General features: G+C 47.8%; 34 protein-coding genes (2 of these 34 only partly in view). 16 read left to right on the top strand and 18 right to left on the bottom strand.

All coding sequences use genetic code 11. The features are described from left to right. The 6 genes from RIG68_RS02580 to RIG68_RS02555 form a co-directional block, all read right to left on the bottom strand. On the bottom strand, positions 1-1,181 hold the 5' portion of the coding sequence (locus tag RIG68_RS02580) for a lamin tail domain-containing protein (protein ID WP_350118302.1). Its footprint begins 118 nt before the window's first position; the window shows 1,181 of its 1,299 coding nt (coding positions 1-1,181); the start codon lies at positions 1,179-1,181; its stop codon lies off the left edge, out of view. Between the two features lie 448 nt (positions 1,182-1,629). Further along, complete coding sequence (locus RIG68_RS02575; protein ID WP_350118300.1) at positions 1,630-4,890, bottom strand: type I restriction endonuclease subunit R; 3,261 nt, start codon at positions 4,888-4,890, stop codon at positions 1,630-1,632. Positions 4,891-5,076: 186 nt separating this feature from the next. Continuing rightward, on the bottom strand, positions 5,077-6,759 hold the full coding sequence (locus RIG68_RS02570; protein ID WP_350118298.1) for an alpha/beta hydrolase: 1,683 nt from the start codon (positions 6,757-6,759) through the stop codon (positions 5,077-5,079). A 99-nt stretch (positions 6,760-6,858) separates the two neighbouring features. Next, on the bottom strand, positions 6,859-8,274 hold the full coding sequence (locus RIG68_RS02565) for a restriction endonuclease subunit S (RefSeq protein WP_350090459.1): 1,416 nt from the start codon (positions 8,272-8,274) through the stop codon (positions 6,859-6,861). After that, entirely contained in the window at positions 8,271-8,702 is a 432-nt protein-coding gene (locus RIG68_RS02560) for an HI0074 family nucleotidyltransferase substrate-binding subunit (protein WP_350090462.1), read from the bottom strand. Before RIG68_RS02560 ends, RIG68_RS02565 begins: the two co-directional genes overlap by 4 nt. A gap of 8 nt (positions 8,703-8,710) precedes the next feature. After that, the gene (locus RIG68_RS02555) at positions 8,711-10,351 is read right to left on the bottom strand and encodes a type I restriction-modification system subunit M (protein WP_350118295.1); all 1,641 of its coding nucleotides are present in this window, start codon (positions 10,349-10,351) and stop codon (positions 8,711-8,713) included. A gap of 319 nt (positions 10,352-10,670) precedes the next feature. Between RIG68_RS02555 and RIG68_RS02550 the strand changes: the two genes are divergently transcribed. The 3 genes from RIG68_RS02550 to RIG68_RS02540 are packed head-to-tail and all read left to right on the top strand — an operon-like array spanning position 10,671 to position 14,601. Then, complete coding sequence (locus tag RIG68_RS02550) at positions 10,671-11,591, top strand: matrixin family metalloprotease (RefSeq protein ID WP_350118293.1); 921 nt, start codon at positions 10,671-10,673, stop codon at positions 11,589-11,591. Positions 11,592-11,593: 2 nt separating this feature from the next. Beyond that, positions 11,594-13,903, top strand: a complete 2,310-nt coding sequence (locus RIG68_RS02545; protein ID WP_350118291.1) for a ligand-binding sensor domain-containing protein — start codon at positions 11,594-11,596, stop codon at positions 13,901-13,903. Beyond that, the gene (locus RIG68_RS02540; protein WP_350118289.1) at positions 13,900-14,601 is read left to right on the top strand and encodes a carboxypeptidase-like regulatory domain-containing protein; all 702 of its coding nucleotides are present in this window, start codon (positions 13,900-13,902) and stop codon (positions 14,599-14,601) included. Before RIG68_RS02545 ends, RIG68_RS02540 begins: the two co-directional genes overlap by 4 nt. A 72-nt stretch (positions 14,602-14,673) precedes the next feature. Here the strand turns inward: RIG68_RS02540 and RIG68_RS02535 are convergent, their stop codons facing one another. Further along, positions 14,674-15,138 carry a hypothetical protein gene (locus RIG68_RS02535; protein WP_350118287.1) on the bottom strand — a complete coding sequence of 155 codons (465 nt, stop codon included), beginning with the start codon at positions 15,136-15,138 and terminating at the stop codon, positions 14,674-14,676. 1,101 nt (positions 15,139-16,239) lie between these two features. On the opposite strand from RIG68_RS02535, the gene RIG68_RS02530 reads away from it, so the two are divergent. Continuing rightward, positions 16,240-16,668: an HU family DNA-binding protein gene (locus RIG68_RS02530; protein WP_350118285.1), complete on the top strand. Its 429-nt coding sequence runs from the start codon at positions 16,240-16,242 to the stop codon at positions 16,666-16,668. Positions 16,669-17,060: 392 nt separating this feature from the next. Here the strand turns inward: RIG68_RS02530 and RIG68_RS02525 are convergent, their stop codons facing one another. Then, positions 17,061-19,112 carry a M48 family metalloprotease gene (locus tag RIG68_RS02525; protein ID WP_350118283.1) on the bottom strand — a complete coding sequence of 684 codons (2,052 nt, stop codon included), beginning with the start codon at positions 19,110-19,112 and terminating at the stop codon, positions 17,061-17,063. A gap of 689 nt (positions 19,113-19,801) precedes the next feature. Between RIG68_RS02525 and RIG68_RS02520 the strand changes: the two genes are divergently transcribed. The 3 genes from RIG68_RS02520 (at position 19,802) to RIG68_RS02510 (ending at position 24,899) form a co-directional block, all read left to right on the top strand. Continuing rightward, entirely contained in the window at positions 19,802-22,345 is a 2,544-nt protein-coding gene (locus RIG68_RS02520) for a hypothetical protein (protein WP_350118281.1), read from the top strand. A 3-nt stretch (positions 22,346-22,348) separates the two neighbouring features. Beyond that, positions 22,349-23,566: a hypothetical protein gene (locus RIG68_RS02515; RefSeq protein WP_350118279.1), complete on the top strand. Its 1,218-nt coding sequence runs from the start codon at positions 22,349-22,351 to the stop codon at positions 23,564-23,566. Positions 23,567-23,999: 433 nt separating this feature from the next. Next, positions 24,000-24,899 (top strand): TIM barrel protein, encoded by a 900-nt coding sequence (locus RIG68_RS02510; protein WP_350118277.1) that lies wholly within the window; start codon positions 24,000-24,002, stop codon positions 24,897-24,899. Positions 24,900-25,081: 182 nt separating this feature from the next. Here RIG68_RS02510 and RIG68_RS02505 read toward each other — a convergent pair whose 3' ends face one another. The 6 genes from RIG68_RS02505 to RIG68_RS02480 form a co-directional block, all read right to left on the bottom strand. Continuing rightward, on the bottom strand, positions 25,082-25,858 hold the full coding sequence (locus RIG68_RS02505) for a response regulator transcription factor (protein WP_350118275.1): 777 nt from the start codon (positions 25,856-25,858) through the stop codon (positions 25,082-25,084). 118 nt (positions 25,859-25,976) lie between these two features. After that, on the bottom strand, positions 25,977-26,765 hold the full coding sequence (locus RIG68_RS02500) for an amidohydrolase (RefSeq protein WP_350118273.1): 789 nt from the start codon (positions 26,763-26,765) through the stop codon (positions 25,977-25,979). Continuing rightward, the gene (locus tag RIG68_RS02495; protein WP_350118271.1) at positions 26,747-27,898 is read right to left on the bottom strand and encodes a methionine aminotransferase; all 1,152 of its coding nucleotides are present in this window, start codon (positions 27,896-27,898) and stop codon (positions 26,747-26,749) included. The genes RIG68_RS02500 and RIG68_RS02495 overlap by 19 nt, the downstream gene beginning before the upstream one ends. A gap of 4 nt (positions 27,899-27,902) precedes the next feature. Next, positions 27,903-28,454: a peptide deformylase gene (gene def, locus RIG68_RS02490; RefSeq protein WP_350118269.1), complete on the bottom strand. Its 552-nt coding sequence runs from the start codon at positions 28,452-28,454 to the stop codon at positions 27,903-27,905. Next, the gene (gene ruvX, locus RIG68_RS02485) at positions 28,451-28,867 is read right to left on the bottom strand and encodes a Holliday junction resolvase RuvX (RefSeq protein ID WP_151996400.1); all 417 of its coding nucleotides are present in this window, start codon (positions 28,865-28,867) and stop codon (positions 28,451-28,453) included. The genes def and ruvX overlap by 4 nt, the downstream gene beginning before the upstream one ends. Before the next feature lie 3 nt (positions 28,868-28,870). Continuing rightward, positions 28,871-29,620, bottom strand: a complete 750-nt coding sequence (locus RIG68_RS02480; RefSeq protein WP_339790398.1) for an iron-sulfur cluster repair di-iron protein — start codon at positions 29,618-29,620, stop codon at positions 28,871-28,873. 226 nt (positions 29,621-29,846) lie between these two features. Here RIG68_RS02480 and RIG68_RS02475 point away from each other — a divergent pair, with 226 nt between their 5' ends. The 3 genes from RIG68_RS02475 to RIG68_RS02465 all read left to right on the top strand — a co-directional run bounded on the left by RIG68_RS02475 (position 29,847) and on the right by RIG68_RS02465 (position 34,366). Then, complete coding sequence (locus RIG68_RS02475; RefSeq protein ID WP_350118267.1) at positions 29,847-31,466, top strand: S41 family peptidase; 1,620 nt, start codon at positions 29,847-29,849, stop codon at positions 31,464-31,466. A gap of 232 nt (positions 31,467-31,698) precedes the next feature. Next, positions 31,699-32,859, top strand: coding sequence for a homogentisate 1,2-dioxygenase (locus RIG68_RS02470; RefSeq protein WP_350118266.1), 1,161 nt, complete (start codon positions 31,699-31,701; stop codon positions 32,857-32,859). Positions 32,860-33,070: 211 nt separating this feature from the next. After that, complete coding sequence (locus tag RIG68_RS02465; protein ID WP_350118264.1) at positions 33,071-34,366, top strand: UDP-N-acetylmuramoyl-tripeptide--D-alanyl-D-alanine ligase; 1,296 nt, start codon at positions 33,071-33,073, stop codon at positions 34,364-34,366. 5 nt (positions 34,367-34,371) lie between these two features. Here the strand turns inward: RIG68_RS02465 and RIG68_RS02460 are convergent, their stop codons facing one another. Further along, positions 34,372-35,745 (bottom strand): alanine/glycine:cation symporter family protein, encoded by a 1,374-nt coding sequence (locus tag RIG68_RS02460; RefSeq protein ID WP_502880604.1) that lies wholly within the window; start codon positions 35,743-35,745, stop codon positions 34,372-34,374. 12 nt (positions 35,746-35,757) lie between these two features. Continuing rightward, the gene (locus RIG68_RS02455) at positions 35,758-36,456 is read right to left on the bottom strand and encodes an arylesterase (protein ID WP_350118261.1); all 699 of its coding nucleotides are present in this window, start codon (positions 36,454-36,456) and stop codon (positions 35,758-35,760) included. A gap of 215 nt (positions 36,457-36,671) precedes the next feature. Here RIG68_RS02455 and RIG68_RS02450 point away from each other — a divergent pair, with 215 nt between their 5' ends. Further along, a complete protein-coding gene (locus RIG68_RS02450) occupies positions 36,672-37,409 on the top strand; it encodes a LytR/AlgR family response regulator transcription factor (RefSeq protein ID WP_350118260.1) in 738 nt (245 codons plus the stop codon). A gap of 53 nt (positions 37,410-37,462) precedes the next feature. Here the strand turns inward: RIG68_RS02450 and RIG68_RS02445 are convergent, their stop codons facing one another. Then, the gene (locus RIG68_RS02445; protein ID WP_350118258.1) at positions 37,463-39,508 is read right to left on the bottom strand and encodes a tetratricopeptide repeat-containing sensor histidine kinase; all 2,046 of its coding nucleotides are present in this window, start codon (positions 39,506-39,508) and stop codon (positions 37,463-37,465) included. A 362-nt stretch (positions 39,509-39,870) separates the two neighbouring features. Here RIG68_RS02445 and RIG68_RS02440 point away from each other — a divergent pair, with 362 nt between their 5' ends. Beyond that, complete coding sequence (locus RIG68_RS02440; protein ID WP_350118256.1) at positions 39,871-43,869, top strand: fibronectin type III domain-containing protein; 3,999 nt, start codon at positions 39,871-39,873, stop codon at positions 43,867-43,869. Positions 43,870-43,981: 112 nt separating this feature from the next. On the opposite strand, the gene RIG68_RS02435 is transcribed toward RIG68_RS02440, so the two are convergent. Next, complete coding sequence (locus tag RIG68_RS02435; RefSeq protein ID WP_350118254.1) at positions 43,982-46,201, bottom strand: tetratricopeptide repeat-containing sensor histidine kinase; 2,220 nt, start codon at positions 46,199-46,201, stop codon at positions 43,982-43,984. Positions 46,202-46,818: 617 nt separating this feature from the next. On the opposite strand from RIG68_RS02435, the gene RIG68_RS02430 reads away from it, so the two are divergent. From RIG68_RS02430 to RIG68_RS02415, 4 genes are all read left to right on the top strand, one after another. Continuing rightward, positions 46,819-52,899 carry a fibronectin type III domain-containing protein gene (locus tag RIG68_RS02430; protein WP_350118252.1) on the top strand — a complete coding sequence of 2,027 codons (6,081 nt, stop codon included), beginning with the start codon at positions 46,819-46,821 and terminating at the stop codon, positions 52,897-52,899. A gap of 252 nt (positions 52,900-53,151) precedes the next feature. Continuing rightward, complete coding sequence (locus tag RIG68_RS02425) at positions 53,152-56,229, top strand: HYR-like domain-containing protein (protein WP_350118250.1); 3,078 nt, start codon at positions 53,152-53,154, stop codon at positions 56,227-56,229. Positions 56,230-56,405: 176 nt separating this feature from the next. Next, positions 56,406-57,104 carry an ABC transporter ATP-binding protein gene (locus RIG68_RS02420; protein WP_151996389.1) on the top strand — a complete coding sequence of 233 codons (699 nt, stop codon included), beginning with the start codon at positions 56,406-56,408 and terminating at the stop codon, positions 57,102-57,104. Next, positions 57,104-57,671, top strand: the start of a protein-coding gene (locus RIG68_RS02415) for an ABC transporter permease (protein WP_350118248.1). 1,994 nt of this gene lie beyond the right edge of the window; the window shows 568 of its 2,562 coding nt (coding positions 1-568); the start codon lies at positions 57,104-57,106; its stop codon lies off the right edge, out of view. Before RIG68_RS02420 ends, RIG68_RS02415 begins: the two co-directional genes overlap by 1 nt.

Here is a 57,671-nt window from a genome sequence, read left to right as displayed (position 1 = left end):
GCCTGCCGGTTCCGCACAATCGCAAGACTCTCTCCTGCCGCCAGTGTGCTCGTCAGCACCCAGATCCTGCTGCTGGCATCCCGGAGCACCCACCCCGTAAGGCTCACCGACGCCGTGCCTTTGTTTTTGATCACCACTTCCTCGTTATCGGCGTCCGCACCCGCAGGATCAGGTACCAGGCTTTCAATTACCACCGCCACGTTGGATGACGAAGTAGCTGGTGCTTTCACCTGATACGTTTTGGAAAAGCTGCCAAAAGACACGTTGTAGGAGCTGCCGGTAAGCTCTGTGACGATGGTTCCCTCATTACCCGCCGGGTCCAGGTCAGCAATAAACTGGTCGGCCACGTTACCGGCACCTGCCTTCGTCTTGGTAAATTTGTTGGTTTGAAAGATATCGGGCCGTGGGTCCAAAGCCGCCATGTGATCAAGCGTGCTCTGGCGTGGATGCCCGTAGCCATTGTCGCTCCCATTGGAAATAACGATCACCGATGGTTTCATCGAAGCCAGAAAGCTTTCGGCCGAGCTGGTCTCTGACCCGTGGTGGTTTGCCTGGTACATGTCCACATCTTTGGCCGTGCTGCTGGCAGCTATTTCTACTTCAATGGTGTCATGAATATCTCCACCCACAAAATACCTGAATCCATTATACGTCACCAGAATAGCAACACTCAAGTCATTCTCATCGGTACCAATGCTGGGGCCATTGCCAATGACCTGCCCGCCCGACGCCAGGCATTGCACCCGCATGCCGCCCAGCTCAAACTCATGACCAGCCCTCAGCGTTCCTGCGTTTTTGCCCACCGCATTGTGATAGTCGATATAGGTCGCTTCTCTTTTTTTGGCAGCCGGCAATATGTCCTTGTCGCCCCTGTCGTAGGCCTGCACAATCTGCACGTTGTGGTTATTGACCAGCTCATCTATGCCTCCATAGTGATCGGAATGATAATGGGTGTCGATGAAGCAGTCGATCCGAGAAATGCCAGCTTGCTGCATAGTGGCAAACAGCACCTTGCCGCTCCCATTGTTGCCGGAGTCCACCAGCAGGCTGTGGCCTGTGGCCGTGACAAACAGCGTGGCATCGGCCTGGTTCACGTCGATATGGTAAATGCGCAGGTCCTGGGCTGCGGCGAGCGACAACGCCGCCAGGAAAAATAGAGCAGTAAGCAAATGCTTTTTCATGCATGTAAAGTCAATCCAACAGACTGAAGTATCTGTTTTACATGAAGTTAGCCATTGTTTCCTGCAATGAGAATACCCAAATCTCGGTATTTTGTGGCCCTGGGGGAACGAATAAAAGGAGGTTACTCTCTGCGCCCCCGCAAGTAGTAACTTCTTTAATCTCAACGTGAACTATTAAAGAGGTTACTCTCTGCGCCCCTGCATATAGTAACCTCTTTAATCGTGGCTAAAACCCAATCCTTCAATTGCTTAGGGCGTGCCCCCTTTGCTGCCGGAGCGTTGCTACTCACCCGATAACCCATTTCGGCGGCAGGGGTCGGGCCTTCGCCAGTCGCCGGCCAACGCTCGCAAACCCCACTTCGGGCTCCAACAATGGCTCTCTTCACGCAAGGAGGAGTTAGGCTAGTTGGCTAACAGCAAAGGAAATCCAGGCCAAACAGGTAGCTATCTACTCTACATTTGTCACAAAATTAGCCATCAACTCTGCTTGCTTCAGCACGGTTTCAATCGCCTTGGCTTGCTTGTCGGGAGGGTAGCCCCACTTATTGAGGGTTCGCTTAACAATCACCATTAGCTTGGCCCTGGCACTTTCCTTAATCGTCCAGTCGATGGTTGCATTCGTTCTTACCTTATCGGTTATTTCCCTGGCGATTTCTTTCAGCTGCTCATCGCCCAGCACCTTAACGGCGCTGTCGTTCACCTCGAGTGCATTGTAAAACGCCACCTCGTCTTTGGAAAGCCCAAGGGCAGCCGCTTCCTTGTCTGCTTCTTTGATCTCTTTAGCGATATTGATCAGCTCCTGTATAATTTCGGCCGTGGTCAGCAGGTTGTTCTGGTAGCGTTTGATGGCTCCTTCCAGCATTTCAAGCAGCTTCCGGCTTTTCACCAAATTGGTTTTTGACCGGGTCTTTATTTCGTCGTTCAATAATTTCTTTAGCAGCTCCAGGGCCAGGTTTTGGTGCTTCATGCCCTTCACCTCCAAAAGAAACTCGTCTGACAGCACCTCCAGCCTCGATAGATCGGGACGGTCGATGCCAGCCGCAGCAAAAATATCAATCACACTATCGGAGCTTAGGGCGTCATCTACGAGCTGCTTGATAGCTGTTTCAATATTGGTGTCTGACTTTCCATTACCTGCACCCTCAAACTTCACCAGGCGAGCTTTCACTGCCTGGAAAAAGGCGACATCGTCTTTGATTTCCATGGCTCGCTCATGGGGGATAGAAAGGGCAAATGCCTGACTCAGGGCCGACACCTCCCTGATGAAACGGGCCTTGCCATCGGGCAGTCCTAAAATATGCTCTTCGGCTTGGAGGATGATAGAAAGCTTTTCCTGAGGATCGGCATTGAAAAACCGACGATAGTTGAACTTGAAGCTATTTTGATAATAGGCCTGAGGTACGTCGGAGAGAATATCATTTCTGGTGCTGGCGTCTTCGTTGAAGAGTTGTTGTACCACTTCCAGTTTTTCGTCCATCAGGTGAACTGCCTTCTCCAGGTCCTGCGTAGGGTCGCCCTTACCGCCAGCGTCGGAATAGAACGACAGCGCTTTTTTGAGATCGGAGGCAATGCCCAGGTAGTCGACCACGAGCCCGCCTGGCTTGTCTCTGAAAACCCTGTTTACCCTGGCAATGGCCTGCATGAGGCTGTGTCCCTTCATGGGTTTGTCGATGTACATCGTATGAAGGCAGGGAGCATCAAACCCCGTTAACCACATATTGCAGACGATGACCAGCTTGAGTGTGTCATCAGGGTCTTTCATTCTCTCGGCCAACCGCTGCCTTTGCTCATGGGTGGTTTTGAATTTCGAAAGCGCTGGCCCTTCGTCGCTCGTGGCAGTCATTACCACCTTTAGCTTCCCTTTGCCGATGTCGTCGCTGTGCCAGTCTGGTCTTAGCTTGATGATCTCGCCGTAAAGCTCAGCTGCTATTCGGCGGCTGAAGGCTACAATCATCGCCTTTCCCTCGAATACCTTCTGGCGTTGCTCAAAATGCTGCACAATGTCCTCTGCGATATTATGAACCCGGCGCCCATTGCCGACTATCGCTTCCAGCCTGGCCCATTTGGCTTTCGCCTGCTGGCTTCCGGTAATTTCTTCATTTTCCTCCAGCTCTTCGTCAAACTCTTCAATCAACCGTCGGCCTTCATCGTCAAGGTTGATCTTTGCCAGCCTGCTCTCGTAGTAAATAGGCACGGTGGCATGGTCCTGCACAGCCTGGGCTATGTCGTAAATGTCCACATACTGCCCGAACACCTGAGGCGTGTTAATATCGGTGCTCTCAATGGGTGTGCCCGTGAACCCAATGAAGGTGGCATTGGGTAGGGCATCCCGCAGGTACTTGGCAAAGCCATAGGCGATGCGCTCGCCAATTTTCTCTTTGGTTTCCTTGTGCCTTACATCCTTTACCGACGCACTAAACCCATATTGCGTGCGGTGGGCTTCGTCGGCGATGACCACCACGTTTTTCCTGTCTGATAGCTCGTCGTACACCGATTGCTGATCGGCAGGCATAAATTTCTGGATAGTGGCAAACACAATACCCCCGCTGGCTACCTTCAGTAGTTCCTTCAGGTGCTCCCGGTTGCTGGCCTGCACTGGCTCTTGCCTGAGCAATTGTTTGGAAGAGCCAAAGGTGCCAAACAGCTGATCGTCGAGGTCGTTCCGGTCGGTAATCACCACAATGGTGGGGTTCTGCATTTGTGGTGAGGTAATGAGCTTGCCAGCATAAAACACCATGCTGAGGCTTTTGCCCGACCCCTGGGTATGCCACACCACGCCGCCCTTTTTGTTGCCCTTGGCTCCCGAAGCGGCTATGGTAGACTCAATGGCCCGGTTCACTGCGTGGTACTGGTGGTAAGCCGCCAGTTTTTTGGTGGTTTCTATCTGGGTAATGCCGGTGGCAGGGTCTTCCTTTTTCGTTTTTTCGAACACAATGAAGTTACGCACCAGGTCGAGCAGGGTAGCGGGTGCGAGCATTCCTTTGAGCAGCACATCCAGCTGAGGGCTGAATCGGGACGCTTCCTTTTTGCCGTCGGTTGACTTCCACGTCATAAACCGGCTGAAACCGGCAGACACACTGCCAGCCCGGCATTCCATGCCATCCGATATCACACAAATGGCATTGTAGGTAAACAGGCTGGGAATGGCGGCCTTGTAAGTTTGGATTTGCTCAAATGCCTTTCGCAGGGTGGCGTTCTCGCTGGCTGCATTTTTTAGCTCAATAATCACCAGCGGAATGCCGTTGACAAACAGCAGTACATCGGGCCGTTTGTTTTGACTTTCCCCACCAAACGCAGGGTGCTTGTCAACGATGGTGAATTGATTGATGACCAGGAAGGTATTGTTGAGCGTATCTTCAAAATCGACCAGGGCCACCTCGTAGCTGCGCTCGAAACCGTCGTGCTGGTAAGGGATTTTTACTTTTTCTACCAGGTGCTGGTGAAATACCTCGTTGTTGTGCAGCATGTCGGGCGAGTAAATGCGCAGCACCTTTTGAATGGCCTGCTCCTGCACCTCAACGGGGATGCCAGGATTCAAAATCGCTACCGCCTTCCTGAGTCGGTCGGTAAGAACGACCTGCTCATAGCTTTCCCTTTCCGATGCTTCGGCACCGGGTGCTATCATCACGCCGGGCACATACTCCCAGCCGAGGCCCTGCAGGGTCTCAATAGCAAAGGCTTCTATGTCGCTTTCGGTAATGGGCTTCATGCTATTTCCCTGTCTTGCACCTGATTAACGGATGGCAGGATTGACAAGATTTTTGGTTGACACACACTTAGATTCCAAACTGTTTGCTCCGAAATTAATCAAACACAGCTGGTTTAAGCAATGTAGTGCAAAAATAACAGGACCATTAATACCTGGGTCGCTTTGTTGAAATCTGCAAATGTTTGTCTACCATGGATATAGCCAATAGGTCAAATTTTCTCTTAGTTGATCTCTCAGTCTACGTTTTTTGGGAGCAAAACCCATATTGAGCAGCAAGTGCAAATCAGTTAACATCTCCCGTGTTTGGAAAACATAACTATGTCCCATGCTCGACTTACCAACTTTTGAGGCATCTACAGTATCAAACCATTCGCTGACAAATAGATGGGAGCCAGCAAAGCCCAACCTGGGTTGTCGTTTTCTAATGACACCGGAGGCCCGTAAGGCAATGTCTCTGTCGGAGGCATATATGGTTCTTCTCATGCCTAGGTCTTTAAAATAAGGTAAGATCGAATTTCTAAAGATTGACTGATCGATGTCGGGCGCAGCCAGAACAATTTGTTGAATTTTATGAAGAAGTTTTTTGTGTCCGACATCGCTGGCTAGCTGGTTGAGGCTTTCGGTCAATAGCACGTTGCCCATACTATGGGCAAGAATGTGAATCTTTTGCAGACCGGACTCTTCCAGTAACTGGATCACAAACTTTTTGAAAGGTTCTACCGAAGCCCTCACCCTGGCTTCGTCTGCCAGGTAGGAGCCTATAGCTGGCCAGCTGTAAAAACCGACTATTCCTTTAAAAGGCATATCCCAGGCTAGCTGCCCGGCACGCCAGGCGGCTTCCTCAAAAGTATTATTAAATCCATGCACAAAGATGAGCCCTGTGTTTTCCTTCAGCCTTGACAACTCCTTTTGAATGAAATCGAGGAATACTCTCTCCTCAAGCTCTCTGATCAATTTGATCATTACATGTTTATCTTCCCTCTCAGGAAACTCATAAATCCAGGGGATTCTAAAAGGACGTGGAGTCTCGCCTTGCTTCTTGTTGGGAGGAATATTGACCGAGCAAATGCCTTCACGAAGCTCGTTGTCATATTCGTTTCCGTAGTATTCACCCCAGTCTGATTTACCCGTCGGAATCCGGTTGGTGCCAAAGAAAAGTTGCACAGCACGGGCGGGCCCAGGCTCTGTAACAATATCCCCAGTGAGAATGGAGTCATCATCGGTATCTTCAGCATAAAACATATCTTCATAGTCACCATCGGAATCTGGCGGCGGCGGCGGTGGAGGATCGCCGCCACCTCTTCTTCCCATACTTCTACCACTTCCCGGTCGATGTGAAGGCGATGTGGAATCTGATCTTCTCCTTGCAGGTTTAACGAGTACCTTTCTGGTTATGTTTTTTTCAACCTCCAAGGGTAACTTAAGAGCTTCAATTAAGTCATCGTCCAGCCGGAAGGGACTTCGTTTTATATTGAATATTTCGTTTTCGAAGGCGATGCGGTGGGGGAAAATGATTTTCCACTCTACCTCTATCTCTACCGGGGCTTTGGCAAAGGGGGAGATATGGATCTTCACCACAATCCCAATTCGGTCTATTTCATCGACTCCCCAGGCTCCGATTACGCCATCGCCGATCTGAATGAAGGATTTGAGATTTGAACTAAATTTGTCACTCAGTTTTACTTCGCTGGTGTCTCCGCCAATGGTTTTGAGCGTGTTTTTCCCGGCTTCCATCTGCAGACCCAAAAGTCCGGTACGGGTGAATTGAATGGTGACTGCGGTGTCGGTCAGAGAATCGTGTTGATTTTCTTCCAGCTGCACTGCCCAAAAGGCAGGCGCTACAACAGGTGAGGTAGGTTCATTGATCATAAAACAGGTAGATTAGTCACCTATTTTACGAAATTTTAGTTTTTAATTGGTGTAGAAGAAGTGAAAAACATCTGATAATCAATTCTTTCCTCTAAACCCTCAATCCTGTTCTGACAGCTTTACCCTCACCTCTCCGCTCATCAGCTTGGGAAGAAGGGTGTTCCGAAGCTGGGCCAGGGTGTTTATTTGGATACCTATGGCCATAATCTTTTCATGAATTTTGGACACTTGGCTTTCAAATTTTTCTATTTTTTCCGCAGGCGGAATTTTGATTTCGATAGATTTTAGTAGTCCCTGAGTCAATAGTGGATGACTTGAGCCTAAGGCCATACTATTAAGATCTAAAGTTTTCAAAAGGTAGAAGAGATAATGAATGTGATTTTCATTTAGTCCTTTCACCAAAAGTGCATTATCAGATACCCATATTTTTTTTGATTCAAAATATAGACTTCCACAGTACGCACCGACACGACCAATTACGATCGATTTTCCTTCATAGTTGAATTTGCCTGTATACCCAAGAATGCCATTGCCTCCATAAACAGGAATAACACCTTCTTCCTTCGGTCTGGTTTTTCCGTTATAAAATCTAGCTAGATCCTCTAAAGTACCATCCTCCCAATCATCGTCAGCCTCTACCACGAACCACTGCTTAAAAAGCGCCTCAGCCATCTCCTCCAGGGTTTTGTTTTGGCGGTGCAGCAGGTCGATCTTGTCGTCGAGGCTGCTGAGCACCGAGGCGATGGCGGTTTGTTCGGGGAGGGGTGGAATCGAAACTTCTATTTCATTGAGAATCGTCGTGTTTATAGATGGCATGGTCGCACCAACGGCGATGCTTCTGATCGTCTCTTTGAAGCTATCTTGCCCAAAATAAAATGAAAGAAACTTAGGGTTTACTTTTTCCTTGAAGGCCCGAACTCTCAAACAACGACCAGAAAACATCCAACCGTCTTCCTTGTTGCTGACGTAGGCACGTCTATCAACAGAACCCACTCGACTGAACACGATATCACCTTCCTTTAACGTGTATTTGATTAGTCGTTGTCTATCTTCATCGCCCACCAGAGGCAGATTATTATGTAGTATTTCGTTTTCTCCTAAGTGTTCGACTGTAATTATTGGTGTCCCGGTGGTTTTATAATCACTCATGTGCAACTGACTTCCGAAAGGGCCGGTTTGTACTGCTGAAATTTCTTCCAAAGAATAAATTTTCCGCCTACTATACATCTCAGAACCGACCCGATCAATATGCTCCACCACTGCAGGGTCGTCGATGGTGTGATAGTTTATAAGATCAAACTTCCAGGGCAGGTGCAGGTCATCGAGCTTTACGGCCAGGTGCAGCAGGTCGGCATGGGTGAGGTGTTCTCCCTTGAGCGCCAGGTCAATATCGGAGTCGGCCCGGTAGTTGCCCTTTGCCCGGGAGCCAAACACCAGGGCCTGGTCCACCATCTGCACGGTTTCCAGCACTTTGCCTATCGCCTCAAGGGTATCTTCTTCCAGCCCAAATCTCATTCTTCCTTCTCCCGGTTTAGTTTTTCTACCTGTAGCCTTGTTGAAAGCTGTATAAACAGCCCATGATACACCGTTACAATATTCCCTGCTATCTCATCGGCGGTTTCTTCGTCGTAGCTGTGCGAGGTGAGCTCTCTTGATTTTTTCAGGGCCCGCCACAGCGCCTCGTCCGCAATATACCCATCGGCAGCAGCCTGGGCAATGATCACACTGGGCCCTCCATTGTCGTTGGGTCGCTGATTTTCTCTTAGCAAGTCTTGCAGTGTTTTCCAGGCAAGGTCGAAAGTAAACTCAAAAGCCTGTATAAGCCCCTGCTGTTCCAGGGAGGTTAGTTCCCGCTCCTGGCTGAGGTAAATGGCTTCCTCCAGCCGGGCCAGCGCCTTGCCGTAGTTATTGAACCGCTGTATCCACCTGATATCTTGTGCCATTCTCAGGGTTATTTCTTCGGCAACATGATTTTCGCCAGGTTTTGCCTGATTTTCTCATTCAGCTCCGCTTCTTCGCTCATTTGCTTTTCCAGTTCCGCTTTCAGGGTTGTGAAGCGTCCTTCAAAGTTGAAATCGTCTTCCTCGTCGGCCAGGCCCACATAGCGGCCGGGCGTGAGCACGTAGTTGAGCTGCCGCACTTCGTCGAGCGTGGCTGCTTTGCAGAAGCCAGGCACATCGGCATAGTCGCCCTCCAGGCTTCTCCAGTTGTGGTAGGTGCTGGCTATCAATTCAATATCGCCGGTTTTGTCGATGCCTTCTTTTTCCAAAAAGTACTCTCTGTCTGTCAGCTCCCTGTTCTTTCTATTGATCAGCACGCCCATGTTTCTGGCATCGATAAACAGAATCTCATTGTCCCGCTTGCGGAAGCCGCCGTTGGTTTTGTTGCGGGAGAGGAACCACAGGCAGGCCGGTATCTGTGTGTTGAGGAACAGCTTGGTGGGTAGGTTCACCACACAGTCCACCAGTCCGTTTTCAATCAGCGCTTTGCGGATATCGCCTTCGCCGGTAGTGTTGGTGGTGAGCGAGCCTTTGGAGAGCACAAAGCCAGCCTGCCCGGTCGGTGCCAGGTGGAAGAGGAAGTGCAGGATCCAGGCATAGTTGGCATTGCCCACAGGCGGCACCAGCTTTTCGCCCAGCACCCGCCAGCGGGCATCGTCACGCAGCAGCTCCCCACTCCAGTCGCTGTCGTTAAACGGAGGGTTGGCGATGATGTAGTCGGCCTTCAGGTCTTTGTGGGCGTCGTTCAGAAACGAGCCCTCATTGTTCCACTTCACGTTGGTGGCATCAATGCCCCTGATGGCCAGGTTCATGCGGGCCAGCCGCCAGGTGGTTTGGTTGCTTTCCTGTCCGTAAATGGAAATGCGGTCTTTGGGGTCAATGGCCAGCTTGCTGCCGTTGTTCTTTTTGTAGTGGTCCTGGTGGGCGGTGATAAACTTTTCGCTTTGCACGAACATGCCGCCGCTGCCACAGCAGGGGTCAAACACCCGGCCTTCGTAAGGCTCCAGCATTTCCACCAGCAGTTTTACCACGCTGCCCGGGGTGTAAAACTGTCCGCCCTTTTTGCCTTCTGCCAGGGCAAACTCACCGAGGAAGTACTCAAACACCTTGCCCAGCAGGTCTTTGCCTCTGGCTTCTTTGGTGCCCAGCGTGGCGGAGCCAATCAGGTTCACTAGTCCGCCGAGGCTGGTTTTGTCCAGCTTTTCCTGGGCAAACACCTTGGGGAGCACACCCCGCAGCGAGGCATTGTCTTTTTCGATGGCATCCATGGCGTCGTCTATGTCTTTGCCAATGGTGGGCTGTGTGGCCCGGGCCTGCACATGGCTCCAGCGGGCGGAGGGTGGCACGTAGAAGACCTTTTCGGCCAGGTACTCGTTTTTGTCTTCGGGGTCGGCCCCTTCAAATTCGCCCTTTCCTTCCCTTAGCTTGGCGTGCAGCTCCTCAAAGGCATCGGAGATATACTTCAAAAAGATGAGCCCCAGCGCCACATGCTTGTACTCGGCGGCGTCCATATTCTTGCGGAGCTTATCGGCCGCCTTCCAGAGCTTTTTCTCCAATGGTTCTTCTTTTTCCTCTTTCGCCTTTTTCGCCATGGGGTGGGGTGAGATGGGTTTGGTTAAGGAGGCTAATTTACGTGGAAAAATGGATTAAAGGAGGTCAATGAGTGGCAGTTTTCAGTGTCAGCCTTGTTTGAGAATAGGCAAACGCAAAGTCGACCCAAAAAGGAAAGGTAGCTAGTGATGCTGTTTGTATACATCAACTTTTATGGGAAAATATAGTCCGCTAGCGTCGGCTATCTCTAAGAGATATCAAAAAGCACCTATTTTAGGTAATTGTTAAGCTTAAATATACTGACTTTTAAGTATTTACAATGATGTGCTAACAACTGAGCTTTATAGAAAAATAAACGCTATGAAACCTCAACTACTGCTCAGTCCACTCTTCATGTTGTTTTTTATGGTCTCGTCGGCCAACTTTTTGTTCGGGCAGAACATCCAAGACTTGATTTACTCGCCCTCCTCAAAACAGATAGAAAAGAGTGGCTTTACAGACACCACTAACCTCGTTAAAAAACGAAACGCTATTCAATTCAATAGATCAGCGGGGTTTGATTCCTTTTTGTCTAAATATGACACGGTTCATTTCGAAGAAGAGGTGTTTTATGTAGTGCAAAGTGATCTGATGTACGATATAGATGAGTTGGAGAACTACTACTATGCTTACTATAATGATACCACCCAGTACAACAAGCTTATTATGGATGTGCTTCCGTCTGGGCGATTTAACCTAATGCCCCATGCGGATCGATTAACCTACGCAGTTGTAGAGTCATCTTTCCCCACTACAAAGTTATATGAAGAAGTCGTGGCCAATTTTGGTAAGGCAGCCATGGAATGGTCCGACATTCTAAACAAGAAAGTGAAGTTCACTCACAAAAGTGATTTGGATTCCAAGCTCAAACCTTCGCAAACCTCCAGAAAAGTGACATTTGTCGTCAGGTATTTTAATTCAGGGGGTAGTTTTATTGCTTCGGCGTTCTTTCCCAGTGATCAGAAGTATCGATGGAAAGTGAAAGTTGACCCTTCATATTACACAACCAGTGTGGACCAAACCGGTATCTTCAGACACGAAATCGGTCACATTCTAGGCTTCAGACATGAGCACATTAGGGATGGAGCGCCCCTCGACTGTCCCGCAGAGTCTGGCCCTTTTGAACCACTCACAGACTACGATTCACTCTCTGTCATGCATTACCTATGCGGGGACGCAGGCAACTACCGGCTTCGGTTTACCAAAAACGACATTTTAGGTGCCAGACTTATCTACAAATGAATATGAAAACCTTAGCCTTGATAATATTTAGTCTGACGGTGGCTTCTACCGCAACTTTCGCTCAGCAGCATTTGATCGTGTTTGACAACGACGGAAGGATTGTCAAGAACTACGGATTCGACAGGGACGATGAGCATAATTTTAATTACTCATTTATGATCGAGAACGTGTCGCCTAGGGATAGCCTAAGCTATTTTCTTATTTACCAGTGGAGAAATGATTATTTGTACCAGGCCAACAACACGCTTGACAACGAGCCTCCGGTTCAGATCACACAGTTTGACCCTCAAGGATACCTAACGATTACGGTCTCTCCGAACCGGCCAATAGAGGACAACTCTCTATTAAGCTACCAGCTGGTGAAGGTAAATGATACTGGAAGAGCACTGCTTGATGGTGGTTTGAAAGGGGTTCGCTCACTGAACAGGCTCACGTATGAGTACCTTCGTTTTATCAAAGCAAATTCCATTTTTGAAGAGGTCACCGATGAACATATCGCCACCTTTGATGTGTTGAAGGCGGGTTTAATTGCATCCGAAACTGCCCTGGCAGAGTTTGAAAGAATAAAGAAGGAGGAGGTTTATAGGGACGCAACTTACCAAGCCATGCAAAACCAGAAGCTCCTTGTCGACAAGCAGCTTGCCATAAGAACGCAGCAAATGGAGAAGGTGGCGAGCCAGGATAAAGAATGCTGTACCGCCGATGCACTCGACAAAGTAACGCTGGAAATACTTCGGCTTACCAAAGAGTCGGAAGACTTGAGGATATCAATGGAATTAGTTACCGAACAACTCGACAAGTTGATAAAGGATAAACGGAAAGATAGAGACTCCTTTGCTGCTCAACTGCAACAAATGTTGACTTCGCAATTAAAGGAGGACTATAAGCATTTGACGGCCCCCTTGTTTAAAATATTGCACCAGGGGGTGTTGGTGATTAAAAATGAAAATACCTCAGAAGTGGTTTACGATATTCTGGCGAAGAAAATATTTAACTCGGGCAAGGAGGAGTATATAGTCGCCAGGCTTACGCCAGATCTGCCTCAACTCACTACTGCCTCGGAATTGTATCTGCATACAATCAACCTGAAGACATCCTTTTTGGCAGACAATCCATTCTTTATGTCTCTTTCGGGCCACATGACAAAAGGCACAGACATAGAAGGTGCTAGTAACATAAAGGCACTGGAATCGATCGACACAGGTATGTTTGAAGGGTTTCCTGATGCAAGTGCTCTTCCGAAGAGGCAGGACGATGGTAGCGGCCAGAAAGGAGGGTTCCAGCAACCATCCGATATAGGGAAAGTTGAGATAAAGGAGTATACACCAGAGTGGATGAATATGAAAGCTGATTACCTGAAGGAAGAAATAAAAAGCAACTCAGATTCGATTGAGGCACTAGAAAAGCAGAAAGAAGACCTGGAGCAGCATTTGACAAACACAAATGATACCACTGAGACATATCGGGTACTAAAAGATAAACTGGGACAGCTGGAAGGGAGAATTTTGAAGTTTGCAGAAAAAAAGAAAAATGCCGAAGCCAAGGTAAACTACCTGGCAAGAATGGCAAGTGAGCTACCCTTTAAGAAAGCACTCGGAAAAACAATTGATGAACTACTTAAGAAAAACGGTACGCCGAATTATATCGACTACCTGCTGAAGTATCCGGTGCCGTTTGAAGCGCTTAAAAGACCTGTGATAGAGCTCAAAGCTCTGCAGCTGGAAGTTGATAGCTTTGAACAAAAGGTTGCGGCGGGCGAATTGGGAAAGGAATCGTATACGCTCAAATATTCTGATAAGGTGGTGACAACTGATACGCTACCTACTGTCCACCGGCTTTATCGGTTTTCTATTAACACAGGTCTGGCTGGCTCTCAGAGCGTGAGCTATAACTACCAGCGGGTACCAGTGCCCAATACTGTTGTCGACAGGCTTCAGGAATCCAGGGAGGTGAGCTTTCGGGTAAGGCCTTTGCTCACCCTGTCCACTTACCTAATAAAACCTCAGGATATTGCGGTTTGCGATAAGCAAACAATCAACACGCTACATTTTGATATTGGGCTCGATTACCTGCGAAAAAACGTGTTGGATGATGTGTATCTGGGCCTGGGAGTTGAGCCTTGGCGGAATATTAACGTGGCTTTCGGCGCTAAGATTGCCACTGTGAGCAAGGTTGACCGTGCTAAGCTTGACCCGGTGTCGTTAGACACATCTGCTGCAATGACTTCGGTGACGCAGGCAGGATTTTATTTCAGCGTGAACCTCGGCTTTAATATTATTCCATTGGCCATTAACTCTCTGCTTACAAAATGAAAAATCAACTAATTATTCTGATGTTGGGCGTGAGCCTGTTGTCCTCGTGCACAAAGGATGAGGAGCTTACCAATGAAAATGTATCTCAATCTGGCGTAATCTCGGGAGATGCCTGGTATGTTGACGCACTCACCGGCTCGGAGATACGTAACTTTGAGGAAATCACTATTGAAATATCCAACATGGATAGCGAATTGAAAGCTATTCCCAGAGAAGTCAGTAGAATTGTGACAGGTGCCAAATTCGAATTTGGACCACTCCCGTTTGGTACTTATAAAATCGAGTTGGAATGTGTTGATTCCGTGTCAGGAATCAATTACGAAGCTACTCTTGAAAACATTTCGATAAGTAAAGACGTAGTTTCCGTTTTTCAATCGGTGGAGTTATCCCCATCCAATCAAACGGTAATTGTCGGTAAAGTTGTGAATGGCAATGATATGCCAGTGCCTGGAGCAAAAGCTTTCCTTTATTCTGACCCCGAACTTCTGAAATACAAAGACAGGGGAGGGTTTGTTGATTCAGCTATAACCAACAGATTTGGAAAAGCGGCTTTCATTGGTCATGCCCCAGGCCAGTACTACATATATGCAAGTATGAGCATTGATACTGTACATTTTTCGGGAACAAATGCCGCCGCACTAGATATAGCTGCCATGGAATTAAAGGAGATAGAGGTGAAACTTAGTCCGGAGCAATGAAAAAAGTTTCTTTGGACAAAACAGGCTGTGAATGTGTGGAGGTGTTGTGGGGTAGATTACTCAATACCCCCCCTACCTCACCAAAATATTATACCGCCCTACCACTTTGCCGGCATGTTTCATCGATCTTTTGTCGAGCCATATAGAAATGCCGGTGGTGAGGAGGCCTGTGCCTAATATTGTGTACAGTCCCGCTTCCTTAAAGTGCAGCCTATTACCGTTGATAAGGAACCCCATGCCTGCAAAGGCTAGCTGAGCACCTGCTGCGATGTTCGTCATTCGAATAGCCTTATAGGCCTTTTGGTATTTGTAGTAGCTGTTCATGAGCTGCCCGTCGCTGAGGTCTCTGAATTTGAAATGCATATACGACAGGTCGGTGAATGGCTCGGCCCTGTAAGTGAGGTAGAACGTAAAGGGCTTGTTCACAATACCCAGGGTGTCGCCTCGGAGAGCCTGGCTTCGGGCGGCGAAGCCAAGCACCATCAAACAGACAAATAGAACGAAAGACCGATTTTTACTTCTGGATAATGGGTTCATGGCCCGGGTAAATAGGTTGCACAATTATTAAGAAGCAGTAATATATAAAAATCGTCATAATTGTCATTTCCTGTCTCATTTAATTCGATGCAGAGAGGCGACCGCCTCTTCAACCGGACAAAATGGTTTAATCCTATGTCAGGCTGGTGCCAGTGAGGCTACGTCAGTCATGGTCCTTGCAATGTCGGTGGCCAATGCCTCTTTTGCACACCTTTGTAAAAATACCCCTCTATTGCCTGGAATCGAACTTTTCAAACCACGGTGGGTGTATTGCCCTTATCCGCCTCATGTATAGCGCTTATTCGTGTCAAGTCTTGCTGTTATTCGTCTCGTGTTAAGCGCTTATGAGGGGGTGAGACAAGCGCTTAACAGGTACCCACACAAGCGCTTATCAGGTACCGGCACAAGCGCTTAACCCATAGTGGCATAAGCGCTTGTCTCTGGAGGCTTGAAAACATGGGGTTAAAAATGAAATTATTGAAAGGCAATGATCCCTGTGGTCGTCATGGAAAAGTACAATAGAAGAGAGAAAAGTTTCGCCCAATTGAGTGTAGTGGAAACGGAACAGGCGTTGATGTGTATCGTAAACATTCGAATAGCCAAATGCAAACGATTGTCATTAGTTTATTCGATCTAAAATGCCTCGTGTTTAAACGGAGAGCGTACCGTTTTGGTTGGCTTAAAAGAGGGGTTTTAGTGCAGATTTCTAATAAAATTTCAAATTGAAAAAATAATAGAAAAAAATTTCATATTTGGCACAGTGAAACTGATTTTTGGCATCAATATTGAATTAGAATTTAACGTACACAAGGAGTAAGAATCACTTCCGCTGAGGCCTCAAACGAACCACTTTTCACTCCGGGAAATGCCGGCCGGCTTTCCAAAATCAATTACCGTTTTATCTTTTGAAGTAGTGCATTTTGCCTTTCCTTCTATGGGCTCACCGGGTATCGGGATGCTTTAGAAGACCAGGTCATCGGAGTCATCCTCTTGAACATGCTCATTTGGGTTTCCTTTAGCGGGGAGCGTAAAAGTGGCACATCCTTCACAAGCTGAGACATAGTTTTAAATCATTTGTTTAACCATTTAAATTTTAAAGTCATGTCTATCTTATATAAAGCAATAGGTCGTACCCAGCCGGGAGTGGCTGGAGGAGGACAAATCAAGTACTACGCTGGCATCAAAAGAGGGCGAGAAGTTACACTGAGAGAAATGGTGAAAGAGATATCGTCTCGCAGCACCGTAACTACCGCCGATGCCATGGCAGTGATCGAGAACTTTCTCGAATTGGTACCCAAGTTTCTGCGCAATGGTCGCACGGTGAACCTGGGTCAGCTGGGAAGCTTTCGGGTGAACATCAGCAGCAAAGGCTACGACACGCCTGATGAAGTGGGTAACTACAGCATCAAGCGCAACAAGATCAGCTTCTTGCCAAGCGCAGAGATGAGAGAGAATATGGGTACGGTGAAGTATACCAAGTATACTGAGCTATCAAGTACCCTTTTGTCGAACGAATCTGACGATGTATGATACGCAGCCTGAGGTGTAAAAACCCAACCTAGAATCCCGCATGCGAGTGCGGGATTTTTTTTGTGCCCAATTAAAGAGGTTACTCTGTGCGCTCCTGCAAGTAGTAACCTCTTTAATCCCAACGTGAAGCATTAAAGAGGTTACTCTCTGCCCTCCAGCACGGGGTAACCTCTTTCATCGGCCGGATCGAAGTGAAGGGATCGTGGAGGGTGTGGCTGTTAGCAACTTACCTTTTCTCTTTACCTAACGATGTTTTTTATGTGCCGTACCTACGGCACTCGCTCTGCTACCTTACTCGGCTTTAGGCGTTACCGCCGTGTCGTCCCTAACAGGACTGGTGATGGTGCTGCGGATCCATTATGCCCACAGGCAATAAGTAATCGGACGGCTGGCTACTTGTCCAGTAACGCAGCCTGATAGTCCACCAGTGCCTTTTTTCTAAGAAAGTAAGCCCTCGAAACCAGGTAGTAAAAATAATTGGCGGCCTGGAATAGCTTTTGCAAATTGCTATCCAGGTACTGCTCGTTAAGGAAATAGATCAGGTCCTTCTCCACATAGGCCTCCAGGGTCTCCCTCATTTCAGTGGATATCTCATTGGTATACTGGGGATCGTTCAAAAACTCCCCGAGGTATGCTTTCATTTTGTCCTCAAGCTTTTTCACCGCCTTAAAATTCATGTCGATGACGTCAAACGGGGTGGTAGTGCTCACAAACTGTGTGGCGTTGATCAGCTCGCTATACAATTTGACCCTTTCGTCGCCTGCTTCGTCATAAGCGAAAATGTCGGAGTAGAGTCCGGCCAGCTTTCTGTCGCTGCCAGCTGCGCTTTCCCGCTGCCGGAAGAAAGTGTAAATCTCCATGTCGTTTTGCTTAATTGCCTCATCTACTTGCTCTTGTTCTAGTTTTAGCTCTTTCACCAAAGCAAATCCGTCAGCTTTCTTGTACTTCTTGCCGTCGTAATCAAAGGTTTTCATTGGATAAGCTCCTGTGGCTATTTGAGTGATCGTTTCAATATCGTTTTGCAACGCATTGGAAGTGAACACCATGTCAAGCTTTTCATCTGCAAACAACGCACTTACATCAACGCTCGCTTCTTTCTTCGCTTTATTCAGATCAAACTTGATAGGGTTTTTTCGGTCGTAGTATCCATTGAAGCGTTTGTCGAAAGAGTTTTTGACCTGCTCGGCTTGAAAGCTATCCATAAAAACATCGAAGGGCTGGTGTACCGTGGGCCCTGCATATTGCACAACACTGAACAGCTTTTCGGTCAGCCGCTTTTGAGTAGCCTCCGGGTCTTTCAGAATGGTGATGGCCGGCCGGGGAGGCCCTGTTTGCACCTCAATATTGGTTTTTTCAAGCCTTTCTACCCGCTCCTCTGTACTTGGATGCGACGCCCACTGGTCTTTGATAACCAGCCTCGACTTATTAAACTTCTTTTGCTCATCGAGTGTCACCTGCGGAAACCCGTTGACGATTGGTGCCTGTGTTTCGCTGGCCGTAAATTGCATCACATACGCCTGCTCCTTGTACAAATTTTCGCTAGTAATTTTGTCGCCTACTTTATCCCCGTAATAGTTAAGCACCGTGTTGTAAGAGTAATCAGCAAGTTCGAGTCGCAGCAGGGCATTTCGCAGCGGAGCATAGCCTGTAACATGGGCAGCTATTTCATCGGCATGAAACTCCATTTGCCGTGACAAACCCATGTAGCTAATGTTCACCACCCCGTAGATCTTACTCAATACCCACTGAATACCCATGATGATTTTCAGTGCTCCCTGTACAAAAGGAACAAAGTAACCGCTGACGCTGGCCCAGCTTTGGATGAGACCGTCATAGGACTCGTTATCGTAAAGCATATTATAAATCACCTGATTGACATTGTACGCATAGCTGCCAACCTTCATTGTCCGTTGAGAGAAGTGGCCAAACTCATGGGCCAGCACCCCCCGAAGTTCATCAAGTGTCAATGTATTTATCAGTGCCAGGCCGATCTGGAGGTTCTTCTTCACTGGAAAAAACATACTCCAGAAACTAGAATCGTAAAACACCGATGCATTCACCTCTCCGGAGAGATACACCCTTTTGGGAAAGCTGGTACCCACCTGATCAACAATTTGCTGGATCATGTTGAAAAGCTCTGGCTCGTCAGATTTGGTGATTTCTGTCAAATGTGACCTGTCTGCCTTGTGGGACTTGGTGACGAATTTGACCATGAAAATCAGTACCAGAATCCCGAGACTGGCGAGGCCCGCACCAAGAAGAATTGTAATGAGCCTCGGGTAGGTGATAATGAGCATGATGCCGCCATACACACAAAGGGCAGTCAGCCCCAGAGCCAGGATGACCAATACCACATAGGTGAAAATGAACAAGATGATAGACAAGATCGCCCTGGTAGCCTGGCTTTTAAACTCACTCGACAGTGTGACGGTGTTTTGAATCATGGCGAAGGTTGGATTTAAATTTTGAGTCAAAAAATAGGGGTAGAGAAGATATTTTCAAAGCTAATTCTGCTGATGTGGCAAAGAATTATTGTTGGGTAAGAATAAGTTGGCAAAAAGCGTAAAAAAGTATAATTATGCAGAGCCGATGATTTGGACGCCTGTAACTGAAATTGTGTGTTGTCCCGTGTGACAGCCCCTCGTACCAAAGTAAAACTCATTGTTCCAAACACTACTGGCCGTTTTTATCGCTACTTTCTTCCTCAAAAAACAACCCCTATTTGCAAATAAAAAATAAGTACGTATTTTAATATCTCATTAGAGTATTTCAGCCTATTGCCTATTTTTAGCCAGATGGAGTCAGTTTTACAAGGGGTTTTATATAAATCATTTTTTAAAATAGCGGGATACTATCTATTAATTTCATCTCCGCTGGCATGATATCGAAGGTAGATAGTCCCGTATTCTGCCTGATTTTGTGGATGCTTCTGCTGGCAATTGTACCTCAAAGCTATGCCCAGCAGCCTTCCGTTCCTCCGCAAGAGGGTGACACCCTTGACAATATCACCATTTCAGAGGCTGAAGCCCGCAACATCATGAAGGGCCTTTTTGACCTGCCCCGGCTCACCCACTCCCTGGCCCTGGGCCGCATTGCCAAAGACGAGCGCCTCACCAGTTTCACCGACGGCTTTATGCAGCGCAACAATATCCAGGTGCTTACCATCGGCTATATCGACAGCGATGAGTTCTGGCCCAGGATCTTTCGCCAGCAGCGCCTCAATAAAATCAACAAGGCCGATAACGATAACCTGCTGGCCGCCAAAATCATTTTTACACCTATAGCTACCGACGGGCCCCCAACTGGCTATACGACCACGCTAGAGCTGGCAGGCAAAACGTCGACGGTCTATGAGCTGCTCAGCATCAGTCAGGCCGAGGTAGATTCCATTGCCGCCTCCACCAGTCAGCAGCAGCTGGGCAACACCACCTTCGCCACCCCCAACGAAGCCAAAGAAACAGTAGTGAGTGCGCTGATAGCGGCGCTGCAGCGGGTGGAGGGCAGTTCTCAAGAGGAAAAGGATGCTATGGCAGCGGACGCATCATTAGAGGGTATACAGAAAATAATTATTAAAGAAGCATTAGCGAGTGCGAGAGGAAATATAGAAGAATGGCAAAAGGCGGTTCAAGAAAATGTTGAAAGGCCCTGGGAGAAGCTTAATGCTTGCTTTGTGGATAGGGAAGCAGGCGCCGAAACTATTTTAGAGAATATTCAAAAACTGACCGAATCTGTGGATGATTTCTTGAAGCAATTAGCCGCCGATGAGAATAATTCAGAATTGTTGAAAGTGATAGGACTTACATTTTTAGAAAAGGTGCCGCCGTTTTATCCAGAGCTGTCCGATGGAGTGAAAACAAAGCTTTTGGAAATGGTTTGCCCATTCATTATCGAAGATACACAAGAGGAGCGCCCTGAGTTAGTTACGATTGAACCGATTGAGGATGATATGTTCACACCAGGGATAGGAGACGACAAATTAGAGATACACTATTCAATTGAATCTACCGAGAAATACCCACTACAGTATGCGAAACTACAGATACTTATACCTGACAAAACGCTCGTTTATGATGCTATTGAAGGTATTGAGATCAAAATTGACGCCACTGTAGAGTGGGATGGAAAGATGAACCAAGGCAGCAACAAAGGTAAATATATTCGATTTGACGATGGTGAGTTTATTGTGAGAATTATTGGCTCTGAGGACAAAGAGTTTTCCAAACAGTTTGAAGCTACAACCAAGGCAAGGGTAGATATAGACTCAGACAAATGGAAAGATTTTAAGTACAAAGACATTGACGTTGAGGCGAAGTATTGGAGCTTTGAAACATTTAAGAACTTGAAAGAGGGGTATGAAAAATCGGTCGAAAAAATATCTGACGAACACCCTTTAGACTACTTAAATGCAAACTTGGTGCCTGTAAAATTCTTAGATCAAGGCCCATTTATCCTCAACATTCGTTTTGGCTATGTTCTTAAATTATTCGAGCAGAGTCTATCAGCATCAAAGCGACTAGAATACTCGAATTATCTTAAAGGCGTTTCTTTTGATAGTAAGTTAAGAATGACTTCACTTGGAAATGGTGTCAGTAATCATGCTATAGGATTTGCTCTTGATATTAACTCGAGCAAAAACCCCATGATAACCAGCTCGTCCATTTATCATTTTATTGAATTTGTGACTGGTGTGCCTAGTTTTTATGGTCGACGTGGAGATCGTAGTTTCGACTTTGTAGATGAACTTAAACAAGCACACAATGTTTTCGCTGAAAGGCTGAAACTCGATTCGCCGACACCAGTTAGTTGGGAGTACCTACTTTCATCAGCTGCGTCAATCGAGGCATTTGAAGCAAGAGCACCGGATAATGAGGATGATCCAGCTTACTTTTTGGAAGACATCTCTGAGCGCACACCTACTAAAGATATTGGACTAGTTCAGGCTCAGGTAGACGACTTAAAAAGAACAGAAGGCCTTAAAGTGGAAGTTTTAAAAATATGCGATGACGCTGAGGAGAGTTTGGTTAAAATAGAGTCTCAACTAGATGCGTTGAAGGGTATTGTTAAGGAATATGAAGATGGTATGTTAAGGAGATATTTTGTTTCAGACAGGTTGGAGGCAAGCCGAAAGTATTTGCAGTTTGCAAGCTCAGAAATAGAGGCGCTAAGATTAGATATAGCCGGGGTTAAGGAGTATCTAAATTTAAATGATATTCAACAGTTTTTGGATGACTTTTTGAAGTATATAGATCAACTATCTGAAGATCAGAAGCAGCCATTGACTTTTGAGGCAGGGGTTGGTATTGCCGATTTGGATGATCATATTTCTGAAGTTTATCTAAAGTTTTCTTCGTTGAGCAATAGCTTTGATACTTATAAAAAATATTTGGACGGAATCAAAGGTATTGTAGAAGCGTCCGATGTTCAGCAAGGAAAGTATATAATGGAAAATGGATTCTTTAATCTGCGAAGCGATTTTGTAAAGGATTGGTTTGCCATCGACTACACATACTGGGGTGGTTTCTACAATACTAATCATGACTTCATGCATTTGGAGGTAATAGATAATTTTAAGCAAAAAGCATTAATAAGATTGCACGAAGTAGACTTAGAGTTTTATAAAGACTTTTTTAAAACTCATTACCCTGCGGAATTTGAGAAAATGTTTAATGAACAATAAACTATGAAAAAGGTAATTGCTTGTGCAACCATACTTGCTCTGATGGCATGCAATACTAAATCGGCTAACACTGACGATAGAGCGAAGGGTATGGACACTGACGAATATCAAGTTGCAACAGGCCAAGTTGATAGTCCAACCGCTGCTTTTGAGAGAGCTAGCTACGGAAAAATGGAGGACGTCCTAAAGGTGCGTTGGATTGGACTGATTGAAACCCTAGATGGGAGCACAGATCTGCCTCAGGGCCGCCCGTTATTGAGAAACGGCGTTGTCATTCCCGGAGCGGCAAGCACACATGGGTTTGATTTGCAAACTGGGCAGAAGATATATTATGAGACTGATGGCGATGAGGTCTTTAGAAGGGTTGGTGATAGTTTGTTATACCTCTCTACTCGTCACAACACCCAAATAATAAATATAAAGGCGGGAAGGCTAGTGCAGCGTTACTCGCAAGACACCCCAATGCCATTTGTTCAAGCTCCTATGCTAGCAAATGAAGGTTTGCTCCCGGTTATTAACAAAAATACATTAGAACTATTTGACGTAATTACTGGGCAGAAGATGCTTACACACAAGTCTCCAAGCCCAATACTTGGCAATGTGCTGATAACGAATGACTACGTATTTTTTGGTGACAGAGAAGCCGTCTATTTTGCCAATGCCGACAGCGTCGAAAAGCTAGATGTTGGCAGGCTGTCAAGCATCCCTTTTAAGATTGGAAGTTTCATTTATGCTTTTATCCGTCAAAAAGGAGTGATTGCAATAGATGACTTACAAAACGATGTGAAGTGGAGTGCAGTTCGAAATAGTTTCGCTGCTAGTTTTGATGCTTCAGGAAAAAATCTTTTGGTAAACGATGGAGCTTTAGCACTAATTAATGGCAATACCGGCGTTAAACTTATGGAACCTGTCCTTGATGAAACGTTGTCTGAAGAGCATTTAGTAAACTGTGGTGACATTATCATAACTTACATTGATAGTTTCGAGGCGATTCCGATTATATGTGCGTTAAATGCCCGTACTGGCCAACTAGAAAATGCGTATTGGAATGATCCGAGTATGTTCGAAGTTAAGGGATTACATAGGCGGGGTTCGGCTCATCCAGAAGCTGATGGGGGGAATACCTTTGGACCAGTCTTCGCTTTCTCAAATGCCGTAGACGGGATGGTAATAGGTCAATTCGAAAATATGATTGTGGGTTTTGAGATTATTGCCAAATGAAAAATTCGAAAATTATTCCCCCCAACCTCGCCGTGGGTTTCTCTCTTGACGCTTGTCATAACAAATCGGCCATATGCGGCGAAGCTATTAGCATTTTCACACCCATCCGTCTCCGCTATGGCTCAAACGAGATCCTTTGATCGGCCACTTCGGTCTAACGGCTGCCATTGTTCCATATCCCGTCCCTCCGGCATCACTCTACTTTACCCTCCCGAACTATCGGGATGGCCGTACCGCCATATCTTCCCTAACGGGACTGGTGATGCTGCAGCGCTTGGCCACTTTTAAGCCCTGTACGTCATATCCATGCGATGGGTGCCAGCCCCTCACACCAAAGCATCATCCACCCCATCACCACACCAGTTTGTTACAAATGACATCTCAAGATTCCGTCTATTAATGGTAAATTGAGCCTCTCAAACACCCTCAATAATTGAAGATAAATCGAAGAACATTTGTTAAATCTGCCGGTGCGCTGTCGGCAGCAACGCTGGTGCCACTTGCTGGCTTTTCGAAAGCTAAGAAGCCTAAATACAAAATGGGCTTGCAGCTCTTCACCATCAGAGATGCCATGGCCAAAGACCCTGTCAGCACCCTAAAGCAGGTGAAATCCCTCGGCTATCAGGATACTGAAATCTTCGGCTACGACGGCGTCAAAAGCACCTACTACGGCATGAAGGCCGCCGACTTCAAGAAGCTGCTGGATGACCTGCAGCTCACCGCTACCAGCGGCCACTACGATTTTTCTTCGTATTTCAACCAGCCCATGGACAAGCTGCTCAGCTACCTCGACCAGTGTATAAAAGGCGCCAAAGCCATCGACGCCAAATACATTACCTGGCCCTGGCTGGCACCCGACTATCGCACACCCGACAACTTCAAAATACTGGCCGACAAGCTTAACCAAATGGGCGAGCGGGCGCAATCCGCCGGGCTGGGCTTTGCCTACCACAACCATGACTTCGAATTTGTGGCTCACAACGGAACCACCGGTTACGACATCATCCTTGGTGAAACCGATCCCACCCTCGTTAAATTACAAATGGACATGTATTGGGTAGTGCGTTCTTCCAACTCAACTCCCGCTGAGCTTATTGCTGCCAACCCGGGCCGCTACGTGATGTGGCATATCAAAGACATGGACAAAGTGACCCAGGACTACTCCGAGCTGGGCAACGGCTCCATCGACTACATCAAAATGCTGTCGACCATCGACACCGATGCACTGGAGTATTACTACCTGGAGCAGGGCGGCAACTTTGCCACCAACTCCATGCAGAGCATCACTGACAGCGCTGAGTATTTTAAGAAGTATTTGCGGAAATACCTGTAATTCTCCACGTGTGATTTACTCCCCTTGGGGCGTCCTCCAGGAACTCTAAGGGAGTTTATCGATAAACCCTTTCAGCGTCCTCTTCGAGAGACACCAAAAGGATAATCAATCCTGTTTCACCTCCCCTTGGGGTCTCCGCCAGGGACCCTGAGGGAGGTGCGATTGGTGTTGAACCACATTAACTATATGAGGCCCTTCTTCAAGCAGTAGGCTACCAGCTGCGTGGTGTTTCTGCAATGAGATTTATTGAGCACATTGCGTTTGTGGGTCGTTACTGTGGTGTCGGCGATAAAAAGCTTTGCTGCGATTTCTTTTACAGCAAGGCCTTCTCCCAGTAACCTCACAATCTCAAGCTCTCTTTTGGTAAAAACAGGCTTTGCTGAACGCAAGGCCGAAGCCTCTCTTTCAAAAACGTCAATACCCAGGTAGGAGGGCTCCCCATTGAGACCGATGAGCGACAGCCGGTAATTGTTGGTGGACGTGATATGCGAGATATCGGTGTGCACGCCCATCACCTTCAATAGCGCCCCATCTGTGGTGGTGGCCAGAGTAATGGTTTGCATATTGAACAGCTTATAAGTGCCGTCTTTTACCCTTTCCCTGAAGCAATAGCTGACTTTGTAGTTCACCATTTTCTCAGGGGCAACTTTGTTTTTGAGGAAATGCGCCACATAATCCTCGCACTTCAAAAGAAAATCCAGATCGTCTGGGTGCACAATGTTTACCAGGTCGCTTATGGGCTTACCTGTTACGTCTATACCCAGAATGGCTGGGAGGGTGCTGCTTACCTTTTCGAAAGTGAGCGTGGGAGAATCTAAAATATAATAGTAAAAAGGTCCGGGGCAGAAAAAGGAAGCAATGAGTTCTTCTACAGGTACTTTTTGCAGGGATGCTGACTCTTTAGCCAAGTAATTGTCGTGCGACTGAAAAATCTGATGAAGTATCTGGCTTTTGTCCATTCGTTTTTCTCATTCTCAAGGGCTCAACCAGAACCCTGCTCCTTTGTCAGCATTGTTCAATACCCGGATCAACGCAATGGTAACCTCGCTTCAGGGATCAGGAGCCAGAATGTTGGCACTACTTCACCTCAAACTCATCCGCCTCTTTGTAAAACGGATACCTGTTTCTGAAAGCAGCCATTTCCTCGTAGTTGAGAGTTGCCTCCAGTATACATTCTTTGCCCTCATTGAAAACGAGCTCTTCACCTTTGTGGTTGTAGGCGGCGGAATGCCCGAGATACTGTGCTTTCACGCCATCCACTCCAATACGGTTGACACCTATGCAGTAGGACAGGTTTTCGATGGCCCTGGCCTGTAGCAGCGTGTCCCATGCATTGGTTCTCGGCGCTGGCCAGTTGGCCATGTACACCAGCAGGTCAAATGCTGCTGTATCGCCGTCCCATTTGTTGCGGGCCCACACAGGGAAGCGCAGGTCGTAGCAGATCATAGGGCATATTTTCCAGCCCTTCCATTCAAAAATCAGCCGCTCAGTGCCCGGGGTGAATCCATCGGCTTCGCCAGCGAGGGCAAACAGGTGGCGCTTGTCGTACTGATGGTGGGTACCATCTGGCAGCATGGCAATAAAGCGGTTGTAGTACTGGCCCTTTTCGGTCACTATATAGCTGCCAAGTATCGCCGCCTGAGTCTGCGCCGCCTGCTGCTTCATCCAGCGGAAGGTTTTGCTATTCATGGGCTCGGCCAGCTCTTTGGCTTTCATGCTGAAGCCGGTGGTGAACATCTCAGGCAGCACAATGATGTCTGGCTTACTTTTCACCTTCCATATTGTTTCTTCAAACATGTGGAGGTTGGCTTCGATGCTTTCCCAATGAAGATCGGCTTGTATGAGGGCTACTTTAAGATCCTGCATAGTTTTTCGGCTCCTTGAATGATGGTTTCGTCCTGCTTGGCAAAGCAGAACCGCAATACTTTGTGATCGGTGCGGTTGTGATAAAACACCGACACCGGGATGCTGGCCACTTTCATTTCTTTGGTCAAACGAATAGCCAGGTCGTAGTCATTCTCTTTTGTTATTTCGTCATACGACACCACCTGAAAATACGTGCCGTGGCTGGCCAGCGGTTTCCAGTCGGAGCCTTTGATGCAATCGAGAAACAAATCCCGCTTTTTCTGAAACATGGGGCCAATTTCTGAATAATGATCGCCCGAGCTCAGGTAAGCGGCAATGCCAGCCTGCATCGGCGTGCTCACACTGAACGTGAGAAACTGATGCACCTTTTTCATTTCTACCATCAGCTCCGGGTGGGTGACCATGTAGCCGATTTTCCAGCCCGTCACATGAAAGGTTTTTCCGAAGGAGAACACCGCAATGGCCCAGGGCTTCAGGTGGGGGCGTGAGAGCAGGCTGTGGTGCTTTTTTCCTTCAAAAATGATATGCTCGTAGGCTTCATCGCCGAGGATGTAAATACCATGTTTGTGTGCCAGTCGTTCCAGCTGCTCCAGGTCACTCTCCGCCAGAATGGCACCGCTGGGATTATGCGGTGTGTTCACCACGATCATGCGGGTGCGTGGCGTGATGCTGTCTTCCACCTGATCCCATGGAATGCTATAATCCGGGAAATTGAGAGGAATGGGCACCATAGTGCCGCCGGCCAGCGCAATGCAGGGTTGGTACGAATCGTAAGCCGGCTCAAACACTATCACCTCGTCGCCTTCCTTGATCAGGGTGAGGATGGCACAAACAATCGACTCAGTAGCACCGGCCGTTACCATCACTTCTGTTGCCGGATTGGGTGTCCAGCCGAAGGTATGCTGCACCTTTTCTGAAATGGCTTTCAACAGCGGTGGGTAGCCCGGCATGGGGGCGTACTGATTGAGTCCAGCTCTCATCGCCTTCATCACTTCCTCCGCCAGCGCTTCAGAAATAGGGAAATCAGGGAACCCCTGCGAAAGGTTAACGGCCCCCTCATCCAGCGCCAGTTTCGACATCACTGTGAAAATACTGGTACCAACATCTGGCAGCTTCGAGGAAATGGGCGTCATGCAATTATCTTTTCACGGGGATTTTCAAACGATAGTCAGCAGACACTTTGCCCCTGCTGATATTCACAAGCTTGTTCTTGATAATCCTCTTTTTGAATGCAGTGAGGTGGTCAGTGAAGAGCACGCCTTCAATATGATCGTACTCATGCTGAATAATGCGGGCCTTCATGCCTTCGTACGTCTCGGTGTACTCTTTCCAATGCTCGTCGAAGTAGTTCACTTTGATGCTGTCGGGCCGTTGCACATCGTCCCTCACGCCGGGGATGCTCAGGCAGCCTTCTTCCATCACTACTGGCTTGCCATCTCTTTCTACAATTTTGGCATTGATGAACACCTTCCTGAATCCCGACAATTCGGGTTCTTCAAGCGGTGACCCATCCACCACAAACAGCCTGATAGACATGCCTATTTGCGGCGCTGCCAACCCAATGCCACTAGCACTTCGCATGGTTTCAAACATATCCAACACCAGCTGCTTTACATCGGATCCCTTTTCTATATCAGCCGCCCTCTTCCTCAATACGGGATCACCATATACTACTATAGGGTAAATCATAATCTATTACTCTCCATGTACGACTGCAGTATTATCACTGCACTTATTTTATCAACGTTTCCTTTAATTCTTCTGTCTTTTTTCTTCATGCCCCCGGCAATCATGGTATCCATGGCCATTTTGGAGGTGAAGCGCTCATCAATCAAATGAACGGGCATTTCTGCAAACTCTTTTTTGAGCTGCACCAGAAACCGGTTGACCAACAGTGTGCCATTGGTGTCGGTATTATCCAGTTTTTTTGGCATTCCCACCACGAAAGCATCCACAGTTTCCTTTTGCAAATATTGCTTTAAAAACGCAATAAGTTCATGCGATCGAACCATTTCGAGCGATGTGGCAATCAGTTGTAAGGGATCGGTGACGGCTATACCAGTTCTTTTGCCTCCGTAGTCAATGGCAAGAATACGCCCCATGTGCTAGTTCCAGCGGATTTTTCTGTTGATCAACTCCTGCACACTCTTTTCAAGCATGAGCGCCTTGGGAAAAAGCACTTCGTCCTCAATAGACGCATGCTGTATCAACTCTTTATCAAATGCCTTGAATTCTTCATAAATAACCTTCAGGTGAAGGTCGTTGTTAGGGTTGTGCTGGTAGTCACCAGTAATTTCTCTTATGCCTTTCAATTCATCTTCCGTATGGTCGTGATCAAGCGCCGCCTCCTGAATAGAGTACGACTCCAGCATGTAGAACAATTTACTTGAAGGCATAGTGCCCTGCTGCACTTTATACAACGAATTCACATAAGCAAAAAGCGTGTCTTCTTCCTCGTACACGTGGTGTATGAAGTCTTCCAGAAACAGGGGAAAAACAAACTTGAGGTCATCAGCCAATGTCTTGCTCACAGCAGATCGCTGATCCAGCCCATTGATAAGGCGGGCCAGGTAAGGAAGTTTTTGCTTAATGAATATATGGTGTGAGTGCTTCAGGTATTCAATAATCAGATCAACCGGGTAGGTGGCAATGGTGTTTTTATCAAACTGGCTTTGTGGCTTGTAGCGCTCCATATTGCGAAGTACCTTATCCAAAGGAAGGTTTTTTTCTTTGCAAAGAGCCTCTAAAGTATGCCCGGAGTATTTGTAGAAAGCCACCCCAAAGTAGTCGAGCACTTTAGCGAACACGAAGTTCTCGTCGATGATAGAGTTGATGGTTCTTTGGGCAAGCTTCACGCTACTGATTCTGATTAAGAAACAAATATACACATTATGCTTAATGGTGTAAACGCTGAATATTAAAAACTTACCATTGCCATTGACCAACTAATCGCATAAATTTCAAGGCTATTAATAACCGAACACTATTAAGTTGCGTTTGAACTTAAACTGTTATTGATACACAATGTAATTTGTTGAATACTGACTGGAGAAAATAGAAGTCTTGATCAAAGAAAAAATTATGAACAACTCAAAGTGGGCCATCCGTTTGCCAATCATCATTACCTCAGCTGTCGCCATTGGCGTACTTCTGGGAGCTAACTTCACCACCAGCGACACCCCATCGGGCGATATGAACAAAAGTTTGTTCAAGTTCAGGGAAGTGCTGGGTTATATCGATAGAAATTATGTAGATGACGTAGATTCTGAAGAATTGGTAGAGACAGCCATCGTGAAGATGCTGGAAAAGCTGGATCCACACACTGTGTATATTCCCAAAGAAGAGGCTGTACTTGCTCAGTCGCAGCTACAGGGAAATTTTGAGGGTATTGGTATAGAATTCAATATTTTCAAAGACACGCTCTATGTTGTTACGCCACTTAGCGGCGGCCCGTCGGAGAAAGTAGGTCTTCAGGCTGGCGACAAGATTGTGAAGGTGGATGGAGAGAATGTTGCGGGTATAGGCCTTAATAATAGGAAAGTGTACGAAAAGCTGCGGGGGCCAAAAGGCTCGGAAGCAAAATTACAGATCATCAGAGACTCCAATAAAGCACCTCTCGACTTCACGATCATCAGAGATAAAATACCTCAGTCATCGGTGGATGTGTCGTATATGGTCAATAAGGAGGTGGGCTACATCAAGGTGAGCCGCTTTACTGCCACTACTTACGATGAGTTTTATGCGGCCATGGAAAAATTGATTGACCAGGGCATGAAGAAGCTGGTACTTGACCTGACAGGAAACCCTGGCGGTTACCTGGACAAGGCGGTGAACATGGCCGACGAGCTGCTCGCCGACGATGATATGATCGTCTATACCAAAGGAAAAGAAACCCGCTACAACGACGAATACAGGGCAGTGCGAAAAGGAATTTTTGAGAAAGGCCCTGTAGTAGTAATGATTGACCAGGGAAGTGCTTCTGCCTCAGAAATTGTAGCCGGTGCGCTGCAAGACAATGACCGGGCGCTGATTGTTGGCCGGAGGTCGTTTGGCAAAGGTCTGGTGCAAATGCCCATCAACCTGAGCGACGGTGCTGAGCTAAGACTGACCATCTCGAGATACTATACGCCAAGCGGCCGTTCTATCCAAAAGCCATATGATGGAAAAGACGACGCTTACTCGCATGACCTGGCCGACAGGTACGAAAACGGCGAGCTTTTTGTGGCCGACAGCATTCATGTGAACGACACACTGGAGTACGCCACAGGTAAGGGAAGAAAAGTATATGGCGGAGGTGGCATTGTGCCCGACTTCTTTGTTCCCATCGACACGACGGAAACATCCAGCTACCTGACCAAGATGTACACCAGCAACTCATTGAGAGAGTACACATTCAAATACTATGAAGCCAACAAACAGAAGTTTGAGAAAATGGGCTTTGACGATTTTTTCAACGACTTTAACGTGACCGACAAAATGCTGGAGGATCTTAACAAGGTGGCGAAGGAAAATGGCGTAAAATACACCGCCGCTGACTTTGCCAAGTCGAAGGAGCTGGTGCGTATTCACATGAAAGCGCAGATAGCCCGCAGCAACTGGGGCGAAGAAGGCTTCTTCCCCGTCTTCAACCAGGCCGACGAGATTTTCATCAAAGCACTCACGCTCTTCGACCAGGCCGAGCAGTTGGCAGAAAGGAATTAAAGATTTGAAATTTTCGGATGGCTGATTCCGAATGAAAAAGGCTGAATCTGACAAGCGTCTGGTTCAGCCTTTTTGTTTAGGGAGACTACAAAAGTTTTGATGGCTACTGGCAAAGTAGCTGCCGTATCCGTTGCCTTAGGTTAAATAGCTTGGGATGGTGCTGCCAAACCTTTGTAGTCGTGACGGAAAACCATCTATCATTATGTAAATTTGACTATTAACCCTACATGAGATGGCTTACTATTATAAACTGGGAGAAATTCCCCCCAAACGACACACCCAATTCCGGCAACCCGATGGCAGCCTCTACAAGGAAGAGCTGGTAAGCTCTAAAGGCTTCTCGGGCATTTATTCTAACCTTTATCACATCAACGCCCCCACCAGGGTGAAGTCCGTTGGCAAACCTGTCCGGTACGGATCAAAAATTGCCGAGGACAACGCACTGCTGCAAACCCATTTAAAAACAACCGGCGTTGGCACTACAGGCGGCGACTGGCTGGAGGCACGCAAAGTACTGCTCAAGAACAAGGATGTGTCGATGGCACTCTGCAACCCCAGCAGCCGAAGCATGGACTATTTTTACAAAAATGCCGAAGCCGATGAGGTCATTTTCATTCACGATGGCAGCGGCTGGCTGTTGTCTCAGTTTGGCAAGCTCAGGATCAAGTCGGGCGACTATGTAGTCATTCCCCGCACCACCATTTATAAGCTTCAATGGGACGAAGGCCCTTTGAGAACGCTCGTGATCGAGTCGGCTGGGCCAATAGAAACTGTGAAGCGCTACCGCAATGAGCTGGGGCAGCTTTTGGAGCATTCGCCCTACTGCGAAAGGGACATCAGGCCACCATCGGAACCCGTCACCGATTCGACAAAGGGCGAGTTTCTCATGAAAATCAAAAAGGGCGGCTACCTGCACCAGTACGTGTACGACTACAGCCCGTTTGACGTGGTGGGTTGGGACGGCTTCCTGTATCCCTACGCCCTGAGCATTCATGATTTTGAGCCGATTACCGGGCGCATCCATCAGCCGCCGCCAGTGCACCAAACCTTCCAGGCGCATGGCTTTGTTATCTGCAGCTTCGTGCCCCGTCTGTTCGACTATCACCCGCTGTCGATTCCCGCTCCCTACAACCACAGTAATATAGATTCCGATGAAGTGCTGTATTATGTGGAAGGCAATTTCATGAGCCGAAAAGGAATTGAAAGAGGTTCGTTTACACTCCATCCCGGCGGCTTGCCACATGGGCCACACCCTGGCACAGTAGAAAAAAGTATTGGTGCTAAAGAAACGGAAGAGTTGGCCGTAATGCTCGACACCTTTGGGCCGCTGTACTTAACGGAGGAGGCACTGGAGTTCGTCGATCCTAACTACCCGATGAGTTGGACGGAGTAAGGAAGCAGGAAGACAGAATCAGGGGGGCGTCTGTACGGTGGGAATGGCGTTTGCTTGGTTGCCGTCAGCCGCCGGAACCCGATTCGGATCTGTCCGATTAACAGTATTGCGAAAAGACAGCAGCCGGAAGCGCTCTCCCCTGCTGACTTTCTCGCACGGCACTTTCGTACTCAACCACTCCTCATTACCTTTGACCTCAAACAATTTGTGAATGGACAACAACTTCATCGAATTCCTTTATAGCCGGTTTCTTTTATCGAGCGGCGTGAGCACCGACACCCGCACCGTTGCTGAAGGCAATCTTTTCTTTGCGCTCAAAGGCCCCAACTTCAATGCCAACGCCTACGCAGCAGAAGCTCTGGCAAAGGGAGCGAGCTATGCCGTAATCGACGATGCGGCTTACAAAAACGGAGACAAATATATCCTGGCTGAGGATGGCTTAAAGGCTTTACAAGACCTGGCCACTTTCCATCGCAGCAGGTTTCACAGACGGGTACTTGGTCTTACTGGCTCCAATGGCAAAACCACCACCAAGGAGTTAATCAATGCAGTGCTAAGCCAGAAATACATCACCCACGCCACCGCTGGCAACCTCAATAACCATATCGGCGTGCCGTTGACTATACTGGGTATCCATCCGCAGGTGGAAGTAGCCATTATTGAAATGGGAGCGAACAAGATTGGCGATATCAAAGAGCTTTGTGACATCGCCGACCCCAACCATGCCCTGATCACCAATATCGGCAAGGCACACCTGGAAGGCTTCGGTGGCATCGAGGGCGTGCTCCGGGGCAAAGGCGAGCTGTTCGACCATATCCGTAAAAACGGAGGTACTGTCTTTATCAATAGCCGCCAACCCAAACTGCAAAACATGGCCAAACGGTTTGATTCAGCCATCACCTTTCCCCAGGCAGGCGACACCTACGAGGTGAAGTTCATTGAAGCCAACCCGTTCGTGGTTTTTCAGGTGGGTGACAGGGCGCCTGTCACCAGTCAGCTGATCGGTAGTTACAACTTCGACAATATCGCTGCTGCCTTGGCTGTAGGTCAGCACTTCGAAGTGCCGTTGGACAAGGCTGAGGGCGCCATTGCAGGTTACCAACCGAAAAACAATCGCTCTCAGTTACTAAAAGCTGGTAGCAACACTATCATCCTCGACGCCTACAACGCCAACCCCGACTCTGTGAAGGTGGCCATCGAGAACCTAAAGGCCATGAGGGTTGATAACAAAGTGGCTATCCTCGGCGACATGCTGGAGTTAGGAGCCGACTCCGAAAAGGAGCATGCCGCTATCGGCAAAGCAGCTTGTGAGGCAGGCTTCAGTCAGGCTATTTTCTGCGGACCTAAAATGAAACAGGCCAAAGAGGCATGTCCTTCGGCGTTGTATTTTGAAACAAGGGATGCGCTGCTGGACCATGTGAAGGCATCGGACTTCTCTAACTGCACAATTTTGATAAAAGCCAGCAGAGGTATAGGATTGGAAAAAGTGGTTAGTGCTTTGGAATAAAGAATTCAACTTTGCTTCACCAGCTCCCCTCTTTTCACCCTGCCAAAGTAGTCGTTGGCAGCAGCCTTTACTTTAGGCGCCAGCAAAATGGCTCCCACCATAGTTGGGATGGCCATCAGTCCAAACATCACATTGATAAAGTCGACCACCATGGTGAGTGTGGTGATGGATCCCACAATAATGATGGAAACATACCAATAGTTGAAGTAATGGGCGTATTTCGCTCCCGCCAGAAAGCTGACGCATTTGGTGCCATAGTAGCTGTAAGAGAACAGGGTGGTAAACCCGAATATCAGCACACATAGGAACAAAAGGAATGGCCCTACTGTCGGCATGGCCGCTTCAAATGCTTTGCCCGTCAGGGTAATGCCGTTGGTGTCAGTGGTTTGCCACACGTTGGTGGCGAGGATGGCAAAACCCGTTAGCGTACATACAATGAGAGTGTCGATGGCTGGCCCCATCATGGCCACAAGGCCTTCCCGCACCGGTTCTTTGGTCTTGGAAGCCCCATGCATCAATGGCGCAGTGCCAATACCAGCTTCATTGGAGAAAGACGCTCTCTTCGCTCCCTCTATGATCAGGGCCCCGATGGCGCCCCCCATTGCAGCCTTTGCTGTAAATGCATCGCTCAGAATCATTCCAAATATGTGCGGGATATCAAAAAAATGAATGCCCATGATGTATAACACACAGGCCATATACAGCACCACCATAAACGGCACCATGCGGCTGGCCACCAGGCCAATTCTCTTAATACCTCCAAAGATTACGAGACACGTAAGCGCCGTTATAGCTAAACCCATGACAAGATTGGAGCCGAATGAACCGGCCCATGTAAATCCAGCTGGTGTAAGCAACACATCGTTGGTGACTTGAATGACCTGGTTGGCTTGAAAAATAGGTGTGGCTCCAAAAAAACAGAATACGCTGAAGAACACGGCCAACGGCTTCCACTTCTTGCCAAGACCTTCTGTAATCACATACATCGGGCCGCCCTGCACATCGCCGTTGGAGTCTTTTCCCCGGTACATCACGGCCAGTGTGCAGGTGAAAAACTTGGTGGCCATTCCAAAGAACGCACTTACCCACATCCAGAAGATAACGCCAGGGCCACCCATGACAATGGCAATGGCTACACCACTTACATTGCCCATTCCGATGGTAGCTGCCAACGCTCCGGAAAGCGCCTGAAAATGACTGACATCGCCAGGGGCATCCGGATCGTCATATTTGCCTCTCAAGACATCGAGGGCGTGTTTAAAATAGCTGAAAGGCGCAAAGCCAGAATAGAACATGAAGAAAATGCCGCCGCCCATGACAAGCACCAGCAAAGGCACTCCCCATACGAAGTTGGCCGCAGCCGAAATAAAACTCTCTATTTTGTCCACAGATCAAATATTGTCTTCGTCAATGATAGGTTTGAGTACAGCCCACACATTGTCCGCCAACATCTTGTGTCCTTCCGGCGTGGGATGGATGCCATCCGGAAGATTCAACTCTGGAATCCCGCCCACTCCCTCCAAAATGAAAGGAATAAGTGCCGTGTTGTGCTTTTCTGCAAGCATCGGGAAAATGCCCTTGAACCTGTCGGTGTACTCCTGCCCCATATTAGGAGGAATCTGCATGCCAGCCACTATAATTTTTACCTGCGGATTAGATTGCTTTACTTTTTCTATGATTTGGGAAAGATTCTTCTCGGTTTCGTCGAGACTGATGCCCCGGAGCCCGTCATTGCCTCCAAGCTCCAGCGAGAAAATATCAACTGGTGTTTTCAACACCCAATCAATCCTGGAAAGGCCTCCAGCGCTGGTTTCGCCACTCAGTCCGGCGTTAATTACATGATACTCATATCCCAGAGAATCCAGCCGTTCCTGAATCACTGCCGGAAACGCTTCTGAAATATCGAGCCCATAGCCTGCTGTGATGCTGTTGCCATAGAAGAGAATGACCTTTCGTTGATCCTCTGCTGGTTCACTCGCAGCAGCTGCTTCGCTTGCTTTCTCCGTGGTCGCCGTTTGCTTCTTGCTGTCAATGCTGTCGCAAGCAAATATCCCTGCCAATAACAGCACTCCCAAAATACTTCTTCTCATAAGTACCTTCTTTTATCCTACAAGTATACTAATTCACAAGGTAACATCTCCCTGCCTGCCAAGTTCGCCTACCAGTGAAAAACCTGCCCTTAACATTATGCAATAAGAAAATCTTGGTTAACTTAACAGGATGTTTTCGTTTGCGCAATCGGCGCAACTTCATCAGTGAGCCTTTGATTTTTTCGGTTTGAGAATATTAGTTAGCCAAACTTTATATGGAAACAGTGAAAGTTCTCATCGTTGAGGACAAGTCTGTGGTAGCAGAGGATCTGAAATTATGCCTTCAGGATTATGGATATGTAACACTGGGTATTTGCAGCAACGGCCATGATGCCATAATGATGGCCGACGAACTATCGCCGGATATTTTATTGATGGACATCAACATCAATGGACCAATCGATGGGGTGGAAACAGTGAAGCTGATTACTTCCAAAAACGCTCTGCCTGTTATTTATTTAACCGCTTATAGCGATTCAGTAACTGTCGACCGGGCCAAAGCCACTCATCCGGCGGCATACCTCGTCAAACCCTTCGATCCCATCGACCTGAAGATAGCCATTGACATCGCCATAGAGAACTTCCAGAAAGACAGAAATGACAAAGATGTGTCAAACGGCGAGCATGCTCTACCCGTCATAAACGATTCGTTTTTTATTAAGCAGGGGGAGTCGTACCATAAAGTTCCATTCACCAACATATTGTATGTTGAAGCAGATGGAAGCTACACCAAAATCCACACTACCCAGGGCACCATGACTTTGTCAATGAATATGAAAGGTGTTTTATCAAACCTTCCGTCTGTTTTCCTGAAGGTGCACAGGTCGTTCATCGTCAACCTTCAAATGGTTGACAAGTTTGACAGGAATAATCTGTATGTCGGAGAAGTCGCCATACCTGTAAGCAATTCTAATAAAGATATTTTGACCGAGAAGTTTTTGAAAATCTCCTAGGCCATCCTGAACTTAATCTCCACTTCAGCGCCCCCACCTGCTCCGTTGGAAAATTAAACCGTGCCGTCCAATTCCGAAACCAGCATCTTCATTAGGTTAAGCCCAAAGTGAGCCTGGCTGCTTTCGAACTCCAGATCAAAACCGGGGCCATTGTCTGATATTCTCACCAGAACCTGATTACCTGCCCTGGTGCCTTCACATTTTACTGTAAGTTTTTTTCCTGACTGATAAGCGTGCTTGAAGATATTTGAGAAAACTTCGTTGACAATCAACCCAAACGTAACTGCCGAGTCCACATCTAACTCTATCTCTTCACAAAAGTTCACCCGATCCACCTCAGATTCACCCAAATGATGAACCCTCAACAGATGGTCAAAAATATCCTCAGCATACTGCTTTAGCTCGACCGACTCATGATTGCCCTGCTGATATAACCGCTGATGTAGCAATGACATTGACTGCACTCTGTTCTGCCCTTCAAAAATTGCCTTCCTTGCATTAACATCTTCAATACCTCTTTGCTGAAGCCTGAGGAGGCTCGAAATAATTTGGAGGTTATTCTTTACTCTGTGATGGATTTCTCCAATAAGAATTTCCCTTTCTCTGGCCTTTTTCTCCAGCCTTTTGTTTTGCTCCCCAATCTGATTTTTTTGATCCTCGACATTTGACTTAAGAGACCTTATCCTGCCCAGGCGGTTACTTACAAAAACAAGAAGAATCAAAATCGTCAATAAGCCTCCACTTAGCAGGGCAATCACTTGCCTCTGAAGGCCAAGGACGCTTGCATCCAGGGTGGATATTCTGTTCAGTTGATCGATCTCCTTTTGTTTCTCTTCAGTCTCATACTCTATTTGAAGCTTGGCAATCTCTCTGTGGGCAAGCGCATCGTTGATCATCTGGTTGAGCCTGGTCGATTCCTCGAGAAAAAAAAGTGCCTTTTCAAATTCGCCGCTTCCGGAATGCGCTTGAAACAAGAGGTGGGCGGCATCACGCTTGAGTCTTTTTATTTCCAACTGTGACGCCAGCTCATAGGCTTGGCCCGCCTTTTCGATTGCCATCACTTCCTTACTGGCGTCTAAATAAATTCTTCCCAATTCGATGTTCAATCTTATCAATGACAGGCGATGCCCCAGGCTGTCGTTGAGGCTAACTGAAGCTTCTAAATACTCTATGGCTTTGTCGAAGTCGCCACTGCTTCTGGCTATTTTGGCCAGCTCAGAGAAAGTATAATCCAGTTGAATCAAGTATCCATTTTTAAGATAGATTTCATGCGACTTCAAAAAATAGTCTCTTGCTTCATCCTTATTACCAAAATCAGAGGCCACCTTTGCCAGCTTTCGGTAGCAGTCGGCCAGGAGCAGAGACTCTCCCAATTCTTTGTAGATGATTTCCGACTTGAGAAAGTACTCCCTGGCTTTCTCATTTTCTTTCAAAAGATCGTACAGGTTGGCAATCTCAAAAAGTTTTGACACCAGGGTCAGCGAAGATTGGCCTTGATCAACAGTTTCTAGCTCATGAAGCCTCCTCTGCAAAAGCCTTCGTTTAACAAAGCCTTCCTCGCCTCCGAGTTCCTGCTCATACCGCTTGTTCGACTGCTCATAAATATTGCGAAAACTGAGATCCAGCTTCATTGCCTCAACAAAATACTTCTCCGATTGCAGGTAATCTCCCCTCGAATCAAAAATAAGACCCAGGTTATTCAAAATACGTGAAAGGTTGACCGTGTCCTTTGATTTTCGAAACGCTTGCTCCGATTTATTCAGGTATTCGATTGCCCTGGGGTAATCTGCTGTGTAATAGTAGACAAGCCCAATTTTGTTGTACGCCTCGCCAAATTCAGCTTCCATATTATTTCTTTCGAAGATGTCCATGGCTTTTGAATGGTAAAAAAGGGCGCTGTCATATCTGCCATGGGCCCAGTAGGCGATCGCCTTGTTCTGATAAGCCTTTGCTTCCCCTTTTTCATAAGCCAATTTGAGGCTCAGCTCCAGGGCTTGCTCCGCAAAGCTCATTGCCATGTCGAAATTACTTAGGTGCCTGTAGGCCGAAATGGAATTGTATACCCTCACTCGCAAAGTATCGTCCAAATCTTTTTTCAATATTCTATTGAGGCTATCTATTTGTGACAAAAAAGGCTGGCATCTCAGTTCTTGCAAAAAGAAGAAAGAAAAAGAGAACACCACAAAAGAGACCTGCTTACATGTCATGACCTCCAAAGACTTTATGGTAATATTTCATTCACAAAAAAAATAAGATGACTCAAGCACCAAATCTTATCACCTGCAAAGATTCCCAAATCGCTGTTTTAATTTCAGCATAATTTACAAGACTTAACTGACTGTAAATAAAGCGATAACAGTTCACGTAAGTACCCTATTTTTTTGACAAAAACAATTTAGGCAAACCTGATCGCCTGTGACCACCATCTTTCTTTACCACTCAAAAACACCAATATACCAGTATGAAAAGGTCATTTTTTTCGACGTTGCCACTTGCTGCCCGAAGACGTCTTCTGGCTTTTAGACATGATGGCAAAATGCGGCTTTTAACGCTGCTTGTTTTACTAGTCTCAAACTCTTTCGCTATTGCGCAATTCTCAGGTTCGGGGGCTGGAACCGAGTTGGATCCTTACCAAATTACCAGTCCAACTCAGCTGGATGAGGTAAGAAATGATATGACTGCATACTACCGGCTGATGAACGATGTCGATCTTGCACATGACACTGGCGATCCGGCTGGGCTATTTTGGAATGATGGGAAAGGATGGGAACCCATCGGGACAAATGACTCGAATCCTACGGAAGAGTCTTTTGTGGGCAACTTCGATGGCAACGCCTTTAAAATTACCGGGCTCACTATAAACCGGCCAAGTGAAGATTATGTGGGTTTTTTTGGCAGCGCCTGGGAAGGTGCCGAAATAATCAATTTGGCTATAGTAAATGTCGATATTTCGGGCAGGAACTCGACAGGTGCAATAGCTGGGGGTGCTTTGGGAAGCAGCATACTCAATTGCCACACAAGCGGAAATGTAACAGGCAATATGTATGTTGGAGGTTTCATCGGTGTGATTTCCATGGGAACTACCGTTAGTGGCAGTTATTCAACCACCACAGTTGTCGGAACGACGGAAAGGATAGGCGGTTTTGCCGGACATGTCGATACTTTCAGCATCACCATCAGCGATTGTTATGCAACGGGTAGTGTAACAGGCGATACCAGAGTTGGGGGGTTTATTGGCGAAAAAGTTGGCATTGGAGACGGTGATGACACCATTACTAATTGCTATGCGACAGGTGTCATAGTGGGGAATAGTGATACCGGTGGATTTATTGGAAAAAGTTCAGAAACAGCCCCCAACTGTTACTGGAACACGACCACTAGCAACGTGGCAGTATCAGCGTCGGGAATTGGACTCAGCGACACAGAGGCAAAGGATCAATCTTCCTTTACTGGCTGGGATTTTGTGAACACCTGGGAAATGAAAGAAGGCTTTTCCTACCCATTTCTTAAGGAAAATGCTCAGATTCCAAACCCCGGTTTGGAATACATTGCCATGACAAACGGAACAGTGTCGGCCTGCGGTTCTATCTTCACCGACTCAGGAGGTGCTGACGCCAATTACCTTAACAGTGAAAATTACGTGCTGACTTTTGAGCCATCAGCAGCCGGAGAAAAGGTAAGGGTCACATTCAATGCTTTCTTTGTATCGATTGGTGATGACTACCTGAGAATTTATGATGGGGCTGATACTGACGCCCCTGAGTTGACAGTTCTCCACGGTAATTTAAACAGCAACTTGCCAGGGCCATACACCGCAACAAATCCGGAAGGAAAGCTTACCTTTAAATTTACCTCCGACGCTGATTTCTTAACTCAGCCAGGGTGGGAGGCTGCCATTTCTTGCGTGCTCGTTCCCCCGGCCACACCTGCTCCGGTCACTTTCACCGCCATTGCCAGCACCTCAGTCGTTGTAAACTGGACAGCACCTGACGACAACGAGTCGGAAATAACCAGTTATACACTGGCTCAAAAAACGGGTGTTGGAGGCAGCTACTCCGAGGTTTACACCGGGCCAAACCTGACATACCCGGCTACCGGGCTCACTACAGGTGAAACGTACTACTATAAGGTGAAAGCTACAAATGCAGGTGGTGATTCAGAATACTCCGACGAGGCCCAGGTAGTGTCGGAAAACATTGTCACTATGTCCGACGCCACCATCACAACTTGTGCCGCCAAATTTCTTGACCCTGGAGGGAGTGACGATTATGGTAACAGCCTGCACTACGAAACCACCTTTGAGCCAGGAACTCCCGGCGAAAAGATGTCGGTGTCTTTCAGCGCTTTCTCCCTTGAAAACAATGCTGATTTTCTCACAATCTACAATGGCCCCAGTTCGGCCTCGCCCATTCTTGCCACACTCACGGGCAGCAGCCTGCCAGGGTCATACACAGCAACAGGCGCCAGCGGCAAGATGACATTCAAGTTCACGTCCGACGGAAGCCTTGGCTTTGCTGGATGGGTGGCCAGCATTGCCTGTGTAAGTATTCCTGCGGAAGCTCCTTCAACACCTGCTCAGGTCACATTTGATGACGTAACTACCTCTTCGGTAGTTGTCAACTGGGAGGCACCGGACGACAATGGTTCACCTATTACTTCCTATACTCTGGAGCAAAAAGAAGGCAGTGGGAGCTTCACATCTGTCTACACCGGCACCGAACTCACCTACGAACCGACTTCGCTCACCACTGGTGCTACCTATTTTTACCGGGTGAACGCTACCAATGGCGTCGGCACTTCAAGTCCTTCTTCTGAAAATAGTGTACTTATCGCCACGGCACCAGCAGTTCCCGTACTTAGTGTCAGTTCCGTCAGCACTTCGGCCGCCGTTCTCAAATGGACTGAGTCGGCTTCCAACGGCTCCTCCATTGTCAACTACAGCCTGGAACAAAAAACCGGTGAAGATGGCACCTACGAACTTGTCTACCATTTGAATCAAACCAGTTGGGCTGCTACGGGATTAACTTCCGGCGACATCTATTATTACCGGGTAAAGGCAAGCAACGGAATTGGCGACTCCGAATATTCAGAAGAGCTTAGGTTATGCGTTCCCTATATATGGTATAGGGATCATGACAAAGATGGTTTCGGCATCCCGCAGGGCAGTAAGCTGGATTGTGATCAACCTGAGGGCTATGTACAAAATTACAGTGATTGTGACGACACAGACAAGGCCATTAATCCCGAAACGGTCTGGTACAAAGACAATGATGGAGACGGCTATGGAACTGCTTCAGTCACATTCACCGGTTGCCTTGGTGGTGGATATGCGCTGAACAGTGACGATTGCAATGACAATAACATTAACATTAACCCTCAGACACTTTGGCACCTCGATACTGACGGCGATGGCTTCGGAAGTGATAACACTGTCTTACAGGGCTGCACCGCCCCCACCGGCTACGTCGTGCCAGGTGGTGATTGTGACGACACCAACATTCAGGTAAGACCCAACACAGTCTGGTTCCCTGATGAAGACGGTGACGGGTTTGGTACAGCTGGAGAAACGATCATTTCGTGCACGCAACCAGAGGGCTACACCACGAGTAGCAATGATTGTGACGATTCAAACATTGGTGTTTATCCGGGTGCTGCTGGTCTACCCGACGGGCTCGATAACGACTGCAATGGAATTGTGGATAAAGGTACTCAAACGCTCACTTTTGGCGCAGTTCCGGATGTAGTATACGAAGAGGGTCTTGTCATCGAATTATTAGCAACATCCACCAGTGACCAGCCTATCATTTTCACATCCAGCCGCTCAGATGTTAACATAGCTGGAAATCAGCTTACCATCCATAAGCCAGGCACATACGCAATCACAGCCCACCAGGAGGGAACAATTCTCTTCGAACCTTCGGCCGAGATTGTTCAGACATTCTGTATCAGACCTCCGGCGCTTATCATCGCCGTTTCATCAGCCGGAAGCACATCTGCCACCCTCTCCGCAAATAAGCAGTTCCCCGAAACAATTTACAGCTGGTATTTAAACGGGGAATTCCTTAGAAATGACGACGCATCTATGGAGGTGACTTTAGAAGGTCTATACCGGCTCCGTGTATTCGCAGACGGTTGTGAAGGGGAATTGTCAAATGAGCTGGAGGTAACATTTGAACCAGAAGTGGAAACAGGCATAGGGGATCAGACATTCGATATACTACATATGTATCCAAATCCTGCGGATAATATTGTAAACCTTTCATTTGAAAGTCGCTCCAATGGGCAGGTCACTGTTACACTCTTTTCTGTCGATGGGATGATTCTGCAAAAAAGAGTGTTCGAAAAAATCTCAGAAAAATGGGATAATACACTAGACTTAGGCGATACTCCCGTAGGCCTATACTTCATTCAAGTATTGCACAACGGCAACGGCACAATAAAAAGGTTAATAAAAAACTAACACAACAACAAAAATTACACTTCGGTGTAGTTGGCTAACACGGGACTAGATAGAGCCGGCAGCTATTGTCGGCTTTATTTTGTTTGGCTGGAAAGCTGCACGAAAAACACCGCTATTCGATATGAGCTTTGCTAATTCTCATTGTTACAATCAGTCCTTTTGCAGGCGCACTAGTAAATATAGCCTCACCACCCAGCTCAGTGGCAAGCATTTCAACAAGCCTTAGACCAAAACCAGTTTCATTGAAATCTATCTTTTTAGGCAAGCCCGGGCCATTGTCGGTGATTCGGATGGTCAATCCATTTTCTCTTTTTATTTCCGAGTGAAGTCTCAGAACATCCACAAAAGGATAAGCATGTTTAAAAATATTTGAATACACCTCGTTGGCCATCAACCCTATCGTAACCGCAGTATCAATATCGAGGCTGACATTATCAGCTTCAAAGCTGCTCTCCATCTTTTGCTTGTCCAAATTGTAGACCTTTGCCAGATGCTTGCATACGTCCGATACATAGTCGGCGATAGGAATTTTACCATACGACCCGTGCTGGTATAGTCTCTGGTGAAGTAGTGACATAGCCTGCACCCTGTTTTGACCCGCAAAAAGAGCCTCTTTGGCAACAACATTTTTCACTTTCCGCTGCTGTAGTCTCAGCATGCTGGAAACAACCTGTAGGTTATTTTTTACCCGGTGGTGAATTTCTCCAATTAAAAGCTCACGCTCTCTGCCTCTTTTTTCGAGCTTAAAGTTTTGTGCTTCGATAAACGCATTCTTTTCTTCTATCCCCGATTTAAGCTCTCTGATTTTGATCAATCGATTTCTCATCACAACGAGGATGACCGCAAAAGCAGCAAAACCTCCTCCCATGAGCATCAACAACTGCTTCTGCAAGGCCACGACGTTGCTTTGCAGCTGGGACACTTCATTTAGTTGATCAATTGCCTTCTGCTTTTCTTCACTCTCGTATTGTATTTGTAGCTCGGCTATTTCCCGGTGGGTAAGCTCGTCCCCAAATTTCTGCTTTAGAGAGGTGCTTTCCTCCAGATAACTCAAGGCAGTGCCCATCAGTCCGATTGCCTTGTAGCACTCATAAAGCTGCCTTGCACTCGTCTCCACCCTGGTAAGTGACCCAATTTTCCTTGCTATTTCATAGCCTGACTGGGCATAAGATAGCGCCTCCTGCTTCCTGCCTTGCTCCAATAGTATCCCTGCCAGTGTTACCTTAGTCTTTGACAAAGCTGCCCTATGACCAACACTGTCGTCGAGGGCAATTAGTCTTTTGTAATGAAGAATGGATTCCTCAATATTGCCCAGCTTATAATTTGTTTCCCCAAGCTGCGCCACAACCGCAGCTAGTCTTATGTAATTTCCCTGACTAATATAAATTGACTCCGATTGACGAAAAACTTCCAGAGCAGTCCCGAAGTCGGCGAGCTCGACATAACATTCCGCCTGGTCACGGAGGCAGTGCGCCAACAACACCTGCTCATCCAGCTCAGCGTATATTTCTGAGGCTCTTCTGTAATAGCTCAGAGCTGAGTTGTATTCCTTCAAAAAAAAGTAAATTTCCGCTATCTCAACATAAAGATTGGCAAGCTTTTCGGTAGTCACACTCTCTTTCCGTTGGGCAAGTCTTTGCAATCTTTCTTCGAGAATCTGTCTGTTAATGAACTCATTTTCATGTATCATTCCCTTGCCATATGTGCGGTTTTGCTGATCACGCAATTGTCTAAAGCTCTGGCTCAGCTGCAGACTTTCGATAATGTAATGAGTGGAAGTTGCATAGTCACCTTTGGCATCATATACAAGACCTATATTGTTCAATACCCTGGCCAGATTAACTGTGTCTTTCCTTGACCGATAGTCCTCTATTGATTTGTTCAGATAGGTAATAGCTTCCTCGTATTCAGCAATATAGAAATATACAAGGCCAATTTTGTTGTAGGCTTCTGCCAGCTCACGGGTCATTCCCCAAGTTTGAAACATGGCAATTGATTTTTTGTGATTTTCCAATGACTGATGGTATCTGCCATTTGCCCAGGAGGCCAACCCAATATTCTGGTAGCCTTTGCTTACACCATACCTATAATCAATTTTTTCCGCTTTTTGTATGGCCAGGTTGGCATAGCGAATGGCCTCCCTAAAGTTCCTTCCATGGAGTTCGGTGGAAATTCTATTGAGGGTGTTGACGTAAGCAGTGTCGGTAATTTCCCGACTGAGCTGGCTTTGCAAGCTGTCGACAGATTTTCGGAAATTTTGGGAAATAGCAATGACCGGATGGCAAAGAACCATGCCCAAAAACAGCCAAAAACCAACCTCGACAATTTTCATTTACAAAATGATTATACCTACTCAAAAGGAATTGTTACCCATTCGCAAAACAAAGAAGCATTGGAAGCTCTATGTCGATAAATTAATGGATATCAAATGCCTGATTATGAAGCTTTAACATAGGAAGTATTTATGAGAAATCCTTACAGATAACGTAATGGCACAAGAAAGCAAAAGTTACCAGAAGAGGTATTGAGAGAATTACGGACACTTGGGTTACGACGTAGGGCGCTTCATGAACTGATCTCAAACGCCTAGAGAAAAAATATATGAGATTACACTTCGGTGTAGTTGGCTAACACGGGAACGAATAGAGCCGGCAGCATATGTCGGCTTTATTTTCTAACTGCAAGGCTCCGATGTCTGCTTTCAGCACAAACGGGAAAATCCCGTCTTGACACATTCACAAAGAACCGAAGCGTTCGGTGACGAAACGGGAGCTTCCGCAAACAAATAAAGCTACTCAGAAGGCAGCATTGTAGCTTAAAAAAATACCTTTTTCTAGCCTTTAGAGGGCTAATACATAGTTTTTATCATTTCTCGTTCGCCACCAGTGTGAGTGGGACTTGGAAGATGTGAAATAAAAAATCTCAGCAAATATTAAAAACGAACAAGTCATGAGAAAGACCTTACTAGTGATCATTTCGAGCATACTGCTTTTACCTGCCTACGGACAATGGCAACAGTTGGACGGGCTGGAGGGTGGCAACGTTTTGGAGGTGGTAGCGCTCGGCAGCGGAACACACCTTGCCGCCACAACATATGGTGGTGTTTATAAAAGCACCGACGACGGGCAGAACTGGGCTCTCATCTCAGGATCACCCATTGGTACAGAAATACGGGCGCTGGCGGCTGTATACAACGGAAATACTGCCCTGCTCGCCACTGAAGAGGGTATCTACAAGTCTACCGACGATGGCGTCACCTGGACGTTGTCCAATAGTGGCCTTGTCTCAACCGACATTACCCACCTACTGGCGGTCAGTGGACAGGTATTTTTTGCTGTAGCAGGAGATTTGGTCTACAAAACCACGGATGATGGAGCCACTTGGGTAGAGAAAAGCACGGGTATTGAGGAAGGAGCCGTAATCAACGATCTCGCACTCGATTTGTTTTCGACAGGTCAAATTTTAGCGGTTGCAACCGATGAGGGGTTATTTAAAACGGAAGACGGTGGCGATGATTGGAGCCAGCAAACGGTGACAGGCCCTGCGGCACAGGATTTTACCCTGGTCGAATTTGCTCACAAATCGGAAGACTTTGAAATCCATATGGAGCTGGCTGTTTTCGATGGCAATGAAGTATACATGTATTACTCCGAAGACTTTGGAGATAACTATGCGTGGGGAACCTTGTCCGGTCTTGAAGGCCTGCAGGTGAACAATTTCGACTTCTGGTCTGGCGGACCACCCTGGGTGCTTGTTATGACCGATGATGGGATGTATACCTACACGTTTGTAGGGGATTTTGAGTGGGAATTATTTTTAGACAAGCCTGCAAACGCCAACACAGTAGGGCTATCAATTGCGTCCCCTTCAGTGTATTTATTCTCAACCGGAAGTCTCTACCAATTGGCGTCAGACTGGACAGAAGCCAACTCCGGTATCCTGGCTCATGAGATCACGGCACTGCTGGAAATGGACGGAGCAATTTACGCTGGCACGAACGGCGGTGGGGTGTTTGTGTCCGATGATGCCGGAGAAACCTGGTCTGCTTCCAATAGTGGCATTGCAGCAAAAGACCTGTCTGTATTAGCGCTTTACGACAACAATGGCACCCTGCTCGCCGGTACTACTACCGGAGTATATCAATCTGCCAACGACGGCGCCACCTGGACCAAAACCAGCACCGGCCTCAGCGGCTTTCCTGTTTCAGGCATTGTGAAGGCAGGTGCCAACCTGTTTGCACTGGAAACTTTCTCGGGAATCAGCAAATCAACCGATGGGGGCAACACCTGGACTTCAGCAAATACCGGTCTCGACGGCGCACCACTTGCGCTGGGAACAGATGGAACCAACCTGTATGCAGGCAGCTTCTTTGGAAGTGCCGTCGTCTTTCGTTCGACGGATGGCGGCGCCAACTGGACCGCAGCCGATACAGATATTACGAACAGCGGATTCAATGCCGCCACCACGTTTTACTCCAACGGCGATGGCACCTTTGCCGGCACCGGCGAGGGGTTATTTTTCACTGACGATGGAGGTGACAGTTGGACCGAGAAAGGAACGTTGCCCGGGACAGCCGTGTCATTTGCAAAGGAGGGTGGGCTTTTGTATGCTTCGGTTGATGGAGAAGGGGTTTACAGTTCTGAAGATGACGGGGATTCATTTTCTGCCTTCAGTCAGGATCTAACAAACCTCAATACGACGAAGCTTCTTTTTGCCGATGGGGTACTTTTTTCAGGGACCAAAGGAAGTGGGATGTGGATGTATGTGGAGCCAACTGAGCCTACCATACCAGAACCAATCAGCATTGGAAATGTGACAAGTGAATCGATACAGGTACGATGGTCTCCGTCAGGCGCAAATGGCTCCCCGCTCATTGAATACGTGCTGGAGCAAAAAGTCGGTTCCGGCGAATTTGCGCCGGTTTATTCCGGCCTGGATGTGAGCTATACCGCTACCGGTTTGATTGCGGAAACGAAATACTACTACCGGGTAAAAGCGGTGAACGGAATTGGAAGCTCTGATTACACACCCGAAATCATGAGCACGCCCCAGGATGCCGGCGACAAAATCCTGATGGCCAATGGCACCATCACCACTTGTGAAACCACGTTCCATTCTGACTACAATTTAGCAAACGGAAGCAATTTTCTGACCAGTGGACAACCTACCGTACTCACCTTCAAACCGGACACACCTGACGGGAAAATAACAGTTGTATTCGGAGGGAACTTCTCGACAAGAACCAGCCCGGAAGTCGACCGGCTGTACATATTCGACGGGCCAACTCCGCATTTGGAATTAGCTGAATTGTATGGTTTTGCCAACCCAACGGACTACACCTCAACCAGCGAAGGCGGTGAGCTAACTTTTAGCTTTGCACCCAATGCAGCCGTCCACTATAATCAATCTACTGGCTGGTTTGCGGACATCGTGTGTACCACCATTGCCAAGCCGGCCCAGCCCACGTTCAGCGATGCCACCCCGACTTCGGTACAGGTAAACTGGACGGCCGCCGTTCCCTACGACGAAACCAAACCGGTCACCGCCTATGTTTTGGAACAACGCCGACAAAACAGCAACGAATACGATGTCATCTATTCAGGTCCCGACTTGTTTTTTCAGGTCGATGAGCTGGTGGCCGGCAATACCTATCATTTCCGGCTGAAAGCGATAAACAGTACCGGGAAATCGCTTTACAATAGTTCCAGCATTACCATCAAGGATGTGCCGGGCCAGGCTAACGTCACCTTTTGCCCTATCAACGAAACATCCTTTAAAGTTTCCTGGAGTGCCTTGCCTCGTGGCGCAGCCATCACCTCATATACTGTTGAACAGAAAGCAGGCACAGACGGAACTTACGAGCCGATTGCCGGACTGGCCGCCGATGCCACCACCTACCTGGTAGCCGGCGCTGACAATACAAAGGAATACTTCTACCGGGTAAAAGCTACCAACTCTGAGGGAACAGCTGCTGAATGGGGTGAAGCCAGCTTTACGCCTATGGTCGGGGCGGTACCCACAGGTCTCTCACTTTCCAGAGGCACATTGTCGCTAGCCGAAATTCAAATACAATGGTCCGGCGCTTCTTCTTCCTGCTCCGCCATCACCGGATACGTAGTGGAGGAGAAAACCGGCGATGATGGCACCTATGAGGAAGTTTATTCCGGGCCAAATACCAGCTACAGCAAAACCTCCGGCATTGTAGCCAGGGAAAAATACTATTTCCGGGTAAAAGCAGTCAATGGATCAGGCGGCTCGGAATGGGCGGAGTTATGGGCCTTCGGCGGTACGCACTACGGGCAGAGCAGTGCTACCACCTGCGAAGGTGTATTAGGGTCTTATGAAAGCAACCTAGCCAATTTTGCGTTGACCACCATTACTAGCGACGACCCAGGTAAAGTAGTTACACTTGACTTTAAGTACATTGAATTGTCGGACGTCGGCACTCCTCGCATTCATTTAACCAGCAGCGATAAAAGCATTGTGCCGGTCAACACTCAAACGAATAGTTCTTACTACATCATTAACGGTAGTGGCTATGAACGCAATGGCGATACTTTTTTTGTTGCTGAAAATGACATAAGTCTTGAACAAAATGTAGATGTTGGCCCAAACCGCTATTTGCGGTATGTTGCCCTAATAGGTTGTGCCACACCCGTAACACCCGACCAACCGGCCCCTCCAGTTGCGGACGACATTACCGTAACCTCCATCGACCTGTCATGGAGTTCTCCAGAAGACCATGGCCTGCCCGTGTATGATTATGTTTTGGAGAAGAAAACCGGAGCAGAAGGCACGTTCACGGCGGTCGATCTGGGCGCAAACCTTACGACAGAATTCACCGACACGAACCTGAGTCCTGGAACGGACTACTACTACCGGCTGGCTGCCAAAAGCGGAGGAGGAACCAGTGTATATTCTGATGAGGTGATGTACAGTACTATTATTACCGCTCCCGAAATGCCTGAATTTGTTTCAGGAGGAACTTCCACCAACGACTACCAGCTTACGTGGGAAGTGCCTTATGACAATGGATCACCGATTTTGAGCTATATTCTGGATCAAAAAGTGGGTGATGGTGAATATGTAGAAGTGTACAACGGCCCGGGAGATCAGGTCACGGGTCAGTTTGGAGCTGTCATTCCAAATCAGCGCTCAGCCAAAATTGAAGGCCTCTCCGAGAGCGGGAACTATTCTTACAGGTTGAAAGCCAGAAATGCAATAGGTGATTCAGAATACGACTATTTCACAAATGCCTGCCCACACATTCAATGGTATGCAGACCTCGACAATGACGGATATGTGAACCAGACTTCACTTGTGGAGGATTGTATTGCTCCTGAAGGATATAAGATCAATACCATTGGCTTTGACTGTGACGATACAGACGAAAACATTACAGCGCAAACCCTATGGTATTACGATGCCGACGGCGATGGATATGGCGCAGGCGAGGGGTCTTTGTCGTGTACAAAACCGCAGAACTATGTTGACAAAGACGGGGACTGCAATAATAGCGATGCGAAAATAAATCCAGAGACTGTTTGGTTCACTGATGAAGATGGGGATGGATACTTTGGCACAGTCAGCGATTTTGTACAGTGTGCATCCCCGGGTGACGGCTACGGCTATGAGTCAACGGATTGCGACGACACCGACGAAAGCATTTACCCTGGAATCGTTTGGTACATGGACAGTGATGGCGATGGCTATGGCAACAACACAACGGCTACTATCATCGCCTGTGAAAAACCAGATGGGTATGTGCTCAACAATACCGACTGCAACGATGGACAGCCCGAAGTGAATCCGGAAACGGTCTGGTATTTTGATGCCGATGGGGACGGCTTCGGTAACCCTTCCGAAGAAACTACAGCATGCACCCAGCCCACATCTTATGTAGCTAACAGCACCGATTGCAACGACAGCGATCCTCTGGTTCATCCAGAGACCCTTTGGTACGCCGACACCGATGGCGACGGCTATGGCGACCCACAAAGTTTCACACAAGCATGCGAGCAGCCCACCGGATTCGTAAGCAACAGTACCGACTGCGACGACACCGACGCAGCGGCTACTCCGAATACAGTTTGGTATTTTGATTCTGACGGGGATGGATTTGGTGTGGATGATGATCAGGTCGTCATTGCCTGCCAGAGGCCTTCAGATGACTACTCCGACAAGGCAGGTGACTGCGATAACTTTAATCAAAACGTGTACCCCGGCGCTCCCGGCCTGCCTGACGGCCTTGACAACAATTGCGATGGGGCGGTGGACAAGGCGCCACAGTCCATCATATTCGAAACCATCCAGGATGTTCCGTTTGCAGATGATACGTCGGTGACTCTGGTCGCTTTTTCAGATGCAGCACAGTCGATAACCTACGAAATTGTTGGAGAAGGAGCCACGCTGGAGCAGGGAACGCTTACGCTCACCCAGCCCGGTAGCTTTACAGTTACAGCATCCCAGCCAGGCAATGAATTTTATGAAGCGGCAGAGCCGATCAGCCAGACGTTTTGCGTGCTGCCTCCCAATGTAGAATTCGATGCCGTGTTAAATGCAAATCCGCCGAAGCTTGTGGCTTCCACCACCTTCCCCGACGCCATTTATCACTGGTACCTTAACGACGCTCTTATTGCTGAGGGTGGCCCTGAACTTGAAATCAGCGAAGACGGCGCTTATAGCCTGCAGGTATCCGTTGACGAATGCACCGGCCCGCTCCACATAATGGACGTTACCCTGCCAGAGGTGGTCGAAACAGGCCTGTCAGACTTAACCGAAAGTAGTATTTCCGTATATCCCAACCCGGCTCACCATAAGATCACTATAGAAATCGACAACAGCTCGCTGGAAGAGGTGAATGTGAGATTGCTCGCTATCGATGGCACAGTTGTACAAACCCTGCGGCAGAGTAAAACCTCTGAAAAGTGTGAAATCAGCCTCGATCTGACAAAGGTGCCCGCCGGTCTTTTCTTCGTGCAAGTTTCTCAGGGAGATACCTATCGGATACAAAAGCTGATAAGAGAATAACCAGACACAACAACAAGGCAATAGCTAAAAGCATTTGCGAAACATCAGAAAATAGGGCCGGTCGAATAGACTGGCCTTATTCTTTTCAAACAAGCTTTCTCACACACTCTATCTAATTGAATTTCTTCTGCTATTCGTTTACAAAAAAATCATGCGATTTGGTGGCGAGAAATACCCCATCGGCAAAAGTCACCCAAACATCCAAGTGGGCATTGGCTAAATTCTAACTGTCATTGATAAAAACTACAAGAAATGAAACAGCTGTATTGCCACTTCAAGGGAAACAAATACACTATCGAATTTAATCAACTCAATAGGATAGCTTTTACTATTCTAATGCCAGCCTTCCTGTTTTTTTCCACCTCCAAAGCGCATTCGCAGTTTTCAGGAAACGGCGCAGGCACAGAAGGCGACCCGTATCAAATCACCACGCCTGCTCAGTTGGATGAAATCCGGGAGTATCTGACCGCCCATTTCATTCTGATGAATGACATAGATCTGACTACTGCCACCGGTGACGAGTCGGGTGGCTTCTGGAACGGAGGCGAGGGCTGGCAACCGATAGCAGCCGTAACCATCAACGTGAATATTACTACACCCTTTTCAGGCAGCTTAGACGGCGATGAACACACCATCACCGGGCTTTATATCAACCGGCCTTGTCAGGACTATGTCGGCCTTTTTGGTTATGTTAACTCTGGAGCGGTTAAAAACCTCACCCTTTCGGACGTGGATGTGACCGGCAGAGAACGAACCGGGGCACTGGTCAGTCTTTTGTATGATACCGAAGGTCTGGTAGAAAACGCTCATGTAGCCGGCTCAGTGACAGGAACTGCCTATACGGGCGGCATGACCGGCCAGATCTACAATGGCACGGTAACGCAATCTTCTTCAACAGTCGCTGTAGAAGGTACAAATCAGGTAGGGGGTTTGATTGGCACCTGCTCTATCTGCAGCGTGTCTTCTTCTTTTGCTGCTGGCCAGGTTACCGGAAGTCAATTCATTGGCGGGCTCGTGGGTGTGTTTCAGAACGGGTCGATCACCAATACCTATGCCGCCGGCGATGTGCTGGTCAACCAGGCGAGCTATACTACAAGAGCCGGCGGACTTATCGGTTCAATGAGTAGCGTCAACAGCGGCGGCGCCACCAACCCTTCCCTCAGCTATTCGTTTGCTACGGGCAGCGTCACCTTCAACAATGGCGACCACGGAAATGGAGCCATTGGAAGAGATAGCTACGCCGTGGCTGGCAGCCAGGTCACCAACGTCTATTTTGACCTGGCTTCGTGTAACGTATTAGAAAGCTTTTCTCCAGCCGAAACACTAAAAACTTCGGAGATGGTGGTAGGGGAATTTGGCGCCTTGCTTGCTAATGAAGGCTCTGGCTGGGTGATGGTTTTTACCGAAGGTGGTGTTTACCCCTTCTTCTCCTGGGAGGGGGAAACAGGGGAAAACTTACAGCCTTACAACCTGGCGCCAACTGACATCCCGAACCCCACGCCGAGCGAAACTACACTTCCTGACCTCACCGCTCAATGCACGTACGAAAGCCAGCCAGCCGCCCCCACCGCCACTGACGCATGCGGCAACACCCTTGAAGGCACCACCGATGCCACTTTCCCGATCACCTCTCAGGGAGAAACTACCATTACCTGGACTTATACCAGCGCCAATGGGCAGGTAGCCACGCAAACCCAAAAGATTATCATTGAGGACACCAGCGCCCCGACACCAGAAGCCGAAACCCTAACCGCCGTAGAGGCTGCCTGCGAAGTCACAGAGCTTACAATTCCAACGGCCTCAGACAATTGCGGGGGAGAAGTGACGGTTACCCACAACGCCACCTTACCGATCACGGCACAAGGCACCACTACTATCACCTGGACGTATACGGATCAGCACGGAAACAGCTCCACACAGACTCAGGAGGTAATCATCAAAGACGAAGCAGCACCGGTACCTAATCTTTCTGAGCTTTCCAACGTTATTGGCGACTGTGATGGCCAGGTCAGCAGTATAGATGCACCAACAGCCACCGATAACTGCGCCAGAGAGGTAACCGGAACGACCGACATCACATTTCCTATTTCTACCATTGGTGAAACCGAAATCACGTGGACATTTGATGATGGAAACGGCAACACATCCACGCAGAAACAAACAATCATCATCCCTCAGTCGAAAACCTCCACACAGGACACCACCATCTGCGCAGACGTCCATTTTACTTTTCCTGATGGTACTGTGGGCACAGCAACCGGCCAGCATGTAAGCGTGCTAAGCACCACCTTGGGATGCGACAGCACGGTTACCACTACTTTGACAGTGGCCCCGTTACCCTCGCCGTCGCTTGGGGACACGCCAGTGTTCGCCTGCGTTGGAGACGAGCTAGCCTTTGACATCGACGAGGCCAATGCCACTTTTGAGTCGTATAAGATAAGCTATTTGGAAGGGGCAGCAACAAACGAATCATTGAAGTTTGTTTTTAGTGCCGAGATGGCAGCCATAGCTGCTACCCAGGGGCTGCCTGTGACCGTAGAAGCCACCAGCGCTGCCGGCTGCACAGGCACGGCAACAGTGTATGTTCAGGACAATACCATGATCAACTGGGGTATTGGTGTCACTCAGGTGTCCGACCCTTCAATTACTATATCAAATTCCACATATCCTGAAACCGCTGACTCCTGGCAATGGGACTTTGGCGACGGAACCACCGTTGACAATGAGAGCAGCCCAAGCCACACCTATGCCAGCAATGGCGACTACACCATCACCTTAACGGTGTCCAACGAGTGTGGCAGCGAAGCGCTGATCACGTCGGTGTCGATTCTCAATGCCTGTAACCTGGACGTGCCCGTGATTTCCCAGGATGGCAATATGCTAACTGCGTCTTCAGAAGGAGTTACCTACGAATGGATCGACTGCGAAACAGGCACTCCTATTGGAGGAAATACGAAAGATTTTTTGCCAGAAGAGTCGGGAAGTTACGCCGTCAAAGTGATCGAAGGCACTTGTGCCGAGCAGAGCGCATGTTTTGATTTCGTATATGAAGGCCCCACTTTATCGGTCGATGCGGAACAGAATAGCCTCTCCGTCTACCCCAACCCGGCGTCTTCAAGCCTGACAGTCTCCCTCGAAGGCCCCAGCAGGAGCATAGTCAACATCACAATCTTGTCAATCGATGGCCAGGTAGTAGAGCAGCTGACATTCGGAAAAACTACTCAACAGGCCAACAAAATGATGAACGTAGAATCGCTGGCTCCGGGCACATACCTCATCCGGGTTTGGGGAAGTGGTCATCATTCGATAGCCAAGTTCATTAAACGATAGTCAAATCCACAACAAAGATTACACTTCGGTGTAGTTGGCTAACACGGGATCGAATAGAGCCGACAGGATTGTCGGCTTTATTTTTTGTCCCCATTGATATAATACCGCCAACAACCTCGCTCCTTTTCCGTTGTTTAAGCAAATCATCTGTTGAAATTATTTTAGCTTTGACAACTATGTCATCTATTCTTAAAGTAACCAACCTCTCCAAGTCTTATTCAAGCGCCACAGGCTCACTCACCGTTCTCGATGATGTTTCCTTCGATCTGGCAAAAGGCGAAACATTCTCCATCGTCGGCCCTTCAGGTAGTGGCAAAACAACGCTGCTCGGCCTTTGCGCCGGTCTCGACAGAGCCTCGTCAGGCGGCGTCGAGGTGTGTGGTATCAAGCTCGATGCACTGGATGAAGATGACCGGGCAAGGGTACGCAACCAACACGTCGGTTTTATCTTCCAAAACTTTCAACTACTCCCCACGCTCACAGCATTGGAAAATGTGATGGTGCCGCTTGAGTTGAGAGGTGAAAAAGGCGTAGCAGCCAAAAGCATTGAGCTACTCGAAAGAGTTGGGCTCGGCAGCAGGCTTCACCATTACCCTACTCAGCTATCCGGTGGCGAACAGCAGCGGGTGGCGTTGGCCAGAGCCTTCTCCAACGACCCTGAAATCCTCTTTGCCGATGAACCCACTGGCAACCTGGATGAAGAAACAGGAATAAAAGTGGAGGAGCTTCTCTTCCAAATTAACAAGGAGCAAGGCACTACCCTGGTGCTGGTTACCCACAACATGGAACTGGCTAGAAAAACCGGCCGCATCCTCCGGCTGAAAGGCGGAAAAGTAATTGAACTCACCGAGTCGGCACTGGCAGCGCAAGCGTAATGGATAGCAAAATCAGCATCAACCGACCTGAATACAGCAAAAGCTGGCTTTGGAAAATGGCGTGGAGAGACAGCCGAAGAAGCCGCTCCCGGCTTTTTCTTTTCACCTCTTCTATCATCCTTGGCATCACCGCTCTTGTAGCCATTAACTCGTTCAAATCCTCTCTTTTCTCTGCCATCAATGACCAGGCAAAAGGACTACTAGGAGCAGACCTTGTAGTAAGATCGAGCCAGCCATTTACGGAAGACTACCAGCCGCTATTGGATTCTATTGGCACCGAGCGCTCCAGCGAATGCTACTTTGCCTCCATGATCTACTTCCCCAGGAGCCAGGGCACAAGGCTGGTGCAGGTGCGAGCTTTGGAAGGTGACTTTCCGTACTATGGGGCCATCGAAACCGACCCAATAGAGGCTGCGAGGTCTTTCCGGGGAAAGAAGCAAGCCCTGGTGGATCAAACACTGATGCTACAGTTTGGTGTAGAAATTGGAGACGAGGTAAAAGTGGGTACGGAGTCGTTTGAGATTGTGGGTCGACTTCAGAAAATACCGGGTCAAACGGGCATCACCA

The sequence above is a fragment of the Imperialibacter sp. genome (assembly GCF_040222385.1).
Lineage (GTDB): Bacteria > Bacteroidota > Bacteroidia > Cytophagales > Cyclobacteriaceae > Imperialibacter.
The sequence above is the reverse complement of the archived record's forward strand: the minus strand, read 5'-3'. Positions and strand labels throughout refer to the sequence as shown.

Bases quoted from the DNA above. Each gene is read 5' to 3' on its own strand.
- RIG68_RS02575 (WP_350118300.1), bottom strand. From the start codon at position 4,890: ATGAAGCCCATTACCGAAAGCGACATAGAAGCCTTTGCTATTGAGACC.
- RIG68_RS02570 (WP_350118298.1), bottom strand. From the start codon at position 6,759: ATGATCAATGAACCTACCTCACCTGTTGTAGCGCCTGCCTTTTGGGCA.
- RIG68_RS02565 (WP_350090459.1), bottom strand. From the start codon at position 8,274: ATGAGATTTGGGCTGGAAGAAGATACCCTTGAGGCGATAGGCAAAGTG.
- RIG68_RS02560 (WP_350090462.1), bottom strand. From the start codon at position 8,702: ATGGCACAAGATATCAGGTGGATACAGCGGTTCAATAACTACGGCAAG.
- RIG68_RS02555 (WP_350118295.1), bottom strand. From the start codon at position 10,351: ATGGCGAAAAAGGCGAAAGAGGAAAAAGAAGAACCATTGGAGAAAAAG.
- RIG68_RS02550 (WP_350118293.1), top strand. From the start codon at position 10,671: ATGAAACCTCAACTACTGCTCAGTCCACTCTTCATGTTGTTTTTTATG.
- RIG68_RS02545 (WP_350118291.1), top strand. From the start codon at position 11,594: ATGAAAACCTTAGCCTTGATAATATTTAGTCTGACGGTGGCTTCTACC.
- RIG68_RS02540 (WP_350118289.1), top strand. From the start codon at position 13,900: ATGAAAAATCAACTAATTATTCTGATGTTGGGCGTGAGCCTGTTGTCC.
- RIG68_RS02535 (WP_350118287.1), bottom strand. From the start codon at position 15,138: ATGAACCCATTATCCAGAAGTAAAAATCGGTCTTTCGTTCTATTTGTC.
- RIG68_RS02530 (WP_350118285.1), top strand. From the start codon at position 16,240: ATGTCTATCTTATATAAAGCAATAGGTCGTACCCAGCCGGGAGTGGCT.
- RIG68_RS02525 (WP_350118283.1), bottom strand. From the start codon at position 19,112: ATGATTCAAAACACCGTCACACTGTCGAGTGAGTTTAAAAGCCAGGCT.
- RIG68_RS02520 (WP_350118281.1), top strand. From the start codon at position 19,802: ATGCAGCGCAACAATATCCAGGTGCTTACCATCGGCTATATCGACAGC.
- RIG68_RS02515 (WP_350118279.1), top strand. From the start codon at position 22,349: ATGAAAAAGGTAATTGCTTGTGCAACCATACTTGCTCTGATGGCATGC.
- RIG68_RS02505 (WP_350118275.1), bottom strand. From the start codon at position 25,858: ATGGACAAAAGCCAGATACTTCATCAGATTTTTCAGTCGCACGACAAT.
- RIG68_RS02500 (WP_350118273.1), bottom strand. From the start codon at position 26,765: ATGCAGGATCTTAAAGTAGCCCTCATACAAGCCGATCTTCATTGGGAA.
- RIG68_RS02495 (WP_350118271.1), bottom strand. From the start codon at position 27,898: ATGACGCCCATTTCCTCGAAGCTGCCAGATGTTGGTACCAGTATTTTC.
- def (WP_350118269.1), bottom strand. From the start codon at position 28,454: ATGATTTACCCTATAGTAGTATATGGTGATCCCGTATTGAGGAAGAGG.
- ruvX (WP_151996400.1), bottom strand. From the start codon at position 28,867: ATGGGGCGTATTCTTGCCATTGACTACGGAGGCAAAAGAACTGGTATA.
- RIG68_RS02475 (WP_350118267.1), top strand. From the start codon at position 29,847: ATGAACAACTCAAAGTGGGCCATCCGTTTGCCAATCATCATTACCTCA.
- RIG68_RS02470 (WP_350118266.1), top strand. From the start codon at position 31,699: ATGGCTTACTATTATAAACTGGGAGAAATTCCCCCCAAACGACACACC.
- RIG68_RS02465 (WP_350118264.1), top strand. From the start codon at position 33,071: ATGGACAACAACTTCATCGAATTCCTTTATAGCCGGTTTCTTTTATCG.
- RIG68_RS02455 (WP_350118261.1), bottom strand. From the start codon at position 36,456: ATGAGAAGAAGTATTTTGGGAGTGCTGTTATTGGCAGGGATATTTGCT.
- RIG68_RS02450 (WP_350118260.1), top strand. From the start codon at position 36,672: ATGGAAACAGTGAAAGTTCTCATCGTTGAGGACAAGTCTGTGGTAGCA.
- RIG68_RS02440 (WP_350118256.1), top strand. From the start codon at position 39,871: ATGAAAAGGTCATTTTTTTCGACGTTGCCACTTGCTGCCCGAAGACGT.
- RIG68_RS02435 (WP_350118254.1), bottom strand. From the start codon at position 46,201: ATGAAAATTGTCGAGGTTGGTTTTTGGCTGTTTTTGGGCATGGTTCTT.
- RIG68_RS02430 (WP_350118252.1), top strand. From the start codon at position 46,819: ATGAGAAAGACCTTACTAGTGATCATTTCGAGCATACTGCTTTTACCT.
- RIG68_RS02425 (WP_350118250.1), top strand. From the start codon at position 53,152: ATGAAACAGCTGTATTGCCACTTCAAGGGAAACAAATACACTATCGAA.
- RIG68_RS02420 (WP_151996389.1), top strand. From the start codon at position 56,406: ATGTCATCTATTCTTAAAGTAACCAACCTCTCCAAGTCTTATTCAAGC.